The sequence below is a fragment of the Rhizobium sp. P28RR-XV genome (assembly GCF_012641385.1).
Lineage (GTDB): Bacteria > Pseudomonadota > Alphaproteobacteria > Rhizobiales > Rhizobiaceae > Rhizobium.
In genome coordinates, this window is the sequence record NZ_JABAIG010000007.1 from 1 (window position 1) to 57,671 (window position 57,671).

The following is a 57,671-nucleotide window of genomic DNA, read 5'->3' on the forward strand; positions in this document are numbered from 1 at the left end:
GACCAACAAGCCGCACCTGCAATTTAGGAGCATCTTCATCCATGATTTGGTGTCCACCTATTTTTTGGTGGACACTTCATGCCTCAGAGCGCTGCGCCTCAAAAGGCGCACCGAAATTCGCGCTTACGTCTGACTAATAAACGTCGACACTGAAAAGGCGCCTTCCGACGCAAAAGCCATAACTGATTTTCCTCCGTGCTGGCGTATTTCGCCAAGCGGATAAAGCGCTCCTTCCAAAATCCATCCTGTCTCCTCGGCAAACTCTCGCCTGGCGGCAACATCGGCTTCTTCGTTATCGAAGAGTTCTCCCTTCGGAATTTGCCACGCGCCGATATCACGCTTCTGCCAGTAGGGACCGCCCGGATGAACTAACAGAACCTCGAGCTCGCTCCGATCGACACGATAGGCTAAGATGCCTGCGCTCTTCTGTACCATCGGGGACTTCCCTTGCCGCTCGTGGTTCCTGCGTTCTTGAAACGACTTTCCGACGGAATCGCTAAGTCATGATCGAGAAATTGACCTTCATCCAAGTTCGTCTTCGGCGCGAGATCTAGCCTCCCGGAAGAGGCTACACCGCGGACACGCCGCTCATGCGCCGCAGCGCTGCATCGTAATGTCGCTATCCTTGCCCTTATAAGGGCGAAATCCTTGGCGCACGGGATCGTCTGCGATGAGCGCTTCGAATGAGCTAACTCCTGGTTTATCGAAGGCGACAGCTTTGATGATGGACGAGTCGATAACCATCAGGTTGGCAGTCCCGTCGTAGGCACGAATCTCATCGGCGCTCCGTGTGTCGAGAATGGGCAGACATCTCCAGCGACGACGGCTTGCCGCAAGGTCCTCGAGCAGCGCTGCCCTTTGGACTTCCAAGTTAACGCGATGCAAGCGTTCAATGAGCGTCATGCGCGTTGCAACGGTAATACTTCCTGCGCGGCGGCAATCACGGTGAGATTCGTCTCATCCTAATCGCCGCGCTATAACTTCCGCCGTACCGCGCCGAGAGCGCGCACCAACCGTTCCGTTTCTGGGTCTTTGATGCTCGAAGCCATGTTGGTTCCTTTTTACCTCAATAGGTGTTTCTATCAATACAGCTGCTCAAGGACAGGCTGCTACTTCTTTTAGCGGTCTCCTGGAGCGCTATAGCGCAGTTTCTGAAGCTCCCCTCCTCCAAACATGGAAGCAGTGTTGAGCTCTCGCCGAACAAGGTGATGTCTTGCGACCTTTGACCTTCAACCGGATTACCACCTACCAATTTTGTACGGATATTGTCGATTTCCAATTCTTGGTAAATCCTCGGATGACATGAGGTGACGAAGATCGTTCCGTCTTGAATGATGACTTCTTTGAATTGATGGCTCCGCATGAAAATCGACCGCCTGTCCAAATTCGATGATAATTCGACAATGACTGCAGATCTGGTCATTGTCGGAGGCGGACCGGCAGGACTGACAATTGCAACGCAATGCGCGAAGGCGGGCAGAAAGGTACTCGTCGTCGAAAGTGGCCTCGAGTTCGAAGATGCCGAGCATTCGGCACTCAATGAAGTCGAGAATGTCTGCGAGCTCCAATCGGAAGCGCAAATCCGCCGGCGGGTGGAATTTCATGGCCCACAAGCAGAGTTTTGGTCGAGCGAGGTCCAACCGTTCGGCGTCCGCTGCCGAGCGCTTGGGGGATCGACGCACGCATGGGCCGGTAAATCAGCACCCTTCGATGTTATGGATTTCAGGGCTCGTTCATGGGTTCCCTGTTCCGGCTGGCCGATGGATCGCAGCCAAATAGAACCCTACCTCCTGCGGGCAATGGAGGTGCTCAATCTCAGTCCAAGGGAGCCGCCGAGGCGCTTTGATACAGCGGAGGTTCATTCCTTTTATTGGCAGTTTGCACGCTCCCGCGTAGAACGGCTCGACATCATGCGCTTCGGAAGGGAGCTCATGACGAAACGGTCGGATCAGATACATGTTCTTCTGGATGCGACCGTGACGCGTATCGGGCTGAGCGCGGACGGATCACATTTTTCACACCTTGAGCTCGCGAACATGGCGGGAAAGCGTGCACGCATCACGGCCAGATTGTGTGTATTGGCCGCAGGCGGAATTGAAAATGCTAGATTACTGCTGACATCCAACGATGTGCACTCGAAGGGAATTGGCAACCATCGTGACCTGGTCGGGCGATATCTGATGGATCATCCCGGCGCTCGAATAGGCCGCATAGACGCCAGCCAAATGGCTCCACTGGCCAAGCTCTTCGGGTTCTTCGGGGCTCATCACAAAGGACGTGCACACATGTTCATGCACGGCCTGGCATTAACGCCACAGATACAGGAGCGCGAGCAATTACTGAATGCCGGGATCTACTTCGCCACGGAGCGCGCTCCGGATGACCCCTGGGACGCGCTGAAACGGTTGCTGCGCCGTGATGCGGATGTTCGTCGTGACCTATGCTCGGTTGCAAAAGGCTCCGGACTTATAGTCAAGGGGATCGGAATGAAGATTCTTTCAGACCATCGAACCCCGAAAATGCTCAAGGAGTTTATGATCAACTCTGCAATAAGACTGTCTCCAAACTTGGTGGCAGATGAATTTCAATGTCGGGGGCTTCCCCACAAGCTTACAGGTCTCCGGATCGAGGCAATCTGCGAACAAATTCCGAATGCCGACAGCCGCATCAGCCTCAGTACCAGGAGGGACCCTTTCGGAATGCCGCTTGCCAAAGTCGATTGGCGCATCAATGATATCGAGCGCCAGACGCTCCTCAGGATTGCGGAAATATCCGCTGCATCCCTTTTGAGCGCCGGTCTGCCCGTACCCAAGCTCGAAGATTGGGCAGTCGAGCGGCGACCACAAGACATCGTCATCATCGACATGGCACATACGCTCGGTACGACACGCATGTCTGTCGACGCAAAGACAGGCGTCGTCGACGAGAATTGCAGGCTCCACGACGTGCACAATCTTTATGTCGCCGGCGGATCGGTGTTTCCCACCAGCGGCCATGCGAATCCTACATTGATGATCCTTGCTCTCGCGACCCGGTTGGCTGATCACCTGAACCAGAAGCTGGCTGCCGGCTAAGCGACTATGCCTATGCGGTAATCACCATACCAATCGCTCCCCACGCCCATGATGGCTGTCGTGATCCAGCTCAGAATTATGATCCATCCCTGGGGGCGGTCAAAGGTTGCGCCATTTATCCTCAAGCCAACCTCGCCCTATGGAACACGCATCGTAAACAAGACTGCAGCGCAAACAAGCGGTGATAATGTCAACCATTTCAGGAACACAACGTAACGATGAAAGGGGACGAAAACCTGGAGCAGCAAGGCCGCGATCATTATGAAGATCGTCATCTTATGGCGGTTGACGCCAATAACCAGTTCCGCGACTTCGCGCATGGCCGCGACGTCGGAGCCAATGTTCAGAATATTCACGGGATGCCATACGCTTTCTTCTCTGTCCGGCCGAGCGATTTTCGTTCTTTCGATCGATCCGCAGCTGGGGCAGTGCGAGTCGGTCTCATAATGTTCCAAATGTGGATCATCGTCGTCCTCGCCCAATATTCGGCTTTGCGTTGGATCAACAAGCGTCAGAGGGCTTGTGTGCCGTTCGGGCGGTCCTTAGCTTTCTTATAGGCACGTCAAGCGAATTTACGCTTCTTTGATGGCGATCAATGCCCAGACGGACGACGCGATCCATCCTTGCGAGTAGTCTCAGCCTGTCATGCATTCTGGAAAAAATACAGGGTGCTATATCGGAGGAAGAGCAAATGCCCAATAATCCTTTCGCCAAACGAAACGAGGAAGCGCTCCTCGCTGCCGCGGGTTATGCGCCGATGCACAGCGACCATTGCGATTTGCGCCTTACGCGCCTGGACGAGGCGCGATGGCAGATCAACGTAATTTCTCCCCGAGCTGAGGCATGGATACGCGAGACCTTACTATCTCCCCTGGCTCAATGCTTCGCCGGCAATATCGTCGTTGACCTGATGAGTGCCGATCGGCTTCTCAAGGAAGCGCATTCCAGGGGGCTGCGGACAGAATTCACCTGCCGCTCGGGCACCGACATATTTTAAGGAGATCGCAATGTACGCACGGATTATCTGCGCAATCGGACTTGGATCGCGCGAGCGCGCCGAGCATCTTCTGCGAACGTCGTAATCATTATTGGCGCCAGAAGGCGAATTGACGGTTATATTGTCGAGCGCTTCCCCGCTGAGCAGAAATGTCCCGACAGCTGGGCAATTTCGGTGATTGGCGAGGCGGAGGAAAGGCTCAGCACACTTTGCAAAAATCTCGGCATACCGGCTTTCGTTCATGTACGATCCGGTTCCGCGTCGCGAACGCTATTGAAGATCGCCGAGGAAAGAGAGGCGGATTTGATCGTCGTCGCTGCCCACGCCTCGGATATATTCGACCACATCTTCGGCTCGACCGTCGACCATATCGTACGCCACGCCCGATCTTCCGTGCTAATCGACCGAATCGGCGTAAGTCACATCGCTTCAGGCCAGCGCAACGAGAAGAATTGAAAGCCAAGTCAGGAAAAACTGCCAAGAGCGACCAAATCCGCTGCACCATTCTGTTGATCGTGATCAGGGCAACACTAACCAGGCCAGATATGCTTTCGCCAATCACCTGCCAGATATCCGCGGAATGTGGCGTCGACAAAAGTGAGGAGTAAACGATGCTTATCCATGCGGTCATGACATCGCCTGTAATATCCGTTTGCTTGAAACGCCGATCGCTGAAACCGCGATGATAGTGCTCGACAATCGTATCAGCTGCCTTCCGATCATCAACGACATCCGCGATCTGGTTGGCATTTATCAGTTAGGGTGACTTCGTCAGGAGCGCCGAACTGCAAACACAACGCAAGCACTCATGGCTAGCCGATCTCCTCACCGGCTCCGGAATGTTGGCGGATGAATATGCCCAGACGCACGGCTGCACGGTCGGAACGGTTGTGAGCTGCGATGTCTTAATGGTCGCGCCGACGACAATGCTCGACGAAGCGGTCGATCTCATGGAAGATGGCACGTTAAAAGTCTCCCGTACTGTCACGAGCTATACTGGTGGGGATTGCATCTCGCTCCGATCTTCTGAAGACACTCATCGGTAAGCACCCATTCATACGGGCATCGGATAGCGTAGATGGGGAATATCGAAGCAGCAATCACAAGTGAATTGGCTGCGCAGAACTGGGGGCGGAGTAGCCCTATACATGTAAACGTTGTAGACGGGAAGTCGAGCTTTCCGACGGAATACTCGATGAGCGAGAACGACTCGCGGCAAGGCTCGCCGCCGAAAACACTCGCGGCGTGCGCGCCGTCTCAGATCTGCTCATCCATATCGATCCTCTTACTGGCGTCGGCATGATTTAAGTCTGTAGCACGCCGCCTCGCCATGCTAGCGGAGGCTATCCGACTGATCGCGTCTCAACTGCGATCAGATCGGCGGCCACATCGGCTCCTTGCTGTGCGAGATATATGGCAATATCGGCGCCGGTTCCCCGCGCAGGCCAGACAGGGCCACTGGGTCGATCATGGCGACACGGCCGACACCAGCTCTGTATCGAAGATGAAGAGCTCATGACCGAGCTTTTCGATCATGTCAGCCCACAGGACCTGCGCTTCTGTTTTCTATCAGCCCTCAAACATGTTTGCCGAAAGCAGATTACCGACCTGATCGGTGCAGACGCCGTAGAAAGCTATCTCGCATTCGCCGGCGATAGCATCAGCTCGTTGCGGCCGTCGTGTTGGCATGTGATCATTAAAGAAGCACGGCGAAGTCACCGTGCGCTGCGATTTCAAGGGTCATGACCTTGGTTGGGAACCTCCGGACCTGATGGTGAAGCAAGACAGACAGCAGGGCTTAGAAAAAAGGCGAGTCGAGCGAAGACAGAAGTAACTATGACGCCATCGAATTGGAGGAGAACATGGGCTTCAGAGCTGAAGCATGCCGGGATGATCCCTCTTGTCGAAAGAGCTGACCGCATGATTTGCAAACGGAAAGCGGATATGTCCGCATCGGATTTTTTGAACCCGCATTTCCCAACCCGCTTGAGTGTTAAGAGGCATTGCGCGTGTCGGAGAATTGCGGCGGTCGAATAGCGAGCGGTGAGGGAATCTTCAATCTAGCTACGGCGCCACGCGACCCGTGGATTTGATAGTTAAGACGATCCTTGTTGCTGCGACAATGGGACGTCTCACAAGAACTGTCCCGATCGAACTTGGAGCGCCAAGCTATCACATTCATTGCGACACAACTGCGCCCCACTTTACCGGACAGCCAACGCAATGCTAGTGATGGCGATTGGCTATTACAGTCCTGCTGTCATCTGCGTCGTTATCGTCTTCATATTCTCCCGCCTGGTACGCAAGACCGGTCCTGTTGAGGATCTTGATACCGTGACGGCCGTATACGCTGATGATTCCCTTGCTGGACAATTTCGTCACCGTTCGGGACACTGTTTCGATCGTCAGTCCCAGATAATCGGCAATATCCAACCGCGTCATGGGCAGCATGACCACGCCACGCAAACCACCGTGAGCTTCATCGGATCGTAATTGGTGCAGAAGAAAACTAGCAAGTCGTTCTTCAGCGCTTTTGCAAGATAACAGCACCATTTGATCTTGCGCCGCGGCAACCTCGTCACAAACCCGCGAAAATACCAGGGGGCGAAGCTGCGGGGACGCGACGAGTTCCTCCTCGAACGACCGCTTGGTCACCCGTCGGAAAGCCACTTCATCGATCGCCTCGGCGCTGTAGAGATATCGGTTCTTGAATGAAACGCCCACGGCATCACCGCTTCTCAGGAAACCGGTGATGACGCGACGGCCGTCCGATAGCAACCGACAAATCCGAAGGTGTCCTTCAACAAGCGAAAAGACGTGTTTCGCAGGATCACGTTCAAAGAATAGAATTTGCCCCGAGTGCGCGTGCTCCAGAGGTTGTTTGCAAAATATGCCGTTGAAATCAGCTAGTTCCGTCGCGACGGACGCGTCGGCTCTTGCGTCACGAACCAGATGCAGATTGCTCGTCAGCATGCCCGTTACTCCTCTGTATCGATGAAGAGCAATTGACGATTTTCGCGTGACAGGAAAACGCCAGACATGTGCTATTTGGTGCGACTTTGTAACTGAGTGTAACAGCATCAGATCAGTCGTCCAGCGATTGAACAAGGGCCGGCTTGAGGAAATGCATTACGCCGTGATCCCAGCGATCGCAGTAGGAAAGGTCATCAAGCCGATCGAGCGCATCGGATGACCAGGTCCAGATGCGCAGGGAATCGCAACGCTGAACGATCGCGCGGCGTTTAATTTCCAGGAAAAGCAATTCCGCTATCGCTTTTTCATCCGTGACACTGCCGACAATCAAGATCGGAACATCGAGCAGCTTTTGCGCAATCGGATGCATACGCACAGACGAAAACGTCAATCCACGAATGTAACCGGCCCCATCGCTCACCACCATCGTCGTATAGCCACGCCCGACGATGGCTTGCCAGCGTTCGGCGCTGAACTCCGGGCCAAAGACCCGGATAAAGGCTAAAGCTTGGTCAACCTGAACTCCCCTCAATGGATTGAGTGCGTAGCCATCTTTCATCGGCCTCACCTCATGATTGCTCCACCAGTGAATAATGGAAGCCACTAACTGCGACTTGCGTCATTGCGTCAGATCAATGTTGGGCCCGCTCATTACGGCAGACTTGAAATGTAACGTCAGTTTGATCTGGGATGGAGATTTCGATGGATAAATTCATGCGGGCAGCGATCGCAAGGGAATTCGGTGGACCGTTGACGATCGAACAAGTGCCGGTGCCACAGCCGGGCGCTGGCGAGATTCTCGTCAAGGTTAAAGCCTGCGGCGTCTGTCACACGGATCTGCACGCCGCCGATGGTGATTGGCCGGTACGCCCCGAGTTGCCCTTTATACCGGGACACGAGGTCGCCGGCGTGGTTGCCGCGATTGGACCAGGTGTCAGAAATTTAAAGGAAGGCGACCGTGTCGGTGTCGCATGGCTGCACGACGCTTGTCTCCAATGCGAATATTGCGAAACGGGATGGGAAACACTGTGCGGCCATCAGCACAACACCGGCTATAGCTGCGATGGCGGGTTTGCCGATTATGTCATTGCCAACGCGTCCTTTGCGGCCCAACTTCCCGGTCACATCGACTTCACCGAAATAGCGCCCATTTTGTGCGCCGGCGTCACAACCTATAAGGGATTGAAGGAGACGGAAGCAAAACCCGGCGAATGGGTCGCCATCTCTGGCGTCGGTGGTCTCGGGCATGTCGCAATCCAGTATGCCAAGGCAATGGGATTGAAAGTCATTGCTCTCGATATCGTACCGTCGAAGCTCAATCTCGCGCGCATGGCCGGAGCCGATATCGCCATCAACGCCGCCGTGCCGGATGTGGTCTCGGAGGTGATGAAGGTTACCAATGGCGGCGCCCACGGCGTCCTTGTAACGGCAGTCTCTCCAATGGCGTTTTCTCAGGCCTTATCGTTGGTTCGCAAGAAAGGGACCATCAGCCTGGTCGGCCTGCCACCTGGCCAGTTCGCCGCGCCGATCTTCGACGTGGTCCTTAAACGCATCACGGTCCGCGGGTCGATCGTTGGAACACGTCGAGATCTCGATGAGGCGATAGCTTTTGCCGCCGATCGCAAAGTCAAGGTCGCCGTGCACCGTGTCCCGCTCGAGGACATCAATCAGGTGTTCAGCGATCTGAAACATGGGCGCATCGATGGGCGAGTCGTCCTGGATATGACCATGGAGGCAGCAACGCAAAAGATCCCAATTGAACCGCTCTATGCTTGACGAGCAGAAGTCTTCTTTGGCGCATCGGTAGCAATATCGTGTCCTAGCCTCGCTAAAGGAGCGCTCCAGGCGCAATCCTTCCTGCATCGGCGAGGCGCTGGCTTAGCGCGGCCACCCAATTGAACGATTTCATGGTTATCGCCACGGTCGACGGCTTTTGTGCTGGCGGGAATGATTATCCTTTTTCTGGAACGTATACTGATCACTTAGCCCGACCCAGGAAAAATCGAGCTCAACCTGCGTCGCGACGTTTGCGGCTTTCCGGCCTGGCAATATCTGCCGGCGGCCGCAGTCGCGATCACGTTCGCGACGCCGGCTTCCTGGGAATGTCGTGGAAAAAGACATCGCCGCGTTCTGGCAAACTGCGCTGGCTCTGCCTTTTTGCAGGCCTTGACCAAGGTCAAGGCATCGCGGCGGCAGCGATCCGATCATGGTAGTTGATTAACCGCTTTCATCTTGATCCAAAAATGATACGGCTCATGACATTCAAATCTATTCTGGTTCGTTTGGATATCGAGGCACGCGCAGAAGGACGTATAGGCTTCGCACTTCAGCTGGCGGGCAGAATCGATGCCGAACTGACCTGTCCCTGCTTTGCCGATCCCACATTCGCACTCGCTATGGGGCGCAGCGCAGCTTTAGTTGTCAATATCATGCGCCGGGACGCGGCCGCCATTGAAGCTCGACAGCGGGATTTGCATGAACAGATCATACAAAATGCTCCATTCCGAACGCACGTCGAATGGTTCGCTGAATCACCGACCCGACAACGACGATCATCAAGCGAGCCCGCTGTGCCGATTTCGTGGTGCTTTTTCGCCTCGACAAGGGGCATGCATGCGACAGTCACCGAACCACAGATCAGGGTGCCGTCTTGCTATCCGCCGGCCGCCCTTTGCTGATTCCCTCTCCGACAATGAATGCTTTGGTGCCACGTACGGTCGTGGTTGCCTGGAAAGATACCAGGGAAACGAGACGGTCGATAGCTGACGCGATACCTTCGCCTCAGCAAGCCGAAGATGTCGTACTGTTGACCGTTCGGGAGACAGATTACGACAATGATCCTGCCGAGGATATCATGCACTATCTCATTCGGTATAATGTTCGAGCGCGACGCCTGATTGAACCACTGCGGCTAGGAAGCACCGGCGAAGCGATCATCGATATTGCAACAGAACTTCAAGCTGATCTGATCGTTGCCGGCGGTTACGGGCATAGTCGCTTCAGGGAGTGGATATTCGGCGGTGCCACGCAGCATCTGCTTCAGCATTGCCCGCAGCATCTGCTTCTGTCGAATTGATACAATAGCTCCGTGCAAAGAGTTCGAAGCTGACCGCGATATTCGACGATGTGACCTCATCGTAATGACAAGTAGCGATTGATCGACACCAAATCGCTGAATCGGACCTGCCGAGAAGAGGTGACGCCGCAGCGTATAGGCACCTTCTTGTGCTCTGTTGGCGCGGCGGTGGCCCATGTGCAGCAAACTCCGGACGACCGCTCGCCCTGATTGTCGAAAAGGCTGCGATTTTCGGCATACCTCACGTTAGGTAGCCAGCGCCGATTTCACATCCGGCGGCACGACGACGATTTGGCTTGGTCCGACGGCAACTTTGCTGGCATCGCGGATCAAGGCATATTTGACCTGCGTTGCCTTCAGATCACGATACCAATCCACCAGCGCGCTCCACGGATCGGTCAACTTGGAAAGGCCGGACAAAAAGGCGACGACTGTGCCGATCTCGGTCTTTCCAGTTACGACATAGTAGCCTCCCAGAACGAAAATTCCGACATAACCCAGTTGGATCATCAGATTTATCATGAAATTCATGGTAAACTTCAGTTTATAGATGCTCATATTGGTGGAAAAGAGCGCCTGGATGCGCTGCGTCTGTGCAGCGGAGGCTTCGTCGGTTTCGACATGCTCCATCATGGCCTCGCTGATTTCACGCATTGCGCTAACCTTTGATCCAATCCGGCGATTGATTGCCGACTGCGTGAGGGGAACAAAGCCAAACTGTGGACAATAGACAACAGCGATGGCAAGTCCATCAATGGCTGGAGGAAAATGAGATAGCCGCCGACGGTAAGCAGGATTCCCACCTGCAGAAGAGGCTCGGAAATACTGGTGCCGACAAAGCCGCCCACAGGCTCTGCCTCGGCTAGGACGATTGAAAGCTGGATGCTTTCGGCGACGACCTCGACCGATGATCCGTTCTGATGCGCTGACGTCGCCAAGGTCCGCCCGCGCAGCCATCGAATTGCAGTCTCGGCGATCCAACCGCGATAAATATTGAGTATGAGTTTTATGGTACCCTCTGCAGCAACAAGACCGAGTTAGCCAAGCGCAAGCAGCAGAATGACACGATAAGCAGCGCCAGCCGTCGCGGCATTCACAATGCGCCTTTGCAGTTCCAGAGGTACGGCCTCGACAACGAAAAGCACAATGGAAATCACCGCGAGCGCAAATTGATGGCGTCGCCCCATTATCAAAATAAAGCCAAATAGGCTTTTGGGGCACTTTAGGCTCCTTGATCCGCTGATTGGCGCGACAGAGGGATATCAAACCAACTGCGATGCGCCAGCACTGGTTCCGTATTCGGGAGATCTATCAAGTGGCGATCAGCATTCCAAGGTAAGCTTACCAGCGGTTCGGCAGTCGCGAACGAAGGAGCGCTTCAAATATCAGCTTGACGCTGCAAGTGAGCCTCGATTTCATAGACAGGCAACTTTGTAAGATCCTTATTGACGACCGCCTTCATCGCGTTCATCGCGGCCACACTCATATATTTGCGCAGGAAGCCCAGGGTCCTTGGCGGTGCAACCAGCACGAAATTAGCAATGGCGCCGCCACTTACATACTCGTCAAGACGATCGGCGATTTTCGTGACGAATTCCTCCTCCGCCTTGCCATGAAGATCCGTGGACTCGACGGAGCTGCGCGCCCCACCTTCGGATGCATGAATCCGGCCCGGTCGATCAGTGCCTAAATCGTGCGTAGCCTTAGACGCCTCGTGGTAGACGTCGACCTCAACCAGGTTGAGGAACTGTCCATCACCGTCGTTGCGTAGGAAAAGCGCCCTGGCTCCGTCACAGACGATGACCCAGCATTTCTGGCCAATTTTGAATTCGCTCATACTCGATCTCCTTTACATGTGTCTTTTTTTGCCTGGATCGTATGTGGGAAACGAGCCAAGTGCCTTTGCTTTGCCGAGGCCCCATGGCTGCGAGACAAATGATGCGGCGGGAAAGAACACCAGGGTAGCGCAGATAAGGCTGATCCAAGCCACTCCATCCACCGTAGAAACGCCGATCATCCAAGGCGATAGGGCAAGCCATGCCGCCAACACGATCCGCTCCCATTCCAATGCAGCTCTATCCCGTACGGTAGCGCTGCAAAGCAACAACAGTCCCGTCAGTGCAAGATTGACGGTTGAAATCCCTAAGCCAGGCAGGTCTGGATAGAGAAAAATTAGCGCGAAGGATGCAACGACAAGTACAATGCCGATCATGTTTGTCATGTGGTCGCTTAGAGCGTGACTTGGCATGGCTGTCTCCGACGATTTGCGATAGCATATGAGGTACGCGAATTTGCGCATTGCGGCCGGTCGGTTCGGCGGCACGACGAGTAGCGGGATCGTTCAAGGCATCGACATGGCGACGCCGATGTAGGGGTCGATCCAGGTCAAGCAATCCTTGACAGCCTTTACTCCCGGGATATTTTCGGCAAGAACCTTAGCAGCTAGGCGCTCGCGCTCGTCAAAAATGGAACCTGAGAGTTCAGCTGTCCCGTCCTTGACATTCACATGGATGAAGCCGTTCTGGCTCCAGCTTCGCTTTCCAAGTTCAGCAATGATGAGCGCTTCAATCTCGGCATCGCTGTACGGCTTCGCTTTATCGGCAAGAATGTCGGCAAGAGCGCGCAGCAGGTCGGAACGCGTAACGATGCCGACGAGCTTTTCCCCATCGACGACCGGCAGCCGATTGATGCCGTCGCGTTCCATCATCTCGACGGCGTCACTGACCAGCGCTCGTGGCGAAATCGTCTTTGCCGGCGACGTCATCACTTCTCCGACCAGCCTGCCATGGGCATGCACATATTCATCCGCGAGCCGCCCCGGACTAACAAAAAACTCAAGAAAGGCCGAGCGTTGCCGTTCGGTATCGAGTTCGCCTCGCCGCAAGAAATCCCCTTCGCTGACAATGCCGACAATCGCGCTATTGTCGTCGACGACTGGAAGCCCGCTTATGTGATTGTCCAACAGCGCTTTCGCAGCCTGTGCGATCGATGAGGATGATCTCACCGTTATGGGTGTCCGTGTCATGATATCCTGAATGAGCATGTGTCTTCTCCATTTGAATTGAAGATGGACGTGAGGCCGGTCCGTATCATGCCATTTCCGCTTGAAACCCCACCGGTCGCTGTGGCTTGGACTGACATTCACCGAGCAACGCGTTCGAAGCCTGGTTAACCAATAATGCGGACATCCCGTTTGCGGGTTGATCGAGGTCAAACTCTTAAAGCAAATCTGGTCTCAATCGCTCTCGAGCGCACTTGAATAAGGGCGATGGCGACAAGGCGTCACGACCCACTGCGACCAAGCATCTCCACCTGGGCAAGCCATCGCGCTCTTCTTCGCTTGCTAGCTTGCTCGACCATCCCAAAATACGTTTGGCGGACGGGACGAATTCCTGCGAAATTCAGAATGCTTCGACGCAGGACATTTATACCATGCGCGCCAAACCAGAAGCGATAGACCGTCGCTGGCATCCCCATGGTGACGATAATTCGCGCCGTGCAGCCACCAAGCAGTTCTTTGGCTCCGCCATCTTGATATTGAAAGGCAAGGCCGGGTCGAAACAGCTGTTCCAGAAACGCCTTGAGAAGAGCCGGCATGGTGCCGAGCCATAGCGGAAAGACGAAAACAATGTGCTCTGCCCATTGGAGCGCCTCACCAGCAGGAATAAGAGATTGAGGCAAGGTGCCATTCTCAAACGCCTCGCGTGAACGCAGCAACGGAAAATCCAACTGTGAGATGTCCAACCGGCGCGGCATAAAACCCGCTTCGGCGGCTCCCGCCGCATAGGAATCGGCAAGAGCGCCGCAAAGATGCTTATCATGGCCGTTCGGATGCGCTTCAATGATCAGTATGTGTCGTGACAAGATCGCATCTCCTGCTTCCAAGCAAGAACGGTCGTGAAGGGAATGTCCATGCGCAGCAACCGCGTGCCCACACCTGGTCTAATCACCGTAGACTGATCTTTCGATCGACATTTATCATCTTCAGTTTTGCCGATCCGACCTTGATCTATCGCAATCCGCAAACTGCCCTCGTGTTCATAATTTTTGAGCGGCATCAATGCGCATTCATCTCCTTCTGTCGCATGGTTACATCACGAAGGAGCAACGCACATGGACAATCCGGTTGAGGCGCCAGCGCGACGAGACGTCATCTCCACGCTTTCAGGCAACAAAATCAAGAAGGGAAAGTCGGGATGGTTCTGGCTGGCGATAGCGGCCGTCTTCCTCGGTGGAGTTGCTCTCTTTTCGATATGGGAGCGCGCTCGACAGCCGCAACTGCCTTTATATGAGACGGTTATGCCCGATAGAGGCGATATCGCACGGCAGGTGATGGCAACGGGCACGGTCAATCCACAGCTGACGATCATCGTCGGTAGCTATGTGTCCGGACCGATTACGGAGATCCGCTGCGACTACAATACGATGGTCAAAGCCGGCCAGGTTTGCGCCACTATTGACGCCCGCCCCTACCAAACCATCGTCGATCAGGATAATGCCGATCTATTTGTGGCCATGGCCCAACTCAGAAAGGATCAGGCCAATGTGACTTACACTCAATTGAGCTATCAGCGTAACCTGCGGCTGAAGGATACGGATGCGGTCTCCCAAGACACGGTGGATGTTGCTAGAAACCTCGTGGATCAAGCAGCGGCGCAGGTCGGCGTCGACCAGGCCACGATCGAGCAGCGCAAGGCGGCGCTTTCAGCCGCCCGGATCAATCTTGATTATACAAATATCAAATCTCCGGTCGATGGCGTCGTGGTTTCGCGCAACGTGACGCAGGGGCAGACAGTGGCGGCAAGCTTCCAGACGCCGACGCTTTTCCTCATTGCCACTGATCTTACCAGAATGCAGGTTGATACCAACATCAGCGAAAGTGACATCGGCGGGCTCAAGAATGGCCAGGCGGCCACGTTTACGGTCGACGCGTTTCCAGATCGCGTCCTCAACGGCATCGTCACGCAAATCCGGCAATCACCGCAGACCGTTCAGAATGTCGTAACCTTTGACGCCGTGGTCACGATCGACAATGCGGATCTCCGCCTCAAACCTGGGATGACCGCCTCCCTCAATATTGTGACCGATCGGCAAAAGAATACATTGCGCGTTCCGAGCCAAGCCCTGCGCTTTGAACCAAAGGCATCTGTTCCACATCCCGCCGACGGCAAGTTCGATCATGTCTGGGTGGAACACGACGGCACCCTGAGGATGGTTCCGGTGAAAGCCGGGATCAGTGATGAATCCTACACAGCAATTGCCGATGGCGACCTGCACGCGGGGGATAAGGTTGTTGTCGGACAGCTTACTCCTGTGAATGCGTCGACAAGCTTTCGCTTCTTCAGATTCTAGGTACACCGTCATGAATTGCTCAGCCAATCCACCAATCATAGTCTTGAAGGATATTGCCAGGACGTTCACGGTTGGCGACGTGCAGATTTCGGCCGTTCAGGGCGTTACGCTGACGATAAACCGGGGCGAGTTTGTTGCGATCATAGGCTCTTCAGGCTCCGGAAAGTCGACGTTGATGTCGATTCTCGGCTGCCTTGACCAGCCTAGCGCTGGTCATTATTTGTTTGAGGGCCTAGATGTTGCCGAGCTCAGCGAGCCGGATCTGGCCACAATACGCAGCGACCGTCTCGGATTCGTTTTTCAAAGCTTCAACCTCTTGCCGCGCACGGGCGCCTTGGAGAACGTCTGTCTGCCACTTTATTATGCCGGCACAGGTTCTCTCACCAATACAGCCATGGTCGATCGCGCTCGCTTAGCGCTCGAAAGAATGGGCCTTGGCGATCGACAGTACAACACGCCCGGGCAATTGTCTGGCGGCCAGCAACAGCGGGTCGCCATCGCGCGCGCGTTGATCAATGCGCCGGGCCTGCTACTTGCAGATGAACCAACGGGCAATCTGGATACGAAGACCTCGCGGGAAATCATGGACATAATGGTGACCCTCAATCGTCGGGATGGCGTAACGATTGTGCTAGTTACCCATGAACAGGACATGGCCGCTTATGCCGATCGCATCATCACCATGCGTGATGGCAGGATCATTTCCGACGAGCGCAAACCGATGCCGCGGGCCGTTGAAGCCCTTGACATGCGGCATTTTCATCCGCCAGGCCAACCGGAAACCCGCTCCGGCTTCAAGACCGCCTTCTCCTTCGGCGTCATGGCGTTGGGTGCCGCTGCGCAGGCAATCATGCGCAACAAGATGCGCTCGCTACTGACAATGCTCGGTGTCTTCATAGGAGTGGCGGCGCTCATCGTGATGGTGGCGGTGGGTCAAGGAGCAAATATCGCGGTCATGAAACAGATCGAGAGCCTTGGAACGAACGTAGTCGTGGTAATACCGGGAGCGGTAACCGGTGGCGGTTTGCGAAGTGGTTTTGGCAGCGCCAGCACATTGACCGTTGCGGATGCGAGGTCACTCTCCAAAGAAGCGCCCATTGCAGATATCGGTTATCTCATTCGCCAACAGGGGCAGATCACCTATAACGGCAACAATTGGACCACCAGCATTCAAGGTGTCAGCGAATCCTACGCTACCATCACCAACTGGCATATCTCTGCGGGAGCCACGATCAACAAGGGAAACGAGCAGAATGAAGCTCTAGTCGCCGTCATCGGTCAAACGGTCGTTCATCAATTATTTGGAGCCGGCGAGAATCCCATAGGGGCGACGATCAGGATCAGAAACGTACCCATGCGCGTCATTGGGCTCTTGGCGCCGAAAGGCCAGTCGGCCATGGGTCAGGATCAGGATGATATCGTATTGATTCCATTTACCACAGCCGAGCGTCGCGTCCTGGGGGCAGCGGCGCCGCTCCAGGCGCAGACGCAGAGCAATTGGGCTTATTTGTCGGCGCCTAATCCCTATGGCTTGCAACCGCGCCTGACGGGCTTCGCCAATCTTCTGTTCGTGCAGGCGAGAAGCCCCGATCAGGTGAGCGAGGTCATAGCCGTCATCAATGCGGTCCTCATGCGGCGCCACAACATCAGGACGATCGAAGGCAAGGATTTCGACGTTCGCAATCTCAGCCAGTTTGCCGAAACCGCTAAGAGCAGCAGCCGCATAATGGCACTGCTTCTTGCAGCCGTCGCCTCGATTTCTCTGCTTGTGGGCGGCATAGGCATCATGAATATTCTCCTGGTGTCCGTAACCGAGCGCACCCGGGAAATCGGGCTTCGAATGGCGATTGGAGCCAGGCGTCTACATATCCTGCTGCAGTTTCTGGCCGAGGCGATCTTTCTCAGTGTTACGGGTGGCCTTGCGGGAATCGGCATGGGGATCGGCATATCGTTGGTCATCTCACAGGTTTCGAATTGGCCAGCATCCTTGTCGGTTGTCGCAATTGCCGGCGGGTTTCTCTTCTCGGTGGTGGTTGGCGTCTTTTTCGGCTATTATCCCGCCCACAAGGCCGCCAACCTCAATCCCATTGAGGCCCTCAGATATGAATAGCGGTTAAAGTCCCTGTGCGTTGCAAGTTCAAGCAAAAACGAAATGCAATAGGCGGCGGACCAGCGACCAGTTTTTAGGCAGGATCTAAACACCGAGGAGAGGGAAATGCAAAGTCGGCGTTGGCAAGATCACACAATATTCGTTCTCGGCCTATGGTTGATCGTAACACCCTGGAGCCTTGGAGCATATGGCTCCGATTCCCTTCCTGCGGGAGCCGCAGCATGGAGTTTCTTTTTCTGCGGCTTATTCGTTGCCACCTTCGGAGGACTTGCATATGCGTCCCATTATGTCTGGGAAGATAGGCTGGATGTTCTGCTCGGTCTCTGGCTTATCGTTTCTCCATGGATCTTGCAATTTACTGATCGCGTATTGCTAACCTGGAATGCGCTGCTTGCGGGGTTGCTACTGACGATCCTGGCAATTTGGGTTCTTTGGAGAAAACATCTGACGGATATCTCAGGACAGAAATGAAATGTCTGACTTCGGATTTTCTCATTAAATGACAGAAAACTTGCCAATTCATCGGTAGCGGACGAGAGACAAGCATTGTTGCCAGAACATTCGAGTTATTGGTTAAAGGTTTTGGTACCGCGCCTTGGCTTTTTATAAAACATATATAGTGCCAGTACCGAATGATGGAGCATTTTTTGCTCGAACACGATTGTATTGAATATGTTTCCTAACAGATTTCGTTTTCTCATGGTTCATGAAACTCCAATTCGTTGCTTACCTATCAACGAACTAGGCAATGTCGAATTCCATTGATAGAGTTCAGCAAGTCCATCTTTTCTTGAAAAAGATCGCTTTTAGGCTGGATAAATGGCACTGCTATTACCGTAGCTATCATGATAACGGGAATGATCATTAAAAAATGATAGAGCACAAACCAGCGCAAACTGTCATGTAAGCACATCATATTCTTAGCCTTGAGATCTTCATTTTTATTGCCCAAACATCCGCATTTCACGGTCTTCGAAGAATTTCCATATACTTGACTACCGATTTCATACGACGACAAATATAATTTCTGTCGTCTACGATCACATTGCTCAGCATCAATTGCATCAGTTCCTGCGCGAAATTGACGACTTCATCCGCTAGAACTCGCGGCGCATAATCGGAAACGGTGGCTTCTGCCAGGCCAATGGTCTCGTTCTTGAGAAATCGAGAGGAGCGGTTTGACGACGATCAATGCCGAAAAGGTGCTTATCTATTTCACTATCAATGCCGGCAAGACGCACGATGTCCGTTGCCGGCAATCGTGGCGACTAGGCTGATCGCCACCTCACTTTTTTCACCAAGAGGAGAATAGAAATGGCCGATACCGCAACTAAGCTGCCTATAAAAGCCGATGAAAAGACTCTCACGGCCCAGGACCAGGGATGGTTCCCCTTCGAAAATCTGAGAAGGGAGGTTGATCGCCTGTTCGATGACTTTACGCCGACATCTTGGCATCGCCCTTTCGGGCGCCTGTCTCAAGCCAAGTCGTTTTCGATCATCACAGCACCGGCCGTCGATGTGATCGAGAAGGAAAATGCCTATGAAATAACGGCGGAATTGCCGGGTATCGACGCCAAGAACGTCGATGTAAAGCTTTCCAACAGTACTCTTTCCATCAAAGGCGAAAAAGAGGAAACGAAGGAAGAAAAGGAAAAGGAATATTTCCTGTCGGAGCGCCGCTTCGGCTCGTTTCAGCGAAATTTCCAGCTTCCGGAAGGTATTGACGCCGCAAAAATCGAAGCATCCTTTGCTAACGGCGTATTGACCATCGTACTGCCCAAAACTGCAGAGGCACGCAAAGGCGAGCGCAAGATTGCCATCAAGGCTTCCTGATTGAATCGGCCGCGGCAACACTTACAGCAGGCAAGATGATCGGTCTTGCCTGTTTATTTTTCGGATTGTTCGGTTCGTTTGAAGATTAATCGTCTCGTTGAATCGCTCAGACGGGTAGACTTCCCGATCCGGCTTGACCGATCAAAAGCGAATGGCGCCTGCAGAAGCTCAAGACCCGCAGGCGCTCAACGGTGAAGCGTGAGCTTGGAAAATCAACCGATTGTCAGGTGGTTTTCGACGGCAATCACCCCAGGCACCGACCAGACCGCCCGCTCGGCTGCGCTGCGTTCGCTCCATGCATGCACGGCACCTTCCAAGGCAACTCGCCCCTCTATGATATCGACCCGAATGCGGTCAGCCTCTACCTCCGCGTTGCGTCGCAAGGCGCCTTCAATTCGGCCTTTGATATCCGCAATCATTGAGCTGGGCCGAATGCTAAGGAGATTTGAGACACCTGTTACGCCGCCTAGCTTCTTGACCGCGTTCTCCGCCGCCAGACGCTGGAAATGCCAAGGCACCTCACCCGAAAGCGTCACCCAGCCGCGCTGAACCTTGACATCGATAAGACCGTCTGGCAACGCCGTGTCCCATTCGATAATGTCGAGCGCTCTCGATGCGATCTCATCATCGGCGTGCAGTTTTCGTCCCGCATAGCGCACCTCGATTTCCTCGGCGATGGCGCGCACACCGCGCACGCGCTTGGCGGCGCTTTCCGCCGCCGACTTTTCCGCATAGCTGCCAACGTGGCCAGAAAGGGTGACCACGCTGTTCGTGACCGCGACACCGATATTGGCGGCATCTATGCTGGGCTCAAATTGCAGTTCGTCCATAACGTCCTGTCGCAAGGAAAGATCGTTCATTGCACTTCTCCGATTGGCTGGAAACAACTTGAGGCGGACCTCAAAGGTATGATTGCTTTTTCGTGGATCGTGTCATTGCGCTCAATCAATCAAACGGCATGCGCCTGTGGGACGGGAACATAGTCGCCATCCGGCAGCGACAGCTGAACCTGCCGGAGACCTACGTTCCCAGATGAGGCCGTTATCGCAAAACCTACTTTGCGACAGAAATTCAGCATCTTGAAATCGTCGGACAGGACCAACCACGGATCTATCGGCTGTGTCGACAATATCTCGACCACATCCATACCCTTGATGACCAGGGTCTTGCAGAGGACCCCTTTTATCGGACGCCTTGGCCTTCTGCCGTGCCAACATCGCACCGCATCCCGAAGCAGCCGCTTTTTCATGTCGCTGCTGCTGGTCCAGATACTCATTGCTGTCAATCAATAGCATATGGAACGGTTCGGTCACGGCCAGCAACGTGACTTCGGCGTTCATTTCGTCGGCAAGCGATGTTGCCTGTGTGGCCGCATGCGACGCCATCTTGGAGCCATCGGTTGGAACCAATATATGCTTGAAGGTCGGCATCGCCCGCTGGATTGGCGCAAAGCCTTTTGGCGAGTGATGGAGGTCTTCTAATGACCCCAGAATATGGGCAGCTTTGCCGTTTCAAGCATCGATCGCGTGACGCCGCCGAAAATGAATTCGCGGAGGCGGGAATGACCGTAAGCTCCCATGACCATCAGATCGGCACCTACATCGGTTGCATGTTGGTGAAGCATCGTCGCGACACCTCGACCTTCACTTGGAAGGGCGTCCACCACGACCGAAACTCCATGCCGCGCAAGATAGGCAGCAATATCGGCTCCGGGTTCTTCCCCGCTAGAAATCGCAGTCCCGACAGGATCGATCATGGTCACGTGGACTTCTCTTGCGGCCCGCAGCAGAGGCAAGGCCTGCTGGACAGCATGAGCGGCCTCCATCCGGGAATTCCACGCTATCAATACAGATTGAGGTGCCAAAGTCGCAGCTCGATCGGCTGGGTTGACAAGCAGCGGTGCTGGAGACTGGAACAGCGCACCATCCATGATGCGCTTTGCAAATTGCGGATCCGCAGCCGCTTTCGGGCCGATCAACACGAGATCGGCATAGAGTGCGCGCTGAGCGATATCCTCCCCTGCCCAGGCATATTCCGCATAGACATCCTGAACATCGTAAGACAAGCCTGATCGTTTGAGGCTATCCTTGGCGACCTCCGCCTGGCCAACCAGCTTTGAGATGTCGCCTTCACGCTCCTCCAACCAGGCGGCCGAGACAACCTCGCCAAAGCCACCGATCGGAGGTGGCGCAGCCATCGCCACTACCAGAATCGAAAGATGTGCTTCCACGGTTTCACTCAGAGCAATTGCTTGTCTGAGGTCTTCTTCCAGATGATTTACCCCGACCGGGGCGAGGATGGTTTTGTAGCGCATTGCCATATCTCCACATTCGAGCATCCATATTGGCTGTCGATCATGCAGTCCCTGCTGAATTTCGCCTTGATCGATATCAATTTTGCAGTTCGCCGATGCCACCGGGCATATGGCCATTGCGACAGATTGATCCAAGGCAATGCAAACAGCTGCGGGCAGATGGAATCTCTTTTCGGACATCAATATTAACTGGAAGGAAACCATGATGTTTCGAGCAATAATCGTTTCTCTGGCCGCATTCACAATCGTTTGTGCCAATCCCAATGCAGGGTCGAACGCGGGAGGCGATCAGCAGAAGGAAAGCCCAAGGAAGACGGGAAAGAAGCCGCGGCTCGGATATGACGACCCCTATATCCCCCCGACCAAAGGCCACGGATTTTGATTTCGCGGCAGGGATGAGGCTCCGACAGCTATCTTGAAGGATTGAACCGTCCTCGATCTTGATGACGGTCAGGAGACTCGGGCCTCCCGGCGCAACAGCCAGATACCAGGCACCATCGGCAGCCAGAAAGTGAGGCCGCGTAGCACCAATGTGGCGGCGAGGGCTGCCTCGATCTGGACACCAAAAAGATGCAACAGGGCTACGCATGTACCCTCGAATGAGCCTAATCCAAGCGGCAAGGGCGCAAGCGTCGCAACGACCGATGCAAGAATAAAGCTGACAAAGGCATCGGTTGGAGCGACCTCGACTGCAATTGCGCGCAGTGCCAGCCAAAGTGTCATGGCGTCAAGCATGAAGATAAACGTCTGGAGGCTCACCGCGCGCAGAATAACCATGCTGTCACCGACAACATCTCGTCTTATCGACTGCATCACATCTGCAAGCCGTTTTACCGAGGGCCAGCCCCGTATTGATTTGGGAATGAAGTTGCCACGTGACCGAACGAGAAAAAGCAGCAGCGCAGCGATAAGGATAATAACCAGGACGAATATTGCGCCGAGGTAAACCCAGCCATTGCTTAACCCAACTTGCCACCACAACAATGCGAAGCCCAAAAGTGCCACAAGCAGGTAGGCAACATAATATGAAAGCGCGGCGGTCAGAAGCGCCGTGGCCGCAATCGCGTCCGGAACAGCTCGCCGACGCAGGCCATGCATGACGACGACGCTGCCGCTAATTCCGCCCGTCGGCATGGCCTGATTTGCGAAGAGTTCCATGAGTGCTAGACCGAAAAGGTCACGCATTCTCCTTTGAACACCCACGCGTCCCAACACATTTGCCCAGATAGCAGCGGCGCATGCATAAGTTCCAATTTGTGACAGGAACGCTGCCATAAGCCAAACCGGATCGGCCGAAACCAGGACCGAAATAAAGAGCTCGATATCACCGCGACGCAGCACTAGAACGACAAGAGCCGCAAGCAGTAGGATGCCTGTAAGCCAGCTGGCCGCGATAGCGAATTTGCTTCGTTGACCATCCAACGATACCAGCTCATAGACCAGTTTTCCGGGCGACCCGTCTTCCGGCTGATCCGTCATTGCGCACTCCTATGGCAGTTGGACCAGAGCGCCTTCAAACGCGGCAGCACCGTGCCTTTCGTCGCTCTTTCGCCGCAGAGGCTTGAAATCGGCAGGCGTAATCGTTTCGCGTTCGAGAAGAAGCCTTGCTCCGGCGCGCAGATCATCGACATGTGCCGACAAGATGCCTTTGGCGGCCGCATAGGCTGTGTCGATCATGGTACGTACTTCGAGATCAACTTCGCGAGCGGTCGCCTCGGAATAATCCCGCTCGTGCGTTTCCGCACGATCCTGGGCCAACCATTCTAAGCGCTGTGGCTCGAGCACTGCCTGACCAACGGGACTCATTCCGAAACGAGTGATGCACTGCCGGGCGATGTCAGTCGCCTTTGCAAGGTCGTCGGCAGCGCCGGTCGAAACTTCGGCAAAAACTATCTCTTCTGCGGCCCGGCCAGCTAGTAGTGCAACCATTCGCTCATTCAGTTCGCTCGCGGTGATCAGAAAGCGATCCTCTGTTGGGCGCTGCAGAGTATAGCCCAAGGCGCCGATCGAACGCGGAATGATAGAAACCTTCTGAACAGGATCCGTCTTTTCCAGCAATGTCGCGGCCAAAGCATGTCCCATTTCGTGATAGGCGATACGTTCCCGTTCCTTGGGGTTCAAAAGACGGCTACGCCGTTCGGAGCCTGCGATGATGCGCTCCACAGCTTGTATAAAGTCCACCAGGGTCACGCCGCGGCCAGAGGGTCGACACGATTGCTGATAAATTCCGATTTGCCGGCCCGGGGCTGTTTAAAGACGCCTTCAATCATCGTTTCGGTTAACGTGACCGACTGTATCTTGCCCTCAGCAACCATCCGCATAAGATCGCTATAGGCGATTTCCTCGACATTGCGCGCGGCAAGCCAAAACTGCAGAAGGCCTATCAACAAGAAGGCCATCAAAACATATTCAATATTGAATTTGTGCTTGCGTTCCATCTCGTTCTCCGCCGGCGACAACTCATTGTCAATCTTCACTGTGGCGAACAAGATCATCTTCTGGGGACGATCACGCCGGTCAAGCACTCTTAAGCTTGAGAAAGCCCGGATGTGAAATGGGGCTGTCCATAGTGTCAGGTATGATTCACGTCGAGTGTGATCTCAAATATCTTCGGCGATGCAGGAAAGGGCGGGCTCGTCGCTCGCCATGCGACGCAGAATTTCATCCACGAGCTCGGTTGGCCGACGGGCTGCATTCAGCTTGATCCAGTCGATCGGAATCAGCTTCCTCGAAAGCTGGTCGGCCAATATGTCGACCGTCGCATCCGATACACTATCCCCTCGCGCCTCGATGCGTTGCCATAGCAGCGCCGGGTCGGCTTCCAACCAGAAACCCGAAAATGCGCAGCCCTTCTCTTTCGCCGCCCACTCGAGCAGCTTGCGATTCTCGACCTTGTCGAATACGGCGTCGGCGACGACTGCGCCGTCCTGGGCGAGAATGAGCCGGCTACGCCATGATATTTCGCGATATACCCGAACGGACACCTCCGGATGATAGGCGCTCTGGGGCAATCGGGTTTCCGGCGGCACATCGTACAGCGACTTGCGAATGCGATCGCTCTCGATGATGCGTGCTCCAGGCGGAAGGCCGATGCGTGGTGCCAACGTTTCAGCAAGCGTCGACTTTCCCGATCCACTAAGTCCGCCGATGGCAACAAGGCTAGACTGAGGCGACTGAAGAAGACTTCCCGCGAGCGCAAAGTAGGATCGCGCCTCCGATGCGAGTTCCGACGCGTGGATGCCGCCCCCCTCCGCTTGCGTGGCAACCACATGGGCCCGTACGGCTGCCCGCATGCCCATAAAGAACGGAAGCGTGGCAAAACCGTTGTCGTCTCCGGTTTCGTCCAGGTATCGATTCATGACAAGATTGGCAAATTCGGCATCGCCACGATGCCAGAGATCCATCAGGAGAAACGCCAGGTCATACAGCACATCGCTAGTGGCGATCTCTTCGCTGAACTCGATGCAATCGAACAAGCATGGGCGACCATCGCGCAGAAAAATATTGCGCAAGTGCAGATCGCCGTGGCAGCGTCTAACTCTTCCCGCCATTGCCCGCTTGTCCAATGATCCGCCAAGGGCGGCGAGCCGCTTGTTGAAGGAAGCGGTCAGTTCGGCAACCTCCGTCGGCGTGAAAACGTGACTGGTGGCAAAGCCGGCTTCATTGATCTTGAGAACAGCTTGCACATATTCAGTTCCGCCACGATCTCGGATAATCGGCGCCTGACGGTGAAATTCTACGATTGCGCCGGCAAGTGCCGTCATCATCTGAGGAGTCAATCCGCCGGATTGGGCGACATAATCAAGCAGGAGCGATTGATCGAAGCGCTTCATCTCGACGACGGTCTCGATCGTCGGTCCCGCGCCACCAATTGCGAACGTACCGTCTGCGGCCTGCGTAATCGCGCGCACACCGAGGTAGAGGCCAGGCGCTGTCGGACCATTGAGCTCAACCTCTTTCACACAGGCCGCCCGTCTTTTGTCGCTGGTGGAAAAATCGACGTAAGGCAATTTGACAGCCCGCTTCATCTTATAGGCGCGGTCTCCCGATAGGAAAATGCGGGATATATGCGTTTCCATCGTCTGCACAGGCTGACCGTCCCGGGAAAGAATGCTTTCCAGAAAGGATATGACCTTGGCTTGGTCTTCGGCGATCATCGGTCTGTCCTGAGTGTCGTTTCGGTCAACCATATCTGGCGCCAACTGGTGTCACCGACATTGATGCGTATCAATGAAAAGGTCTTCATATCGGATAGCTGTTCTTCCAATAGTAATAACCGGAGTATGAGGAATGGAACTCGACTCCCGACGACGGCTCGCTGAGGCCCCTTATCCCGATCGCTCGTCGGGCGGGAGATGTGATTTGCTCGCTTCAAAAAATCCCGCAATCATCACGCAGCAAACGCGATGGCTCTCCTGTTACAACAGCCGATCTCGCGAGCCATGATATTCTCTACGCCAGTTGCAGAGCCTTGACGACGACCATTCCTGTGGTCAGCGAAGAGGATGAAAACTCAGCGACAAAAGCCCTAAATGCGATCGCCTTCGTCATCGATCCGCTCGACGGAACAAAGGAATTCATCTCCGGCCGCGACGAATTTACGATCAACGTGGCATTGGTCGAAGATGGGAGACCCACTATCGGCTTGATCTATGCGCTGGCTCGAGGGCGGCTTTTCTTCTCATAGGGAGACGGCTATGCGTTCGAGGAGAAAAGAGACGAGCAGCGCAGGAGTCTCGCCGATCGCTCCATCCCATCGAGAAAGTTCATCGCACTTACGAGCAGGTCCCACCTCGATCATCATACACGCGACGTGCTGTTTGCATCCCGACCATGTGTTGTGCACAAACTGGGATCCGCGCTGAAATTCGCCCTTATCGCGGCTGCTGAGGCCGACGCCTACGTGAGGCTTTCACCAACGATGATATGGGATTGCGCCGTCGGCCAGGCGCTTGTGGAGGCCACCGTGGCGTCATCCTTCGGACGGATGGGTCTCCTCTGCTGGCAGCGGTCTGCTCATCAATGAGGATCGACGGTTTCATTGCGGCACCCACCCCGCAGCTTGCCGCGCGGCTTATCAAAACGATGCAAGAAATCTCTCCTTCACACATCGCGGGACCTGGCAATTCAGCCAAATCAATGTGACCGCGAAACATCATCCTAATGTTTCCGTGTTCGAGATATCAACAGAGGAGATTGTCTCATGGACGATATCACACTTCGTCAATTAGTTCTCGATGAACTCGAGTTTGAACCAAGCATCGATGCAGCCAACATCGGCGTTGCCGCCGATAATGGTGTTGTTACCCTTTCGGGCCACGTTGCGACGTATACCGAAAGAGAAGCCGCGGAACGGGCAACACGACGCATCAAAGGTGTTAAGGCGATCGCGCAAGGCATTGAGGTTAGACCCACCGGAACAAACATGACGGCAGACGACGAAATTGCCAAACGCGCCGTCAATACTATGGGATGGCATGTGACCATTCCCAAGGACGCGGTTCAGGTCAAAGTCCAGAATGGCTGGGTGACCTTGAACGGTCGTGTTGAATGGCAATATCAGAAGAATGCGGCAGCCGATGCCGTTCGCGACCTTTCCGGCGTTGTCGGCGTGTCAAACATGATTGAAGTGGCTTCGCATGCCAGTTCGATGGACGTCAAGAGACGTATTGAGGACGCGTTCCGGCGTGACGCGGAAATCGAGGCTCATGCAATCCGCGTCAATGTCGCCGACGGCAAGGTAACGCTGCAGGGCAAAGTCAAAACCTGGTCGGAACGGCGGGCCGCAGAACATGCAGCCTGGTCAGCCCCTGGCGTGCGAATCGTCGAAGACCGACTGTCCGTCGGCTAGACGTAAGCGCCGGGTTAGCTAGAGCGGGCGACCCGGCGCCACCCCGATTTTGTACTCGAGAACGGAGTTTGGCTATGACAAAGAAGCTCGACAAGGATCGGCCTGCCTGGCCATTGACCATATCGCCCGAGAAGGTCAGCTTTTTATCTTGAAGGTCCGCCAATTCGACGCGAAAGACGCACCCACCAACGAAGGCTCGGCCTCGAACCCATCGGACGAGTCCATGATCGACGTGCTCGAAGACAGAGCGGATGATCCAGTCCAAGAAGAAATTCGCTCCGCCATATGGGCTCTCAGCGTGGACGAGCAAATTGACCTCGCGACCCTGGTTTGGCTCGGTCGTTGCGACAGTATTGCTTCAGACTGGCGAGACATACGTGAGGCGGTGGCAGACACGCACAATGACCGGACAGCCGCCTACCTTCTTGGCACACCGCTACTCGGCGACGATCTCTAGGAAGCCTTGTCAATGTTCGGCAAATCCTATCAGGCAATGGAAGCCAATCAGCTCCAGCATCGCAAACTCCAACATTCGCATAGGTTCCAGTGAACGTTTATGCAGGTGATGGGACAAAAATGCGCAACCGTGGTCGACACGCTGCCGAAGGCCAAGCGGCAACCTGGAAAGACCTCTTGCGCTACAAACGACAAGATCCGGCATATTCTTGCGGATTGTTTGGAAGATTTGATCCGTGGCATTTCCATCCATCAGATGGGCAAAGACACGCGTAGTGCCACGCGCCTTGACCACGGATTAAGCTCGCGTGAGTTGGGCCGGATCAAAGTCACGTCTTGATCGCGACGGACCAATGGGCCCCTTTCGCCCGCCCAACCGAAAGTCGAGCCGATGTACTGGCCAATTGGACGACTTTGTTCCTGGTCAATGCGAACTTGATCCCAATCGATAACTTGTGAACCTTCGAAGGAAGGATGCAATTATGTCGAGAGGCTTAATTTTTGCGAAATCTGAGACGGATGTCAGGGCAAGGCATTGGCGCTATATGTGTAGGCGACACGTGCGCGCCATCGTGCTGACTATGGGATTGACCGTCATCGGAGGCTGGAATCCGGCGCAAACGGCGTCCTTGCCTCTGCCCTCATTGGCGCCAATATTGGAAAAAGTTATTCCGAGCGTTGTCAGCATCTCTGTTCGTTCGACTGGGGCTGGTGATACGAACGGCGCAACATTGCCTCAAGCAGGCGGATCGCTGGCCACGGTGGAGAATGTTGGTCCCCTGCTTGAGATTTCTCAGACCGTCGGTGCAGGTGTCATTGTCGATGCATCCAATGGTTATATTTTGACGAACAATCATGTCATCGAAAACGCCGACGACATCCGGATCGCGACCTCCGACGGTTCTAGTTACCAAGGCAAAGTTGTTGGCGCAGATGCTGAAACGGACATTGCCGTCATAAAGATCAGGGCTGCGGGATTAACAGCTGCCCATATTGGTGATTCGAGCAAGCTGCGCGTCGGAGATTATGTCACCGCGATAGGCAATCCGTTTGGCCTTGGTCAAACAGCCACATTCGGTATCGTCAGTGCGCTTGGCCGCGCCGAGTTCGGCGTTGAAGGCTATCAGGATATCATTCAAACCGATGCTTCTCTTAATCCTGGTGATTCCGGAGGTGCCCTAATTAATCTCGAAGGCGAGCTTGTTGGCATCAACAGCGCCATTATCGGTCCTTCAGGAAGCAATATCGGCATAGGCTTTGCCATTCCGATCAACACGGCACGATCCGTCATGCAACAACTTGTCGCTCATGGCGAGATTCGCCGTGGGCAGCTTGGGGTGATCGTGCAGAACAACAATGCCGACTTCAGAAGAGCTCTTCGCATCGACACGGCGACCGGAGCGCTGGTCAGCGATGTTATTTCCGGATCCGGCGGTGCGATCGCCGGAATAAAAGCGGGCGACGTCATCATCGCCGTTAACGACGTTCCGATCAAGAGCGCCAACGAACTCCGTGCACGGATATCTGCCTTCCCGCCCAATGTCTCCGTACGGATCTCACTGGCACGCCCGACCGGAAGGGTAGACCTCAATGCGACATTGATCGCGGCACTTCCTCAGGGCGAGCCTTCGACCACTGCGGAAGTCAAAGGCCACGGATTGCTAGACAGCGTGACAGTCGAAAAGCTCGGCTCGGATTCCGATGCTTATGGCAAAGTTGAAGGGGCATTTGTGTCATCGCTGATCGACAGTAGTAAGGCGGCAGCTGCCGGCTTATTGCCGGGTGATGTGATTGTGAGCGTCAACCAGCACCCGGCATCAACGCCGCAGATGGTTGCTGATCTCACGCAAAAGCAAGATGAAGTCTTGCTTCTAGGCATCTTCCGCGACGGCCGCAAGCTTTTCCTTGTCATTAAATGACCACTCGCCATGCGCTGACATAACAAGGATGATATTCCTCGATCAACCAATGTCGATGGGAAAAACGATGCGATCCGCATGATTGAAGTCGAATAATTGATAGAAGGCGCTGAAGTCATCCGCGCCAAGAAGGGCAAAATTCGCCTTTCTACGAGCCACCAAGACGCAAATATAGTCCGATGTTTGGCCTCTTGAAGCGATATTACCCACGCAAGGCAGCAAGCTCTCGCTTATTGTCCGCGGGCTGCTAGCGCGGCTGCTCGGCACACGTTTTCATAGCAATTACGGGCAGATGCAATCGCAACTAAAAGAGTTGCATATCAGCTTGAACCGCCTGCTTCCATGCAGAGACCTAGGCACCGGCGAGCGCCTCGCGGAGCATTGAACGGACAGTTTGCGCCAACGTTTGCAGCACTTCATTGTCGATCGGCTGCGTGGCAATTGTTGGATCGATTGCGCTCACCATGACATCGCTGTTATTGATCGACCGAACGATCACATTGCAAGGCAGCATGGCACCGATCTTGGGCTCGAGTTTTATAGCTTCAAATGCCATGCCTGGGTTGCAGGCTCCAAGTATTACGTAGTCACTGATATCGACGCCAATCTTCCTTTTCATCGTCGCCTTGACATCAATCTCGGTCAAAATGCCGAACCCATGCTTGGAGAGCGTAGCTTTGGTACGGTCAAGAGCATCCCCAAAACTGGTTCTTTTGAAGGTGCGGTCAAGCGTGTAGGTCATCATGGATCTCCCTTCTTCACTTCGCCATCGATGATAGGCGGACAACCGACGACGTCGATGACGCAGATCAAGGCAAAAGAATCTCACAGGAATTTCCGAGCGTTGGCCTGGATGAGAATGCCGCCCGATCCAACGGAAAGGCGCTCAACACGGCGCGGGATATGCCACCGACGGCTGATCTCAATCGCGTTTACGTTATTCGGTGGTAAGTAAGATGATGACCGTGTGACGAGTGATTTGATGCGCCTTCAAATCGTGGGGATGAGGAAACGCCGTGTCTCAATTGGGAGGCCACTCCACTACGGCAAGGGTTTCAACGTCGCCACCAACAAAACACGGATGCCAATATTTGCCCTTTGACGCACATCAAGGCGAAGTGCGCTTAATCAGTCTTCATGGACCCAATATTGCGGAAAATGCGTGTTTTGTTCCGAGGAGGATCAACTGCATGAAATTTGCAAGGCGAAATCGAATAGAAACCGTCCTTCTACTGATATCCTTGGCAAGCCTATTGTTAGGGCTTGCGTTCTATTTTTTGGTTCGCAGTGAAGCTGCTAAAGTGGTTTGGTCCGCGGGCGCCCTGACGATACTTGCGGCGCTTCTAGCGGAGATCTTTGGCGATTTACGGCGTGGAGAAATCGGACTCGATATCGTTGCAGCGCTATCAATGTCAGCAGCACTCACCTTCGGCGAGACGCTTGCTGCCGCCGTGGTGGCGGTAATGTATTCCGGCGGAGCTTTCCTGGAAAGCTTCGCCGAAGGCCGGGCGCGGCGCGAAATGCAAGACCTCCTTTCACGCGTCCCACGCGCTGCGACACGGCATCGCGATGGCGAACTCGAGGACGTTCCACTAGAGGAGATCATACCGGGCGATAGGCTGCTGGTACGACAAGGTGATGTCGTTCCGGTGGACGGGACGATAGCTTCGGCACTTGCCTTCCTCGATACATCGGCACTAACCGGAGAATCCATGCCTGCTCGCCTGACAATGGGTTCTGAAGCTATGAGCGGCTCGACCAATGCGGCGGAGGCATTCTATCTGACCGCCACGCGACGCGCCGAAGAGAGCACATATGCGGGAATTATTCGTCTAGTAGACCAAGCACAGCGGTCCAAGGCACCGATGTCGAGGCTTGCCGATCGCTGGTCATTAGGCTTTCTCGCCATTACGGTGGCACTCGCTCTTGCGGCCTGGTGGTTCACCGAAGACCCGATTCGAGCTGTCGCCGTTTTGGTGGTCGCCACGCCCTGCCCGTTGATTTTAGCAGTACCGGTTGCGTTGGTCGCAGGTGTGTCGCGCGCGGCACATTTTGGTGTATTGATAAAAGGCGCCAAGCCTCTGGAAATGATGGCACGCATCCGGACGCTCGTTCTTGACAAAACAGGCACCCTAACGGACGGGCGCCCGCGCATCATATCGATCGACAGCTATTCCGACATGCCGAAGGATGAAATACTTCGTCTCGCCGCCGCGCTCGATCAGGCCTCCAAGCATCCAGTGGCGCAAACCATTGTCACTGCCGCAAAGCAACGAGGGTTGACGCTGCCGATACCATCTGATGTGGAAGAGATTCCAGGCGACGGAATCGTTGGAACCATTGACGGCCGTAGCGTCATCGTGGGTGACGACGATTTCGTGATGCAACGTTTGAGGCAAAAGACTAATGGCCATTCCAACCTCGCGGCCGGCTCCACGCTCGTGGCTGTCGCAGTGGACGGTCGCTTGACAGGCTGCCTTATCATGGCCGACCCCCTGCGCGAGGGAGCCGCGGTAGTGCTCAACGCACTACGTTGTGAGGGTATCACACGCATTGTTCTGGCGACCGGCGACCGCATCGAGGTTGCCGAGCGTATCACGCAAGGACTTGGTTTCGACGGGCTTTACGCTGGACTGACGCCTGATCAGAAGGTCTTGACGGTCTTAACCGAGCGGAAGAACGGCCCAGTAATGATGGTGGGTGATGGGATCAACGATGCACCCGCGCTCGCCGCGGCGGACGTGGGAGTTGCCATGGGTGTTCGAGGAGCGGCTGCCGCAGCCGAGGCGGCCGATGTCATTCTTCTCGTTGACCGCATCGACCAACTCGGCGCGGGGCTCGAGATTGCCAGACGTTCCCGCCGTATCGCTCTTGAGAGCGTGGGGGCTGGAATTGGTTTTTCCGTCCTCGGCATGCTGGCTGCCGCATTTGGCTATCTTACACCGGTAGAAGGAGCAGGGCTCCAGGAAGCGATCGATGTTGCCGTCATTTTGAACGCTCTGCGAGCACTTCATATTCAGCCATATATGGCTGCCACCGCCGGGCAGGGATCTTCTCACGGCCTCAGCCAACAAACCGCCGCTTAAGCCCAAGCTTGTGATATTTGCGATGGTCCACATGCTGCTTGCTACCGGCATCAAACAATGACCGGACGAATTGACCGAAAGCAAAGATGATGACGTCGAGGCCGTGTATTTTAGATCTGCTTTCTTTGCTCACGACTATTATGGCGTGGAATTGTTATTCCGGACCGACGAGTTCCGGACAACGGCCTGGATGATGGAGGTCGATGCTCAAATTGCGGCGAAGATGACAAGCGTCTTCGTCGAAACGATGAAAATCACTACCGACAAATGCGCAGAGGTTTAAAAGTTCAGGGGAGTCGATTGATGAACAAGACACGCGGTTTGAAAGGTGTGGTCGTCGCCTCTTTCGTTCTTGCATTGTTTGACGAAGGTGACGCCGCAGACCTTATACACGGACGCGACATTGCACTGCGTTGGTGCAGCCAGTGCCATGTCGTTACTTCCAGCCAGATCATCGGTTCCGATTCCGTACCAACATTTGCTCAGATCAGTGAATCTAAGCGCGTGGATGAGACGCAATTATCAAACTTTTTGGCGGATCCTCAGCACTCGCGGATGCCAAATCTCGCGCTAACCCGGGCGGAGATCGCAGACCTAACCGCCTACATTAAAGCCCAGCATCGCTAGTCGGGCTTTGTCGCGTTGCTGCCTCTGCTGGTGCTGGGCAAGATCTCCGCCCGCCATCAAGTTGCGGCAGCGCTTCTTCCATCAAAGATATTGGCCTTTTGGCGCGCTGATTTCAGCGATATCGCCTAACTCGGTCCGAGTGCAATCGGAGCGATCTTGAAAAGACGAAGCCATACCCACGGACAGCGGGAGACGCTACATAAGCGGCCATAAGCGCGGTAGCGCTTGAGCCTCACACACCGAAGAGAGGATCCAATTTAGATCCTACCATGCAGTTTTCGCCGCTTAAGATCATTCTCAGGCCATTCTTCTGTAGGTATGCCGTAATGCCAGCACGTAGACTTCGCAGTTTAATCAAAAGGACGGAACGAAAACGCAATGTTCGGAACATGAATACTCGTGCGGCAAGATGAAAGACGGTCTTCTGCCGAAACACCCGCTGCCGTGTGGCATCCGTAGACTGGTGGTTAGCGCGACCAAACGCTGACACTAGCGAAGAAACTAGGTCAGCCGCGGCTGCTTCCCTAAATTTCCAATACGTAGCGAATCCGCCGATAATATTCGGCAAGACGTAAGAGATGCGTGGGCAGGCGTTTCGCGCCGGAGAACTTCACGTGATTATAATCTGCTCGCTTTCCAATCAGGCTTATGCGGCTAGAGCTCGTTAAGTTCACCACGTTTTCGCGAACGCTCATGACATTTAGGCCATGGTGCCATCCTCGCTCCAGCGCAACATCGAAGGGGAAGCTCATAATTTGCAGAAATGGAAGTGCGATCTGCGCGCCGCGCCTAGTGATTACATAACAGGCTGCGGAGCCTTGCGGCCCATGCACGCAACGACCGACTTCATCGCCGAAATCACTTATCGCGATGCCGAGAAATCCGTGACTTCTGTGATTGAACAATTTCACGAGATCCGCGCTTGGAACGACATCAAGAATGGCCGTCGTCCTGTCAAGCAGGTCGCCGGAGACATCGATGTCATCCTCCATGACCAATGCTGCATCGAAATCGCTTTCGAGAAAGCTGGCAAGGCATCTGAGATGGCTGCGATAGCAACCATATTCTCCCGCAAGAATTGCGCGTCCGCCGTGCCTGGCGAAACCCTTCCAATCGACATCGCGAAATTCCTTCTGCGACAGATTGCGCCCGTCGGTAGCACTCACCCTGACGATGTCGATGCCATGTTTTGCTGCCCTGGAACATATGATATTCCATCGCTCCACCGACCTATCCAGATTGATGACGTAAACACCCAACCTCATCGCATCTAGCCGATCCGCCTTGCCGAGCTGTCTGGAGCGGATATCTTTTCGGTCTGGCTTGTCTGCCCGCTGAATGTTTCTTCTGTCATTCGCGCACATGTCAGATGGCCGACGAGGCACATAAGCCGCGCCGGCAATCGTATGGTCTCAATGAAGATTCGATAGGGCATCACCGTCAAGTAATGTCCTCGCGATCTATGATAGCGCCGGCGCCTTCCCTGGATTTGCGAGGGCAGGTCCAATTGCTGATCCACGGGGACGGGTACGACAAAAGCTGACTTCAATCCGCCAAAGAATTCAAGGTCGAATGCCAAGTCGAAGGGCAATTGCATAGGCACGAGCTTTTCGACAAACCAATGTGCCGCGCGTCGATTGATGATATAGGCGCCTGAGCCTTTTTCGCGTGTCAATGCGACCGCCAGACTTCGAGTTTTGGTCAGCCTGGAAAAACGAAACTTTCGTCCGTCGCTGACCGTCGAAAGGCGCAAGATGTCCCATTTCTCGTTCTGTTGGAGCGTCGCATCCAGAAGTTCCGCAAAGTCGTCCGGAAACTCGAGATCATCCTCAAGCACCAGAGCGAACTCGCTATTCGAGGCAAGAAGGCGCCGAGCACATTCTATATGGCTCAGATAGCAACCGACTTCGGCGGGATTGCGCCGGCGGCCATGCTTGAAACGGAACGCAACCTCGTTGAAGTCCCTGATCGGAAAGTCGAGGGCAGCACCATCGACCGCCGATACTCGTTGAGCGTGCAGGCCGATGCACCCAAGTTTCTGTTGCATGGCAACCAGCCGGTCGACCGCGCGATCAAGATTGATCAAAAAGACCGTCAGCGACGCTTCGCCTTGCCTTGTGCTTACCATGTCGCATCCACTCCGAGGCGGCGACATCACCGTCTCATCCGAGCGAACATGTTGAGTTCGGCTTACCGCACGCTTACAAAATCTCGGCGAAAAGAGGGAATTTGTTCCGATCCCTCGTCTTCTGGTACCCAATTCGCGCCTATTGAAGGCTCCTGCTAGGGACATCTGCTCCAGAAGTATGACGCCATCATTTTCAGGCTGTTGACAGTAACGCACACTAAGTTGGGCCGCGGTTCGAACGATCCGTCCCGTGTTCAACGGACGTGATTGTGGATTAAAGCCGTACTCATACGGAGAACCCCATATGAAGGCGCTTGATCGTTTGAAACACTACGTACGAACTTATGATTCCATTGATGACGCCTTATGCACGCACGTCCTTTGCTGAGGTTGGCATTCTTCTGCTGGCTAGCGCAGTCGTTGCCCGTCGCGGGTTCCAGGTCGCAAGTGCCCGCAAGCAACGCACCCCCCAATGGGTAGGCGGCATCATCCAAAAGATTGCGATGCGACGAGTGTGGAAGATCCAAATGCTAGTGCCCGCTTTCGTTCCATCAAACTAGACTGGTCATTTCATGCGTGTGTTATTAGTAGAAGACAACGTAAAATTGGCTGCGGTAACGCATGATGCCATGCGTTCACACGGCTTTACGGTCGATCACGTCTCCAACGCACATGATGCCGAAGAGGCTGCGGCGACGGTCGACTATGATTCCATCATACTAGACCTCGGCTTGCCGGACCGTGACGGCCTCACACTAATCGAACCATTGCGAAAAGCGGCGCCATCGACTCCACTTCTCATCCTGACCGCGCGCGATGCGTCGAGTTCGATTATCGATGCTCTCGATAGCGGTGCCGACGACTATCTTTGCAAGCCCTTCGTCATGGGTGTGCTCATCTCCCGTTTGCGCGCAATCATGCGTCGTGGTCAACCTCGTCACGGCACGATCCTACAGCAGGGTGACGTCATTTTCGATCCCAGCCAATATTCAGCCTCCGTCGGCGAAACGCCCCTTGCCCTCAGTCGTCGTGAGTTCGCCGCTCTGCATCTCTTCTTACGGCGTCCCAACCACGTATTGTCGAAGGCGGAGGTCGAAGAGGCAATCTATGGCTTCGGCGACGAGCTTAGCTCCAATGCCATCGAGGTTTTGCTGCACCGGTTGCGCAAGAAGCTTCAGGGGGCCGGATCGGCCCTGTATATTCACAATATGCGCGGCATTGGCTATATGCTTATGGAAAAGCGGTCGTGAAGGGGCGACGATTGACGCTCCTGCAGCGATTGGTGCTGGCGATGTCTATCGTCGCCCTCGTTGCGATTTGCGCAAGCATCGTGTTTTTATATATCCGCTTCCAAGCCTCCAATGACACCTTCCGGGAAGAAACGCTTTCGACGTTTGCGGCAGATCTGCGGCAGGTTTTATCTACGGATCCGCCACTTTCAAGTCCCCATGCAAGCGCCGTCAAGGCGCGCATTCGCGAACTTCGTGGTCAGTATGCGATCTTGGGACGTGATGGACGGATTATCGAATCTTCCGGTCCGCAGGAACCGCTAATTCCTTATGCCAGCGAGAGAACTCAATATTTCGAGCTTCCATCTCATGAGGGACACGAGGCACTTTTCGGTATTTCCATCCCAATCGCCGCGCCAAGCCCCGCGCAGGCCATACAAGTTGCCTTTCCCAAAGCGCATGTGATCTTCGACAGCGTCCTCGAGGAGTTCGTCAGGGATATCGCCTGGATCTGGATCCCGTTTGTCCTTGCGCTGCTCGCGACGAACATTGCTGTCCTTGGTCTTGCACTGAAGCCTCTGCGCACGGCAGCCCAAGAAGCAGCTCGAATTGGCCCGTCGAGCATTGCGACACGCTTAACCGAGAGTGGGATGCCCGATGACGTTCTGGCCTTGATCAGATCGGTTAACGCCGCCCTTGACCGCCTGCAAAGCGGCTTCCTTTCGTTGGAGCGCTTCTCCGGGCAACTGGCTCATGAACTGCGCACACCTCTTGCCATCGCCAAGACACGGCTGTCCCTATCCCAAGACCAGATCGCACGTGCGGTCGAAAGAGATTTCGAGGACATCGAACGTGTCATAACGCAACTCATCGATCGCGTGCGCGTAGGCACGCTCCACTATGAGGCGGCCGACTTGGTCGATCTCGGAGGCGTGGCCACCGAAGTCGCCCGCTATCTGGCACCCATAATCATTGAAGCCGGTCGCAATATCGAGCTAAAGATCGAGAACGGCCCCGTTTGCATCAGTGGCGCCAAGGATTTCATATTTCGAGCGCTGCGCAACTTGGTTGAAAACGCACTGCATCATAGTCCGGAGAACGGCGTGATTACGATCGCTGTATTCAACGCGCGTATCAGCGTTGCCGATCAAGGTCCCGGTTTCACCAACAGGCGCTTGAGCGAGGGCGGCGAATTGTTGGGAAAGACGGACCGCGCCGACGGCTTAGGTCTCGGTCTCTCCATTGTCTTGGAAACGATGGTTGCGCACAATGGACGACTCGTATTGGCGAACTTGCCTTCTGGCGGAGCGCTAGCCACCATGGTCTTCTAGGACGGCAGGCAGGACACAAGAAGCGTGCGTATTGTGCGGAACGCGATGACGCGCAGCGCGGATCGCTGCTCGCAGCGGCAAGTTGCCTGATCGTCGCAGCCGCCCTTGTCTTTGGGACAATTTCTCCGTTTGGAGGACCTTTCTACAATGCGACTCAGAAGGCCGTCCGTTCCAATTCCCATTTGTGTCCGGCAGGCGTCCCCGTTCGCAGTCGTGATGGTTGTCCCGCCTGAGGGCTTCCACGCAGGACTTGCCGATCGATGAGCGCAAATCGAACAGCGCAATCGTCATAGCGACACCACGCTTTGACATCGCTCAAAGTACTAGGCTGGGTATGGCGCATACTGATCTCTCCGACATCATGAAGCAAAGTTTGGAGGAATCAATGCCACTTAAGCTGGTAACGGGAATGATGAAGTCATCCGGCAACGAAGCCCTGCTGGTCATGAATACGGGGTCCATGAACAAGCTCGTTCTTGTGACGAAACAAGCGCTTCTCGACCTGGCATTTCCGCCGCGTTGCGATGAAAGCCGTCTGCAGGAATATATGGGCGTGCTCAGCGATATTGCCAGCACGAAATATGATCGCGGCGAGATCAAACCAGATGGTCGCGTCCTGATCACCTCCAACGACGTGACAAAATGGAGAGAGCTTCAATAGGGCCACCGACATGCTTTCCTGCGCCGGAAACTCAGTTGCGCGCAAGGATTGATTTGAACTATTGGCCCAAGTCACTAATTGGAATGAGGAAAATCATGGCTGATCCCCTTTTGTGCTTTCATGGCGCTGCTGGTTCCGTGACGGGATCTTGTTTCCTGCTCGAACACGCGGGCACGCGAACGTTGATCGACTGCGGGATGTTTCAAGGCTCGAAAACGGAAAAGGAGCTGAATTATCGCCCCTTCCCTTTCGAAGCCTCATCGATACATTCAATCATCCTGACCCACGCCCATATCGATCATTCAGGCTTGCTTCCAAAGCTGGTGAAGGCGGGTTTCCAGGGACCGATCTATTGCACGGCCGCGACATCCGATCTGTGTACAATTATGCTGCAGGATTCTGGGCATATACAGGAAATGGAAGTCGAGCAGTTGAATCGGCGAAACAAATCTCGATTCCGGCAAATGATTGAGCCGATCTATACGGCCGCCGATGCGCAAGCTGCGATGACACAGTTTCGTTCGATTAGATATAAGGAATGGCACGAAACAGAAGGCGGTCTTAGATTTCGCTTTTGGGATGCGGGCCATCTACTTGGTTCGGTATCCGTCGAACTTGAGCTCGTTTCCAACGACGGGACGATCCGCATGCTGTTTTCCGGTGACATCGGGCCGCAACACAAGTTGTTCGAGGCTGTTCCCGAAGCTCCAAAGGACTTCGATTACCTCATTTGCGAAAGCACTTACGGCGACCGGGAAAGGGACGACCAGTCGCCGGAAGCGCGACGCAGCCAGCTTCGCCAGATCGTGAGCCAGGCTTACCATCCGAATGGTGCGCTGCTTATTCCTTCCTTTGCTGTCGAACGCACACAGGAACTGCTGGCCGACCTGAATACATTGATGGATGCCAACGAGCTGCAGCGCATCCCCATCATTATAGATTCCCCGCTCGCATCGCGAGCAACCTCCGTCTTCAAACGACACGCTCGCTCATTGTCGAATGGTGATCTTCTTCTTCGAGCACTAAATGCGAAGAACGTTCGCTTCACCGAGACCGCTGAGCAATCGAAAGCAATCGATCTCATTCATGGATTTCATATCATCATTGCAGCAAGCGGAATGTGCGAGGCAGGCCGCATACGACATCGCCTCAAGAATTGGCTTTGGCACGACGAGGCAACAATATTGCTGGTTGGCTTCCAGGCCGCCGGCACCTTGGGGCGCATCCTGCAGGATGGAGCGCATGCAGTGAAGATTCAAGGTGAACAGATTGCCGTGAGGGCAACGATGCGGTCGTTGGATGCCTACAGCGGCCATGCGGATGCGACTGAATTGGAGAATTGGATCCTCGCAAGATTACCGATTCGCAAGGGATTGTTTCTTGTCCATGGCGAACCGGCGGCGACCGGCCAGCTGAGTCGTCGGATATCCGGACATCGACGCGTCCCCATCGTGCTCGAGCCAAAGCTTGACAGTGCATATCGCCTCACAAAGGATGGAGCCGTTGTCAGCGCTGCGACCACTTCACCCCCTAGGTTGCGTGCTGAAGACGTCGGGCACTTTGATTGGCATAACGACTACCAGTCGCTCGTCCTCGATCTTGACGAAGAACTCCGGCAGGCAGCCGATGAAACACGCAGGGCGATTATCTTGAGACGCGTTAGAAAGGCGCTTCAGCATGCTGGGGATTGAAGAGGTATACGCAGCACCGCATCAATGCCAATTGCAAAAACTGTTACGACGAGAAAATCCCTTTCCCGTCATTTTCGCAATCACCACCGTGAATGCCTATCGATAGCTTGGCTGGGTGCCGCCTGCTGACATAGGCAATGAAAGTGCTTTCTTCGGCAACGCTCGAAGTTTTTCGGCGATGAACGGGTTTGCCCGAAGCTCGAGCAGCTTGAATACCTCTGCAACAGGGAGCCGGACTTCAGACTCATTACAATCCAACCGTGCGGCGACGGTTGCAGGAACGTGTTCGATACCGTTGCAAGCGGAGATAGCTGCTGCTGGATGCCAATTCTCGTAAAAGATGCCCCGAAGAAGCGCCGGCAAATAATTGGGAAATTCACTTAAATCATGCACTGTCATTGAATCGGTTTCGGAACGACGGACTTCTGCCTCGGCCCCCGAAAGCTGCGCGTTGAGCTCGGAGGTGTCCATACGCGCGATGATCGCTTCTGCGTCGACAATTTGTCCCTCTTCAACAAGAACATCAGCGACACGACCGGCGAATTTCGCAGAGACCAGAACCTGTTGTGCTTCAATACGGCCGTTGGACATCGCAATACCGGCCGGCTGCTCGTTGCCGCGCAACCTACTCCACAGCTCTTGCACATGATCTCTCAATGTCGTTGCATCACGCGCCGCGGCATCATGGCTTGCCCCATTTAGGGGTCAGCACCGCGGCAACGGCGAAAAGAATGGGGACGTGGCGTTTGTGCAAGAAACCGGCTCCCGGAAAATGGATTGGATGGGTGCTGCCGGCGAACCACGTCGGCGTTGCGTTCATTAACCGCGAGTTAGGTCCTCCATCATTGATGTAGGTCACGTGCGGAACGCAAACGTCGCCATCACTTGAAACATTGTTCGTTGCGATCCGTAAAAGGAAGATTTTCCGCGTATGAGGGAAGCTCATTCGTTGGGGTATGCCCCTCAGCGCATGCGAAAATAGCGATCGACTTGACCAGGATCAAAGTCGACAACCGCCGTTTGATGTCCACTCCATCCAATAGATATTCTCAATATTTGGGAGGAAGTCATGGCTTCAACCGACATCGAACTCGTCTCGACTGCCCCCACCACAACCAGCAACAAGTTGCGCCTTGGGTCACTGACGGCGCTGGTCATCGGCTCGATGATCGGCTCCGGTGTCTTCAGCCTGCCGCAAAACATGGCGACCGGCGCTGGCCCACTGGCGGTCGCGATTGGCTGGGCGATCACCGCGATCGGCATGCTGGCCCTGGTCTTTGTGTATCAGTCGCTCGCCACTCGCAAGCCGAACCTCAATGTCGGCCCTTATGCATACGCAAAGGCCGGCTTTGGGCCATTCATCGGTTTCAACAGCGCCTGGGGTTATTGGATCAGCGCGTGGATCGGCAACGTTTCTTATGCCGTTATCGTCTTCAGCGCGCTGTCCTATTTCTTCCCATCCTTTGGGGACGGCAATACCTGGCAGGCTGTGCTCGGCGCATCGATACTGCTGTGGTCGATCCATGCGCTTATCCTCGCTGGTATCCGCGAGGCCGCGGTCATCAACCTCATTGTCACCCTCGCGAAAATCGCGCCAATTATATTGTTCATCGGCGTAGGGGTGGTCGCCTTTAAGCTGGATGTCTTTTCGCTTGATTTTACCGGTTTGGGAAATGCGAGCCTCGGCTCCGTCACCACCCAGGTCAAAAGCACGATGTTGGTCACGCTCTGGGTCTTCATCGGCATAGAAGGCGCCAGCGTGTTTTCCGCCCGGGCGGAGCGACGACGCGATATCGCCACGGCGACGGTCCTCGGCTTTTTCACCTGCCTTGCTCTCTACGCGCTCGTGTCTCTGCTTTCACTCGGCATTCTGAACCAGCCGGCGCTTGCCTCCTTGAAGAACCCTTCTATGGCTGGAGTGCTCGAAGCCGTCGTCGGTCCATGGGGTGCCATACTTATCAATGTTGCGCTTGTTGTCTCGGTGATCGGCGCCTTTTTGAGCTGGACTCTGCTCGCTGCGGAAATTCCCTTCGCTGCTGCTAAAGATGGCACTATGCCAAAGCTCTTCGACCGGGAAAGCGAGCGTGGGGTGCCGTGGGTATCCTTGTCGATCACCAATCTTCTGGTCCAAGCCTTCCTCATTATCACCCTGTATGCCCACAGTACGTATCAGGCGCTGTTCTCGATCGCCTCGACCGCCATTCTCGTGCCCTACATCTTCTCCGGTGCCTATGCGACGAAGTTGGCTCTGAGCGGCGAAAGCTATGCGCCGGGCGAACGGCGGCTGGCCTCGATGCTCGTCGGGCTTTTGGCAACGGTCTACGGGCTCTGGCTCGTCTATGCCGCCGGCCTATCCTACCTGTTCATGTGCGCGATCCTCTATGCGCCCGGCATCCTGTTCTACGTCCTTGCGCGTCGAGAAACAGGTCAAAGAACCTTCCATCCGCTTGAGGCGCTTCTCGCGGTCACACTTGTCGCAGTGGCGCTCCTCGCCGCTTACGACATGTGGACCGGCATCGTCAGTCCGTTTTGACAGGATCAACAGCATGAATATCTTAGGCGTTAACTCGGAAGTCGGCCGTCTCCGCGAAGTCATGGTCCACCGACCCGATCTAAGTCTCGCACGTTTAACCCCGGATAATTGCAAGGCTCTGCTTTTCGACGACGTTTTATGGGTGAAACGTGCGCGGCAAGAGCACGACGTCTTCGTCGATGCCTTACGGGAACGCGGCGTTGTCGTTCAGTCGCTGGGCAACCTCCTCGCGGAAACGATGGTCGTGCCCGAGGCGCGCCGCTGGCTGCTTGATCGTCGTGTCGAACCGGCTATCGTTGGGCAGGACATGGTCGATGAGTTGCGCGGCTGGCTAAATGAAATGCCGCCCGAGCGACTTGCGACCTTTCTCGTTGGTGGGATCGCGCGTGCCGAACTGCCGTTCGAACCGCTCGGGCTGACCGGGCGAACACTCGCACCGCAAGATTTCGTGCTTCCGCCATTGCCGAACCAGCTCTTTACGCGAGACAGCTCCTGTTGGATCTATGGCAGCGTTTCAGTCAATACCATGTATTGGCAGGCGCGGCGTCCAGAAGCGGCAAATGTCGAGGCGATATATCGCTTTCATCCTCGCTTCGAGGGTGCGAGCTTTACATTCATCTCACCCGAAAACTCGGTTACCGGAACCAGCATTGAGGGTGGCGACGTCATGCCGATCGGTAATGGCGTTGTGCTCATCGGGATGGGTGAGCGGACCACCCCGCAGGCCGTTGGAGCCTTGGCTCGCAATCTTTTTGCAAATGGTATTGCACAGCGCGTTGTCGCCGCCCTGATGCCACGCGACCGAAGTTTCATGCATCTCGATACAGTCTTCACCTTTTGCGATCGCGACCTCGTGACGATGTATCCTCCCGTCATCGATCGTCTGCGCAGCTTCTCGATGCGGCCAGGCGGCGCCGAAGGCTCGATCGACGTGAGAGAGGAAACATCTTCATTCACGGACGTAGTGGCAGAAGCGCTTGGATTGAAGAGCTTACGCGTCGTCGCGACCGGCGGCGATCGCTACGAAGCGGAACGTGAGCAGTGGGATGACGGTAACAACGTAATCGCGGTCGAGCCCGGAATCGTCATCGGCTACGACCGCAATGTCTACACCAACACGCTCCTGCGCCGTGCAGGCGTGGAGGTCATCACCATTGAGGGCGCTGAACTCAGCCGAGGCCGCGGCGGCGGGCACTGCATGACATGCCCTCTTGTCCGCGATTCCCAATAGCAACATGGAGCCCATCATGGCTATCAATCTTCATGGTCGCAGCGTCTTGTCGCTCGATGATCTAAAATCAGACGAAATCCGCTTCCTCCTGCGCCTGGCGGCCGACCTTAAGGCTGCAAAGCTGGGGGGGTACGAAGTGCCCCGCCTCACGCGGAAGAATATCGCCCTTATCTTCGAAAAGGACTCGACACGCACCCGAACCGGTTTTGAAGTGGCCGCCTATGATCAGGGCGCGCATGTCACCTATATGGGTCCTACTGGCAGCCACATCGGCCACAAGGAATCGATGAAGGATACTGCCCGTGTGTTAGGCCGCATCTATGATGCTATTGAATATCGCGGTTTTGCGCAAAGCGCTGTCGAAGACCTTGCGGCCTATGCCGGCGTGCCGGTCTATAATGGCCTGACCGATGTCTCGCACCCGACGCAAATTCTCGCTGACCTTATGACGATGCGCGAATTCACCCATAAACATCTGTCGGATATGGTCGTCGCATTCCTTGGCGATGGACGCGACAATGTGGCGATGTCGCTTGCGATCGGTGCTGCCAAAGTCGGGATCGATTTTCGCCTCGTCTCGCCGATGGCTCTGTGGCCGGAGCAGTCTTTTGTCGATCACGTGAAAGCGGAGGCTTTCAAGAATGGTGGTACGTTCGCGTTGATGGACCACGTTGGTTCAGGGGTGTTGGGCGCCGATTTCGTCTACACCGACGTCTGGCTTTCAATGGGTGAAAATGAATCGGCTTGGGCGGAACGTATCCAGCTTCTTTCTCCTTTCCGCGTCACCGCTGAGGTAATGGCGGCGACAGAAAACCCCTACGCGAAGTTCATGCATTGTCTGCCGGCGTTTCACGACACCAAAACGGAAGTCGGCGCCCGCATCGCCAGGGAATACGGGATCGATTGCATGGAGGTAACCGACGAAGTCTTCGAGTCGCACGCCTCCATTGTCTTTGACGAGGCCGAAAATCGCATGCACACAATCAAGGCGCTGCTCGTCGCGACGATCGGAGGCTGACATGCTGATTGTCACAGCACTCGGTGGGAACGCCCTTTTGCGTCGTGGCGAACCGATGACCGCTGAACATCAGCGCGCGAATGTCCGGCTTGCTGCGAGGGCCTTGGCGGAACTCATCCTCGCCGGTCACTCGCTGGTCATCACCCATGGTAACGGCCCCCAGGTCGGCCTTCTGGCCCTTCAGGCAGCGGCACCCAATGGCGGGAGTTTTCCCTTGGATGTGCTCGGGGCCGAAACCGAGGGCATGATCGGCTATATGATCGAACAGGAACTCGGAAATATCCTGAAGCACAATCCGCTTGCAACCCTCCTCACGCTGGTGCGCGTGGACGAGCACGACCCGGCCTTTTTGCATCCAACCAAGTTCATAGGGCCGATTTACGACGCTGCGACCGCCCGGCAACTGGCTAAAGAACGCGGCTGGCGGGTCGCGCCCGACGGCGAGAGCTGGCGGCGCGTCGTTGCCTCGCCGAGGCCCTTGGCCATCATGGAAGCAAAGGTCATCTCGCTGTTGGTGAGTCATCGCGTGACCGTCATCTGCGCCGGAGGTGGAGGCATCCCGGTGATCGAGCGGCGCGACGGCAGCCTTGCTGGCATCGAGGCCGTGATTGACAAGGACGCCGCGAGCGCACTGCTGGCAGAGCAGCTCAATGCCGACATGCTGCTGCTTTTGACGGATGTGGACGCGGTCTATCTGGATTACGGCACGCCCAAGGCCCGCGCCTTGGGTTGCATCGCCCCGGAGGTGATCTCGGATCAGCAGTTTCCTGCCGGCTCTATGGCACCGAAGGTCGCCGCCGCTGTCCAATTCGCAACGAGGATGGGTAGACCGTCAGGCATTGGCAGGTTGGAGGACGCAGGCGCCATCGCTCGTGCTGAAAAGGGAACATTCTTCGATCCGCAACTGGACAGCAAGAAGCTGTAGACCTGCGAACGTAGGCCGCTGCATTGCGCAAAGGGGAAGCTCAGTTTCCAGCGCGACAACGTTCGGGTCACGCATGTCGGACTGCCGCTTTCCAAAACTTCTCCACCTCCGCGTGGATCGGCCGCAGGCTCGGCCGCGTCGACCACGACTGGCCCCGTCCGAGTAAGGATGCTGGCTTTATAGCTGAAACTGCGTGGTCGTAACGGTAGAGTTCCATCGACCGGATACTCGCGTCTCAGGCCATAAGATACAGGGAGCTATCATTGCTGGTTTCAGAATCTCACCTTCAGATCCGCTCGCAATCCGTGTTCACTGACGTTACGGGCAAGCGAGCCGGAATATGAAAGCCCGAAGCTCGCCGCTTTGGAAAGATTGACATCGAGACCGGTCTCGATGACGACAACATCGCTGGCAATCGGCGCGCCCGCGACAGCGTATGAATTGCTATCGCCGAACGCAAGCGATGCGGTCGGCACTCTGTCGCCAAAGGCGTGCCGCCAGCCAAACATAGCGCGTGCCGTAGCCTTACTGTCGCTCAGCGCGAACTCGGTGACGCCCCTTAGTCCCAGGGTCGAATAAGTGACGTCCTCGTCGCCGCGCAATCCCGTGAGCGCGCCATTGCCGCCCTTCTCGTTAAAGCCGTTGCCATCGTAATTTACGTGGGCAAGACCAGCAAATGGTTCGACCGAAAGCTCGCCAACGTCCAACTGATATCCAGCCTCACCGAAAATTTGACCGGTCCCCGCATGATATGTTGCTCTTTCCGTTTCAGAAAAGCCCGGAAAAACAATCGATCTGGTCGTGTCAATATCATGCCAGCCATAGCTGGCGCCGAAGCGCAAGCCGACACGGCCAATCTCTGCCCCGCCATAAGCACCGATATGAAATGTGTCGATGTCGGCGGAGGAGGAGCGGCTTGAGAGTTCATTGGAGGCTTGATCGTAACCCGTCACGAGCCCAACGCGCCAAGAATCGCCGATGGGCGCGTCAGCGCCAAGCAAAAAGCCGCCGATCGATTGAGTGATCGAAGCCGCATTGCCGTTGCCGTCCCACCGTCCCCAGGAACCGAAGCTGCGTCCCCAAACCGTGATAGCGGATCCAGGCGGGGGGGTTGCCCCCTGGCTGGACGAACCGCCAAGTGGCAGCGCATCCGAGCCTTTCGGATCAGATGAGCCAGCGCGCAACCGATCGATCGCCGCCTCGCGGATGAAGCGGCTATCTTCGAGCATTATGCCGTGGAGCGACGCGTGAATTTCACCCGACAAGGCATCTAACGCCTGCCGAGCACTGCCGACGTCTGAAATGGCTGCCAAGGCCTGATAGACCGGGTCGTCCTGTCCCCTGCTCTCCAATCCATTTCCCACCGTGCATTGATTTTGCGTACGCGCAACATCGCAAAACGCAACGGCATTGCGCGTGACATCGAGATAAACATCCTTGGAATTGTAGGAGAGAGACAAATCAACGAATGGCATATTTTGCTTGAGTTGATCAAAGCTGCCACTTACCCCACCTGCGGCCGAAAGGATGGTCAAGTGGCTACCAGGCTTGAACGTGCCGGCAGATTTCGCCACGTCGACCGTGCCGCCATTGATTGTCGCTGTACCTGTCACATCGATAAGGTCGCCGCTCAGCGTCGGTGTGATGTCCACAGAGTAGGTCGAGCCTCGATCAAATGTGATAGCACCATTGACATGAAGGGCGCCCGGCGAATGACCGGGAGAAATGGTGCCACCTCCAGAGACAATCGTCGTTCCAACAGTGCCAGTACCACCAAGCCTGCCACCTGAAGCGATATCGATCGTGCCGCCGAGCGTGCCATCGACAAATAGCGTACCGGCCGAAATGGCAGCGGTCCCGGTAAAAGCGCTCGAATCACCTGAAAGGGTGGTGCTGCCGGACCCAAGCTGCTCAATCCTGCCGCCACCGCTGATCTTATTGGCAAAGATAAGATTGTCGGCACGGTCGAAGGCGAGGGTTGCATTGTCGACGATGTCGCTGGCAAGCGAACCCGATGTCCCACCATTGCCAAGTTTCAATATACCGCCGCTGATCGTCGTGTCACCGGAATAGGTATTCGTCCCGGTTAGCGTGAGGGTGCCCGCCCCGGTTTTGACGAGATCCCCATTGCCGGTGATGACACCGCTCTGCGTGAGATCTGCATCTGTCTGAAGCGTACCTCCGCCGGCATTCAAGATAATTGGTCGTGCGGTCACAATGGCCGCCGTATTGCTAAGGCTGCCCCCCTGAAGAGTTACTCCACTCGTCAGGGCGCCAAGATTGGAATCCGACGAAATTAGCAATGTTCCGTCACTGATTGTCGTGCCGCCGGCATATGCGTTGGTTCCAGACAGGATCAGCGTGCCCCCGCCGGTTTTGATGAGCGCGCCACTGCCGGTAATGACACCGCTCACCGTCAGATCAGAGTTGGCTTGAAGCGTGCCGCCGCCGCCATTCAGTGTGAGATTGCGCGCGGTACTGAATGCGGTGGTGGTTTCCAGCACGCCCGCGTCAAATGTGATCGCGCCTGTAGCAAGTCCCAGGTTGGAATCGGTGGAAACACGCAGGATACCACCCAAAATACTGGTTCCACCCGCATAGGTATTCACCCCGGATAGAACGAGCGTGCCACCGTCAGTCTTCACCAATCCGCCGCTTCCAGCAATCCCAGCCTCTATAGTAGCCGTGACCGCTGGGTCGGTTCTAATTGTGATCGGGGAGGCGTTGGTGGTCAGCGCGTCGCCATCAATCACATAGCCATCGGTCATGAACTGAATTCCGGTAATGCCAACGGCACCAGCAGAATTGTCGACTGTGACAGTGCCAGCGCCGCCACCGAATACGGCGAAATCCTGGTGCCACAGCCCATTGAGCGCACCGTCGGCTTGTGTCCAGTTGCGGTTCAATATGTCCCAGCTGCCGCTACCGCCCGTCAGGACGCCATTGTCATGGTGATTAGTGTCGCCGCCGTCCCAAAAACGCAGTGTCATACCTACACTTGAGATGAGATTTATCTGACCTGCAATCTTGGTTTGGACGAAGAGATCCGTCGAGCTGACGCCGCTGGGCAGTCCGCCGAGCGTCAGCCCATTGTCCGCAAGTGTTCCGGTATAGTCCATTAACCTGTAGACGCCGGCACCGAAGCCGCCGACGTCGGTGACATTCAAGATGCCGTCGAGCGTGAGGTCGCCATTGATCTCGATCAAGTCGTTGACACCACCGCCAACCACGCCCGTCCGACCGAGTTGATAATTGAGAACAGAACCGCTGTTGAGTGAAAGTGAACCGACCGTAAGCGTGCCAGGACTCGACCCAGGCGCAATGGAGCCGCCATTCTCGACGGTCACAGATCCAACAATCAAACCAGAGCCTGCAAGCGTTGCGCCGCCTTTAACCGTCACAGCCGTATTGGCAAGGGAGCCTTCAACGCTAAGCGTGCCATTATCGACACTCGTCACACCAATGTAGGTACTTGAGCCTGAAAGCGTCAGTTTGCCGCGTCCCGTTTTCGTGAATGCGCCAGAACCGCTGACAACCCCGGTCAGTTCGAGATCAGCGTCCGTCTGGAATATTCCGTTACTATCGAGGATGATATTGCGCCCGGTGGCAAATGAGCTGGTCGACTGCAGTGTGCCCATGTCGAAGGTAACTACACCGGAAAGAGCGCCCAGATTGGCGTCGGCTGAAACTGATAAAATACCGCCGTTGATTGTTGTTCCGCCCGAATAGGTATTTGATCCCGCAAGTCCCAGCGTCCCGCGTCCGGTCTTAACCACGCCACCGGCTCCGGAGATAATACTTGAATCGACAAAATCGGCCGCGAGCGTGTCGAAGCTGATCGTTGAAATGCCATCTTGCAGAGTAATGGCGTTGCTCAGAGTGAGCCCCGTATACTGCGGTGCGACGGTCGCCGCGGCGCCCGGCCCGATGACGATATCGCCGACTAGATTCGAACCGCTCAGCAGACCGAGAACGTTGCCGGTGCCCTCGAAGCGAACAGCCGCCGCGCGGGATAGACCGTCGCTGTTCATCCCACCCACGATGGTGCCACTATTGAAAATGAGGCTGTCGCCGCGGCCAATCACGCCCACACCTGCCGCGGCACCATTTCCCGAACCGCCCGCCACTGTCCCAGCATTTTGAAGAAGACTGTTAAAGCCTCCAAGATTGACGCCTGCACCACTTGCCCCCGCGCTACCGCCGCCGCTCACCGAGCTGGTACCAGGACCTCCTCCGATGCCGCCAGTGATGGTCCCGAAATTAGCAATAAGCGTCCCGCTCCCGAAAACCAGCAGACCGTCGCCGCCGCCGCCGCCGCCGGCACCGAAGCCGCCGCTACCACCCACTCCACCATTTCCCCCAACGATAGCCCCGATGTTATTGACAGTCGCAGCCGCGAACGCCGATATGATGCCAGAACCTCCACCGCCGCCGCCGCCGCCATTGCCGACAGAGCTACTTGCCGTACCTCCATGGCCACCGGCGCCGCCCGCCACGGTAACGCCGCTGGCAATAGTCAGGTCTCCCGCCGTAAAAACGCCAGCTCCGCCGCCACCACCACCGCTTGCAAAATTGAGACCATCATTGCCAGCTGTGCCGTCATCCCCGGCGATGTCCGTAATAATGCCAGCCCCCCCATGAGACGAAATTGAAACGCCTACGGCCCCGCCTTGCCCTGCAAAGCCTTCTCCGGCGACACCATTTCCACCCACACCATTCGCGCTCGGGCTTCCGGCGATCACGTCCGTGGCGCCCGTGCTATTGTTGAAAGCGCTTGCTCCACCGCCGTCGCCATTACCTGCACCGCCATTTCCGGTACGATTTGGAATGCCGGCCCCGCCTTCGGCGCTGCACGAGGCTGTTGCCGTTGGACCGCATGCCGCCTTCGCCCCGTTTAGATCGCCATCCGTAACGCAAAGCGAGGCGACGATTGCCAGGGCTGTCAGGCTTGCCACCGCCCCAGGCCGTCCTTGAGAATTTGAGAAAAGACGGGAACGCTTTTGCCTGATGAGATTTGCCGTGTTAATGTCTGCTCGCATTTCTTCCCCCAATGCCTAATCTCGGGCGACCCGCACGGCTTCACCAAAGTCAGCCCCACGCTGTTGATTTGGTAAGGTCTCTTCGCTGGTCGGCTCGGATTCTCTCTAGCATGAGGAGCAATTGGCAACCAGTGCGTATCGCCGAAATTGCACAAACATGAACCGCGCGCCCCAACGTTTCGAGCACATGCTCAATTGGGAGCCGCCTTGGCCGCCCATAAGTGATGGCACTACGATATCCGGTCGCTCCCGCATAAAGAGTTCAAGACACTAATCAACAACGGCAGGACAATGAAGATCCTGCGCAGCCGAACACAAAACTGAAAGCCAGGAGGCGAAACGTTGTGGCCTCTCCTACATGTTTATTCCAGTCATGGCAGAAACAATCACCGAGGCGGATGAGCGTGCATTCCAGCGCGTAGTCGACGGGTCGGACAGCCCCGTTCTGGCTAATTGCCAGAACGGCAAGCGCTCGCTCAACCTGCATCTCATCGGCGAGGTCCTCGACAGCGAGCGGATCTGCTGCATTCAGCTTTGTTGACGTGGCAGCAGATGCGCCTTTTGGCGACGACCGATCGACATATTCCAATGCGGTATCGTTCCTATCGGCATGGAGAGTTCATGCTGGTTTACATTTTGTCTCTGCAGCCGCGTGCAAGGTTGCAGCATGCTCATCATCGCTCGCTCGTTTCGAACTCGCGCGCACGCAGTTCTCGGTTCAGCCGGCCAAACGCAAGCGCCCAACCGGCCGAATCCGAAGTTTCACACGTTTTTACTTCCCGATCATCTGCTTTGCGTTCTCAGGCGTAATGGCGGTGGTGTCGACGGTGACGGTAGCCGGTACCGACGAAGCGCAGTCCAGCAGGATGGACTTTGCCATATCGACTGCCTCTTTCGCACCTGTCGGATAGGTAAAGGTCGCGGACCAGTCCCCCTTTGCAACCGCCTCGATACCGCCTGCCGGTCCGGGCAGGCCATCGGTACCAATAATCTTGACTGTCTTTCCGGCACCCTTTGCGGCAAGCAGCGCACCGGCTGCCATCATGTCATTGCTTGCGTAGACCATTTTGATATCGGGATGCGCCTGCAGCATGGCGGCGAACGCCGTCTGTGCTTTATCGGGCAGCCAATCGGCCGCTTGTTCTGCGACGATCTGGATTTTCGAATTAGCCTTCACGCCGTCTTTGAAACCATTCAGTCGCTCCACCGCCGGCGTCGAACTGGGTAGGCCTTCCAGCACAGCAGCTTCCCCGCCCTCCGGCAGTAGCGTCTTGCTCGTATATTCACCGGCAGCCAACGCGATCTTGTAGTTATCGCCTCCGATGAAAGCGGTGTAATCCTTGCCGGCTTCGCCGTTCGTCTTACGATCGAGTTCGATGACCGGAATGCCCGCATCCATCGCCCGCTTGACGGCGGGCGTGAGTGGGGCTGCCTCGAAGGGCGAGATCAACAGAAGATCGACCTTCTGCGTAATGAAATTGTCCACCTGCGATGTCTGCATGTTCACGTTGCCCGCGCCATCGGCGATTTGCAGCGTAAATTGCGGGACGGCTTTGGCGGCTGCCTGCAATTCATCGTTGACGTGCTGGCGATAGGGTTCCGCATTATTTGCCTGCGAGAAGCCGATGACGAATTCGCCATTTTTGGCGCAAGCCTTCACGAGCGGATCAGCGGCCTGGGCCGCGCTAGCGATACCAAGACATGAGCCGGCTAGGAGTGCGATGCGCCAGGTATTCGATGATTGAAGTGCATTCCGTGTCATTACTTTCTCCTCCACATTGATCCCGAATCCACCCTCCGGGAAATGCCGCCACTTTACCTGCCCAATCCTTCGCGGCGACGGACGAGGGACTGAAGGACAGCCGCCAGAACGATGATTGCCGCCGTGGCAAGCAATTGCATGGCTGGCGTTATGTTGTTGAGCTGAAGAATATTGGCCAAAGCGCCCAACATGATCGTACCGGCGATTGTGCCGACCATAGAACCCGAGCCACCAAACAAGCTGGTTCCTCCAATAACGACCGCCGCGATCGCTGTCAGTTCGTATCCGGTCCCATCATTGGCGCTTCCGAAGTTGAATTGCCCGGCATGAACGATTCCGGCGAGTGCCGATGCAAACCCAGTGATCGCATAGACAGCGATCTTGATCGCGGCCACTGGAACGCCCGATATGCGGGCTGCGCGTTCATTTCCGCCAACGGCAAAGACGTACCGGCCAAATCTCGTCGTGTTCAGCACAAGCGTGGCGATGCAGGCAAAAAGCAGAAAGACGATCGTAGCAACGGGAACGACGTTGCCGAACAACCGACCGCCCAGAATGGCAAAAACCGGTGGCGCAAGCCCCGGTCCATCGCCGTACGAAATATTGATGTACTGGTTGCCCGAAACGACGAGCGCCAATCCGCGCGCCGCCTGCAAGCCTGCAAGGGTCACGATAAAGGCTTCGAGGCGAAACTTGCTCGAGATCGCGCCTTGGACCAACCCGAAGAATGTGCCCATGAGCAGCACGGCCAAAACCGTTGTAACAAGCCCAAAACCACCGGACACCATCAACGTCGCGGTCACGACGCTCGCGAGACCGAGGGTCGCCCCCACCGATAGATCAATCCCGGCGGTGATGATGACGAACGTCATGCCGATTGCGATAATCCCGGTCTCCGACACCGCGCGAACGATGTTTGCGATGTTGTCGGGCTGAAGGAACAGGATGACGCCGTGTCGCCGTGGGGAAAAAACGATGCCCCCGGCGAAAACCAGCACGAGGCCGATCAGGCTTTGGAAACGGACCATCACCGCAAGCGGATCGATCCGCTTGGCGGGCTGGACCGCTGGACTGGACGCGATCTGCTGTTCGGACATCAGGCCTCTCTCCCGTTTGCGGCCGCAAGGACTTCATGTTCACCGACCCCGCCAGAAAACTCGGCAACGCTGCAGCCGTTTCGCAAAACCACTATTCGATCGCAGAGCCCGATCAGTTCTGGCATTTCGCTTGACGCAACCAAAATCCCCAAACCGTCAGCGGCGAGCTTGCGCAAGCGCGCGTAAATCTCGCCCTTTGCTCCGACATCGACTCCGCGTGTCGGCTCATCGAGAAGAAGAAGGCTCGGATTGCCGAGTACCTCCTTGGCAAGGACGACCTTCTGTTGATTTCCCCCGGAGAGCGCCCCGACCGGAATCGCGGAACTCTTCGGACGGATATCGAATTGGCCGAAAGAGCTCCTGATCGCGTCTTCCTGACGCCGTGAAGACAGCACGCCTTTTGGCGATATTCGACGGATCACCGACATGACCAGATTGAGACCGACCGACATGCGCAGCATAAGCCCAGTCCCGCGCCTATCGTCTGTTACGAACGCAAGACCCGACCTGCGCGCGGCCGCGATCGATTTCAGCTTTGCCGGCCTACCCGCGATTAGGATGTCGCCTTGCCATTTGCCAGGCACTCCCGTTCCGTAGAGGGCGCTTAACAGCTCCGTTCGGCCCGCACCCATGACGCCCGCGAGCCCGACGATTTCTCCGCGGCGGACGTCCAGATCGATTTTTACCGGGGCCTGCCACCCTGGCGATGCCCGATGCGGACGGAATGAAGCCTGCCGCATGTGCAGGAGCACATCACCGAAACTCTGTGCTCGGCGCGGATAAAGTTCGTTCAAAGGACGTCCGACGAGAAGCTGCACCAGTTCGGCCTGCGGTGCATCGGGCTCAGTGACGCCGGCAACCTTGCCATCGCGCATGACCGTTACGCGATGGGCAATCTGCGGAACTTCTTCGAGGCGGTGCGAGATATAGACGATGCCAACGCCCGAAGAAGCCAGACCACGCATGATCTCGAACAATCGATCCACTTCGCCGACGGTCAAGGCCGCGGTCGGCTCATCCATAATGAGCACCTTGGACGCGTAGGAGAGTGCCTTGACGATGGCAACGACCTGACGCTGGCCAATAGACAGCTCACTGACGAGTTGGGCCGGATCGATCGAGCGATCGATCGCTTCCAGTCTTTTGCGCGCTTCGTGCAGCATCGTCTTGCCGTCGAGCATGCCATGCGGATGCACAATCTCTCGCCCAAGAAAGAGGTTGGCGGCGACGCTCAGGCTTGGAACGAGATCCAGCTCCTGGAATATTGTCGCAATCCCTGCCGCTTGTGCATCGCGAGGACTATGAAATCGAACGGATTTGCCGTCGATGAAGATCTCGCCCTCATCCGGCATATGCACACCGGAAACCAGGTTCATCAGCGTAGACTTTCCAGCCCCGTTTTCACCCAGCAGCGCGTGGATTTCGCCAGCCTTAAGCTCGAAGTCCACGCCGCGCAGTGCCTGAACACCGCCGAAACGCTTCACGACACCTTTCACTGAAAGAACGACCTGGTTCATGCCGCTTCTCCGCACGATTCACGAACCCGCAGAACTGACGCCAGGCGGATGGTCTGGAGGGGCCGCCGTTTATTGCCGATACGCTTGATCAGTAGGTCTGCCGCCTTGCGGCCGATCTCATCGCAGGGCTGCGCAATCAGCGTGAGGCGCGGCTCGAAATAATCTGCCCATTCGAAATCATCGATCCCGAGTACTGAAATATCTGCGGGCACGCAAAGCCCCCGTTCCCGGACGGCCCTCATCGCGCCGATCATGGTGAGATTGTTCGACGCAAGGATCGCGGTCGGCGGTTCCTTTAATTCCAGCAGTCGATGCGTCGAGGCAGTGGCATCAGCGGTGTTGTTATTGCTGTCGCTGATCAAGTCGTCCGGTACCTCTATTCCCTTTTCCGTCATTGCAGCCCGAAAGGCATTCATTCGCTCAACGGTCGTTGCGAAGCCTGGCTGACCCAGGATGATCCCGACCCTTCGATGATGCAGCGTCACGAGATGGTCGACTAGTGTGCGAATTGCGGCCGCATTATCGGTCCCGACCTGGTCGAAACGATCATCCGACAACCTATCGACCAGCACACAAGGAAGGTCGGAGGCAATGAGGTAGTCCAGCGACCTTTTGGGCTCGCCCGAGGGCGCGAGTATAATTCCGTCGACACGACGCTGATGCAGATGCTGAATAAGCTCCAGCTCTCGCTCCGGATCGTCCTGCGTATCACACAGGAACACGATCAAGCCGCGCTTGGAACACTCGGCTTCGATCGCACAAATGATGTCACTGAAGTAAGGATTCGAAATTGCGGAAATCGCCAATCCCACTGTGCCGGTCGATGAAAGCTTGAGCGAGCGAGCGACGGCGTTCGGGATGTAGCCGATCGCTTCGACAGTCTCCATCACGAGCTTCACCTTCTCGGGCGAAACAAAGCGTGTCTTGTTGAGAACATGGGAAACCGTGGACACTGAAACCCCGGCCGCTTTGGCAACTTTAGAAATAGTCGTCATGAGCACGCTCCGGCCTTCGCCAGCAGCGCAACAAACGGGCTTTTCAAAGTATCCTCCCCAGCGAAATCCAACCTCCAGGAGGCTCCTCAAGGATCCGCGAATGTTGCCAGGCTAGCGCCATCGAAACGTTTGCGCAATCGTTTTTTCGCCAGCGGGGCGACACGCCTCGAGAGCGCGCACGGTTCGACAAAACTGTCGGTCTGGGGCAACGACCTGACGGAAGGCGGCTTCGCGCGGGAGGGCGACTTACGATGAAAGTTCGAGATCGACGACGGCCTATGGGAAATGCGGCGCGTCATCGGCAAGCTACTCCGGTAAAAGGGCGATCGCCTCGTCTACATCCAGCAGATCGCGCCTGCGATGACGCCATGGGCAGCTTCACCCTTGAATATCCGGCCGCACAGCAGGGCCGCTCGCGAGCGGATGGTGATGAGACCCTGAGGCACCGGGGCACTACGACTGAGATGTGCCGGTGGCTCGAGGTATTGGTCATGTCGGCCGCTGAGCACAGTCATGGGTTCGAATGCGGGCGACGTCCCGTGCCAAGACATCGGCATGATCGTTGCCGGCAGTTCCAGAATGCCCCTTGCACCAGGCCACGACCACATCCGGATGCCGCTCCAGCAGGACGTCCAGCTGCTGCCAGAGGTGCGCGTCCGGGATGGACCGCCGCCTCGCTCGCGGGTTTGGATTGATCCGTTTCCAGCCGTTACTTCGCCAGATGACCCTCCATCGGCGACACCCGTCGACGACATGGTTGGAATCCGTCCAGAGGATGGCCGCCTGTCTCGTCGCGCCGGCTTCGATCCAGGACATGGCTTTCACTGCCGCCAGCACTTCGAACGC

At 55.7% G+C, this 57,671-nt stretch carries 52 protein-coding genes and 2 pseudogenes (1 of these 54 running past the window's edge); 27 read left to right on the top strand and 27 right to left on the bottom strand.

What is annotated here, in order from left to right; genetic code table 11:
- Nucleotides 1-123: 123 nt before the first annotated feature.
- Together HGP12_RS15670 and HGP12_RS34790 are read right to left on the bottom strand one after the other, a co-directional pair.
- Nucleotides 124-435, bottom strand: coding sequence for an NUDIX domain-containing protein (locus HGP12_RS15670; protein WP_168879173.1), 312 nt, complete (start codon nt 433-435; stop codon nt 124-126).
- Between the two features lie 153 nt (nt 436-588).
- The gene (locus tag HGP12_RS34790; RefSeq protein WP_409527215.1) at nt 589-903 is read right to left on the bottom strand and encodes a hypothetical protein; all 315 of its coding nucleotides are present in this window, start codon (nt 901-903) and stop codon (nt 589-591) included.
- Nucleotides 904-1,361: 458 nt separating this feature from the next.
- On the opposite strand from HGP12_RS34790, the gene HGP12_RS15680 reads away from it, so the two are divergent.
- On the top strand, nt 1,362-3,074 hold the full coding sequence (locus HGP12_RS15680; RefSeq protein ID WP_168879174.1) for a GMC oxidoreductase: 1,713 nt from the start codon (nt 1,362-1,364) through the stop codon (nt 3,072-3,074).
- Between the two features lie 218 nt (nt 3,075-3,292).
- The gene (locus HGP12_RS15685; RefSeq protein ID WP_168879175.1) at nt 3,293-3,631 is read left to right on the top strand and encodes a hypothetical protein; all 339 of its coding nucleotides are present in this window, start codon (nt 3,293-3,295) and stop codon (nt 3,629-3,631) included.
- A gap of 305 nt (nt 3,632-3,936) precedes the next feature.
- On the opposite strand, the gene HGP12_RS34070 is transcribed toward HGP12_RS15685, so the two are convergent.
- Nucleotides 3,937-4,314, bottom strand: a complete 378-nt coding sequence (locus HGP12_RS34070; protein WP_246703461.1) for a hypothetical protein — start codon at nt 4,312-4,314, stop codon at nt 3,937-3,939.
- On the opposite strand from HGP12_RS34070, the gene HGP12_RS34075 reads away from it, so the two are divergent.
- Both HGP12_RS34075 and HGP12_RS15700 read left to right on the top strand, forming a co-directional pair.
- A complete protein-coding gene (locus tag HGP12_RS34075; protein ID WP_312862898.1) occupies nt 4,246-4,527 on the top strand; it encodes a universal stress protein in 282 nt (93 codons plus the stop codon). The genes HGP12_RS34070 and HGP12_RS34075 overlap by 69 nt on opposite strands.
- Before the next feature lie 1,059 nt (nt 4,528-5,586).
- Entirely contained in the window at nt 5,587-5,817 is a 231-nt protein-coding gene (locus tag HGP12_RS15700) for a hypothetical protein (RefSeq protein WP_168879177.1), read from the top strand.
- Between the two features lie 480 nt (nt 5,818-6,297).
- Here the strand turns inward: HGP12_RS15700 and HGP12_RS15705 are convergent, their stop codons facing one another.
- Together HGP12_RS15705 and HGP12_RS15710 are read right to left on the bottom strand one after the other, a co-directional pair.
- Nucleotides 6,298-7,044 (bottom strand): helix-turn-helix domain-containing protein, encoded by a 747-nt coding sequence (locus HGP12_RS15705; protein WP_168879178.1) that lies wholly within the window; start codon nt 7,042-7,044, stop codon nt 6,298-6,300.
- A 112-nt stretch (nt 7,045-7,156) separates the two neighbouring features.
- Nucleotides 7,157-7,603: a hypothetical protein gene (locus HGP12_RS15710; protein WP_168879179.1), complete on the bottom strand. Its 447-nt coding sequence runs from the start codon at nt 7,601-7,603 to the stop codon at nt 7,157-7,159.
- Nucleotides 7,604-7,734: 131 nt separating this feature from the next.
- Here HGP12_RS15710 and adhP point away from each other — a divergent pair, with 131 nt between their 5' ends.
- The 3 genes from adhP (at nt 7,735) to HGP12_RS34085 (ending at nt 10,120) form a co-directional block, all read left to right on the top strand.
- Nucleotides 7,735-8,820 (top strand): alcohol dehydrogenase AdhP, encoded by a 1,086-nt coding sequence (adhP, locus tag HGP12_RS15715; protein WP_168879180.1) that lies wholly within the window; start codon nt 7,735-7,737, stop codon nt 8,818-8,820.
- A gap of 479 nt (nt 8,821-9,299) precedes the next feature.
- Nucleotides 9,300-9,722: a hypothetical protein gene (locus tag HGP12_RS34080; protein ID WP_246703421.1), complete on the top strand. Its 423-nt coding sequence runs from the start codon at nt 9,300-9,302 to the stop codon at nt 9,720-9,722.
- Between the two features lie 128 nt (nt 9,723-9,850).
- Nucleotides 9,851-10,120: a universal stress protein gene (locus tag HGP12_RS34085; protein ID WP_246703422.1), complete on the top strand. Its 270-nt coding sequence runs from the start codon at nt 9,851-9,853 to the stop codon at nt 10,118-10,120.
- Nucleotides 10,121-10,366: 246 nt separating this feature from the next.
- On the opposite strand, the gene HGP12_RS34795 is transcribed toward HGP12_RS34085, so the two are convergent.
- From HGP12_RS34795 to HGP12_RS15745, 5 genes are all read right to left on the bottom strand, one after another.
- Complete coding sequence (locus tag HGP12_RS34795; protein ID WP_409527216.1) at nt 10,367-10,774, bottom strand: hypothetical protein; 408 nt, start codon at nt 10,772-10,774, stop codon at nt 10,367-10,369.
- Nucleotides 10,775-11,498: 724 nt separating this feature from the next.
- A complete protein-coding gene (locus HGP12_RS15730) occupies nt 11,499-11,957 on the bottom strand; it encodes a host attachment protein (protein ID WP_168879181.1) in 459 nt (152 codons plus the stop codon).
- Nucleotides 11,958-11,969: 12 nt separating this feature from the next.
- Nucleotides 11,970-12,341 (bottom strand): SPW repeat protein, encoded by a 372-nt coding sequence (locus tag HGP12_RS15735; RefSeq protein WP_168879182.1) that lies wholly within the window; start codon nt 12,339-12,341, stop codon nt 11,970-11,972.
- A gap of 120 nt (nt 12,342-12,461) precedes the next feature.
- A complete protein-coding gene (locus HGP12_RS15740; RefSeq protein ID WP_168879457.1) occupies nt 12,462-13,163 on the bottom strand; it encodes a CBS domain-containing protein in 702 nt (233 codons plus the stop codon).
- A 239-nt stretch (nt 13,164-13,402) separates the two neighbouring features.
- A complete protein-coding gene (locus HGP12_RS15745; RefSeq protein ID WP_168879183.1) occupies nt 13,403-13,984 on the bottom strand; it encodes an NAD(P)H-dependent oxidoreductase in 582 nt (193 codons plus the stop codon).
- A 249-nt stretch (nt 13,985-14,233) separates the two neighbouring features.
- Here HGP12_RS15745 and HGP12_RS15750 point away from each other — a divergent pair, with 249 nt between their 5' ends.
- The 4 genes from HGP12_RS15750 (at nt 14,234) to HGP12_RS15765 (ending at nt 19,415) form a co-directional block, all read left to right on the top strand.
- Nucleotides 14,234-15,472, top strand: a complete 1,239-nt coding sequence (locus HGP12_RS15750) for an efflux RND transporter periplasmic adaptor subunit (protein WP_246703423.1) — start codon at nt 14,234-14,236, stop codon at nt 15,470-15,472.
- A 10-nt stretch (nt 15,473-15,482) separates the two neighbouring features.
- The gene (locus tag HGP12_RS15755) at nt 15,483-17,582 is read left to right on the top strand and encodes an ABC transporter permease (protein WP_205926487.1); all 2,100 of its coding nucleotides are present in this window, start codon (nt 15,483-15,485) and stop codon (nt 17,580-17,582) included.
- Between the two features lie 105 nt (nt 17,583-17,687).
- A complete protein-coding gene (locus HGP12_RS15760) occupies nt 17,688-18,053 on the top strand; it encodes an SPW repeat protein (RefSeq protein WP_168879185.1) in 366 nt (121 codons plus the stop codon).
- Between the two features lie 843 nt (nt 18,054-18,896).
- Nucleotides 18,897-19,415 carry an Hsp20/alpha crystallin family protein gene (locus HGP12_RS15765; protein ID WP_168879186.1) on the top strand — a complete coding sequence of 173 codons (519 nt, stop codon included), beginning with the start codon at nt 18,897-18,899 and terminating at the stop codon, nt 19,413-19,415.
- A gap of 212 nt (nt 19,416-19,627) precedes the next feature.
- Here HGP12_RS15765 and HGP12_RS15770 read toward each other — a convergent pair whose 3' ends face one another.
- The 7 genes from HGP12_RS15770 to HGP12_RS15800 form a co-directional block, all read right to left on the bottom strand.
- Complete coding sequence (locus tag HGP12_RS15770) at nt 19,628-20,275, bottom strand: BON domain-containing protein (protein ID WP_168879187.1); 648 nt, start codon at nt 20,273-20,275, stop codon at nt 19,628-19,630.
- Nucleotides 20,276-20,356: 81 nt separating this feature from the next.
- Complete coding sequence (locus HGP12_RS15775) at nt 20,357-20,845, bottom strand: universal stress protein (protein WP_168879188.1); 489 nt, start codon at nt 20,843-20,845, stop codon at nt 20,357-20,359.
- A 47-nt stretch (nt 20,846-20,892) separates the two neighbouring features.
- The gene (locus tag HGP12_RS15780) at nt 20,893-21,987 is read right to left on the bottom strand and encodes a universal stress protein (RefSeq protein ID WP_312862899.1); all 1,095 of its coding nucleotides are present in this window, start codon (nt 21,985-21,987) and stop codon (nt 20,893-20,895) included.
- A gap of 192 nt (nt 21,988-22,179) precedes the next feature.
- Nucleotides 22,180-23,208 carry a lysylphosphatidylglycerol synthase transmembrane domain-containing protein gene (locus HGP12_RS15785; protein ID WP_168879189.1) on the bottom strand — a complete coding sequence of 343 codons (1,029 nt, stop codon included), beginning with the start codon at nt 23,206-23,208 and terminating at the stop codon, nt 22,180-22,182.
- A 9-nt stretch (nt 23,209-23,217) separates the two neighbouring features.
- Nucleotides 23,218-23,919 carry a hypothetical protein gene (locus HGP12_RS15790; RefSeq protein WP_409527217.1) on the bottom strand — a complete coding sequence of 234 codons (702 nt, stop codon included), beginning with the start codon at nt 23,917-23,919 and terminating at the stop codon, nt 23,218-23,220.
- Nucleotides 23,916-24,167 (bottom strand): ATP-dependent metallopeptidase FtsH/Yme1/Tma family protein, encoded by a 252-nt coding sequence (locus HGP12_RS15795; RefSeq protein WP_168879190.1) that lies wholly within the window; start codon nt 24,165-24,167, stop codon nt 23,916-23,918. Before HGP12_RS15795 ends, HGP12_RS15790 begins: the two co-directional genes overlap by 4 nt.
- 162 nt (nt 24,168-24,329) lie before the next feature.
- Nucleotides 24,330-25,886: an AAA family ATPase gene (locus HGP12_RS15800; RefSeq protein WP_168879191.1), complete on the bottom strand. Its 1,557-nt coding sequence runs from the start codon at nt 25,884-25,886 to the stop codon at nt 24,330-24,332.
- A 200-nt stretch (nt 25,887-26,086) separates the two neighbouring features.
- Here HGP12_RS15800 and HGP12_RS15805 point away from each other — a divergent pair.
- The 4 genes and pseudogenes from HGP12_RS15805 to HGP12_RS15820 all read left to right on the top strand — a co-directional run bounded on the left by HGP12_RS15805 (nt 26,087) and on the right by HGP12_RS15820 (nt 29,955).
- Nucleotides 26,087-26,755, top strand: a pseudogene (locus HGP12_RS15805) (3'(2'),5'-bisphosphate nucleotidase CysQ).
- Nucleotides 26,756-26,932: 177 nt separating this feature from the next.
- The gene (locus HGP12_RS15810) at nt 26,933-27,580 is read left to right on the top strand and encodes a BON domain-containing protein (protein ID WP_168879192.1); all 648 of its coding nucleotides are present in this window, start codon (nt 26,933-26,935) and stop codon (nt 27,578-27,580) included.
- 223 nt (nt 27,581-27,803) lie between these two features.
- On the top strand, nt 27,804-28,037 hold the full coding sequence (locus tag HGP12_RS34655; RefSeq protein WP_312862901.1) for a DUF3775 domain-containing protein: 234 nt from the start codon (nt 27,804-27,806) through the stop codon (nt 28,035-28,037).
- Nucleotides 28,038-28,596: 559 nt separating this feature from the next.
- Nucleotides 28,597-29,955, top strand: a complete 1,359-nt coding sequence (locus HGP12_RS15820) for a trypsin-like peptidase domain-containing protein (protein WP_312862902.1) — start codon at nt 28,597-28,599, stop codon at nt 29,953-29,955.
- A gap of 352 nt (nt 29,956-30,307) precedes the next feature.
- Here HGP12_RS15820 and HGP12_RS15825 read toward each other — a convergent pair whose 3' ends face one another.
- Nucleotides 30,308-30,697 (bottom strand): DUF302 domain-containing protein, encoded by a 390-nt coding sequence (locus HGP12_RS15825; protein ID WP_168879461.1) that lies wholly within the window; start codon nt 30,695-30,697, stop codon nt 30,308-30,310.
- A 448-nt stretch (nt 30,698-31,145) separates the two neighbouring features.
- On the opposite strand from HGP12_RS15825, the gene HGP12_RS15830 reads away from it, so the two are divergent.
- The 3 genes from HGP12_RS15830 (at nt 31,146) to HGP12_RS15840 (ending at nt 33,668) form a co-directional block, all read left to right on the top strand.
- The gene (locus tag HGP12_RS15830) at nt 31,146-33,041 is read left to right on the top strand and encodes a heavy metal translocating P-type ATPase (protein ID WP_168879194.1); all 1,896 of its coding nucleotides are present in this window, start codon (nt 31,146-31,148) and stop codon (nt 33,039-33,041) included.
- Between the two features lie 70 nt (nt 33,042-33,111).
- Nucleotides 33,112-33,324 carry a hypothetical protein gene (locus HGP12_RS15835; RefSeq protein ID WP_168879195.1) on the top strand — a complete coding sequence of 71 codons (213 nt, stop codon included), beginning with the start codon at nt 33,112-33,114 and terminating at the stop codon, nt 33,322-33,324.
- Between the two features lie 20 nt (nt 33,325-33,344).
- A complete protein-coding gene (locus tag HGP12_RS15840; RefSeq protein WP_168879196.1) occupies nt 33,345-33,668 on the top strand; it encodes a c-type cytochrome in 324 nt (107 codons plus the stop codon).
- A gap of 524 nt (nt 33,669-34,192) precedes the next feature.
- On the opposite strand, the gene HGP12_RS15845 is transcribed toward HGP12_RS15840, so the two are convergent.
- Together HGP12_RS15845 and HGP12_RS15850 are read right to left on the bottom strand one after the other, a co-directional pair.
- Nucleotides 34,193-35,032, bottom strand: coding sequence for a glycosyltransferase family 25 protein (locus HGP12_RS15845; protein ID WP_246703424.1), 840 nt, complete (start codon nt 35,030-35,032; stop codon nt 34,193-34,195).
- On the bottom strand, nt 34,939-36,054 hold the full coding sequence (locus tag HGP12_RS15850; RefSeq protein ID WP_312862903.1) for a glycosyltransferase family 25 protein: 1,116 nt from the start codon (nt 36,052-36,054) through the stop codon (nt 34,939-34,941). The genes HGP12_RS15845 and HGP12_RS15850 overlap by 94 nt, the downstream gene beginning before the upstream one ends.
- Before the next feature lie 314 nt (nt 36,055-36,368).
- Here HGP12_RS15850 and HGP12_RS15855 point away from each other — a divergent pair, with 314 nt between their 5' ends.
- The 4 genes from HGP12_RS15855 (at nt 36,369) to HGP12_RS15870 (ending at nt 40,708) form a co-directional block, all read left to right on the top strand.
- Entirely contained in the window at nt 36,369-37,046 is a 678-nt protein-coding gene (locus HGP12_RS15855) for a response regulator transcription factor (protein ID WP_168843228.1), read from the top strand.
- A gap of 11 nt (nt 37,047-37,057) precedes the next feature.
- Nucleotides 37,058-38,356 (top strand): ATP-binding protein, encoded by a 1,299-nt coding sequence (locus tag HGP12_RS15860; RefSeq protein ID WP_168879197.1) that lies wholly within the window; start codon nt 37,058-37,060, stop codon nt 38,354-38,356.
- 250 nt (nt 38,357-38,606) lie between these two features.
- Nucleotides 38,607-39,017, top strand: a complete 411-nt coding sequence (locus HGP12_RS15865) for a hypothetical protein (RefSeq protein WP_312862904.1) — start codon at nt 38,607-38,609, stop codon at nt 39,015-39,017.
- 95 nt (nt 39,018-39,112) lie between these two features.
- Nucleotides 39,113-40,708, top strand: a complete 1,596-nt coding sequence (locus HGP12_RS15870) for an MBL fold metallo-hydrolase (protein WP_168879198.1) — start codon at nt 39,113-39,115, stop codon at nt 40,706-40,708.
- 96 nt (nt 40,709-40,804) lie between these two features.
- Here HGP12_RS15870 and HGP12_RS15875 read toward each other — a convergent pair whose 3' ends face one another.
- Nucleotides 40,805-41,332, bottom strand: a complete 528-nt coding sequence (locus HGP12_RS15875) for a biotin/lipoyl-binding protein (RefSeq protein WP_246703426.1) — start codon at nt 41,330-41,332, stop codon at nt 40,805-40,807.
- A 445-nt stretch (nt 41,333-41,777) separates the two neighbouring features.
- On the opposite strand from HGP12_RS15875, the gene arcD reads away from it, so the two are divergent.
- The 4 genes from arcD to arcC are packed head-to-tail and all read left to right on the top strand — an operon-like array spanning nt 41,778 to nt 46,415.
- Nucleotides 41,778-43,241 carry an arginine-ornithine antiporter gene (gene arcD / locus HGP12_RS15880; protein ID WP_168879199.1) on the top strand — a complete coding sequence of 488 codons (1,464 nt, stop codon included), beginning with the start codon at nt 41,778-41,780 and terminating at the stop codon, nt 43,239-43,241.
- Between the two features lie 13 nt (nt 43,242-43,254).
- Nucleotides 43,255-44,472: an arginine deiminase gene (gene arcA / locus HGP12_RS15885; RefSeq protein WP_168879200.1), complete on the top strand. Its 1,218-nt coding sequence runs from the start codon at nt 43,255-43,257 to the stop codon at nt 44,470-44,472.
- A gap of 16 nt (nt 44,473-44,488) precedes the next feature.
- A complete protein-coding gene (argF, locus tag HGP12_RS15890) occupies nt 44,489-45,490 on the top strand; it encodes an ornithine carbamoyltransferase (RefSeq protein ID WP_168879201.1) in 1,002 nt (333 codons plus the stop codon).
- Between the two features lies 1 nt (nt 45,491).
- Nucleotides 45,492-46,415 carry a carbamate kinase gene (arcC, locus tag HGP12_RS15895; protein ID WP_168879202.1) on the top strand — a complete coding sequence of 308 codons (924 nt, stop codon included), beginning with the start codon at nt 45,492-45,494 and terminating at the stop codon, nt 46,413-46,415.
- Nucleotides 46,416-46,687: 272 nt separating this feature from the next.
- Here the strand turns inward: arcC and HGP12_RS15900 are convergent, their stop codons facing one another.
- Nucleotides 46,688-51,157: an autotransporter domain-containing protein gene (locus HGP12_RS15900; protein WP_168879203.1), complete on the bottom strand. Its 4,470-nt coding sequence runs from the start codon at nt 51,155-51,157 to the stop codon at nt 46,688-46,690.
- Between the two features lie 534 nt (nt 51,158-51,691).
- Here HGP12_RS15900 and HGP12_RS34660 point away from each other — a divergent pair.
- Nucleotides 51,692-51,962: pseudogene (locus HGP12_RS34660) on the top strand (beta-lactamase hydrolase domain-containing protein); the annotation flags it as partial.
- Nucleotides 51,963-52,226: 264 nt separating this feature from the next.
- Here HGP12_RS34660 and HGP12_RS15910 read toward each other — a convergent pair.
- The 5 genes from HGP12_RS15910 to HGP12_RS15930 all read right to left on the bottom strand — a co-directional run.
- Nucleotides 52,227-53,216: a substrate-binding domain-containing protein gene (locus tag HGP12_RS15910; protein ID WP_168879204.1), complete on the bottom strand. Its 990-nt coding sequence runs from the start codon at nt 53,214-53,216 to the stop codon at nt 52,227-52,229.
- A gap of 53 nt (nt 53,217-53,269) precedes the next feature.
- Nucleotides 53,270-54,313, bottom strand: a complete 1,044-nt coding sequence (locus HGP12_RS15915; RefSeq protein ID WP_168879205.1) for an ABC transporter permease — start codon at nt 54,311-54,313, stop codon at nt 53,270-53,272.
- Complete coding sequence (locus HGP12_RS15920; protein WP_168879206.1) at nt 54,313-55,830, bottom strand: sugar ABC transporter ATP-binding protein; 1,518 nt, start codon at nt 55,828-55,830, stop codon at nt 54,313-54,315. Before HGP12_RS15920 ends, HGP12_RS15915 begins: the two co-directional genes overlap by 1 nt.
- On the bottom strand, nt 55,827-56,825 hold the full coding sequence (locus HGP12_RS15925) for a LacI family DNA-binding transcriptional regulator (RefSeq protein ID WP_168879207.1): 999 nt from the start codon (nt 56,823-56,825) through the stop codon (nt 55,827-55,829). The genes HGP12_RS15920 and HGP12_RS15925 overlap by 4 nt, the downstream gene beginning before the upstream one ends.
- A gap of 489 nt (nt 56,826-57,314) precedes the next feature.
- On the bottom strand, nt 57,315-57,671 hold the 3' portion of the coding sequence (locus HGP12_RS15930) for a ribonuclease H (protein ID WP_168879208.1). Its footprint extends 138 nt past the window's final position; 357 of the gene's 495 nt are visible here — the last part of the coding sequence; its start codon lies beyond the right edge, outside the window; its stop codon occupies nt 57,315-57,317.

Excerpts from the sequence above, each read along its gene's own strand:
- HGP12_RS15670 (WP_168879173.1), bottom strand. The coding sequence starts at position 435 with ATGGTACAGAAGAGCGCAGGCATCTTAGCCTATCGTGTCGATCGGAGC.
- HGP12_RS34790 (WP_409527215.1), bottom strand. The coding sequence starts at position 903 with ATGACGCTCATTGAACGCTTGCATCGCGTTAACTTGGAAGTCCAAAGG.
- HGP12_RS15680 (WP_168879174.1), top strand. The coding sequence starts at position 1,362 with ATGAAAATCGACCGCCTGTCCAAATTCGATGATAATTCGACAATGACT.
- HGP12_RS15685 (WP_168879175.1), top strand. The coding sequence starts at position 3,293 with ATGAAAGGGGACGAAAACCTGGAGCAGCAAGGCCGCGATCATTATGAA.
- HGP12_RS34070 (WP_246703461.1), bottom strand. The coding sequence starts at position 4,314 with ATGAACGAAAGCCGGTATGCCGAGATTTTTGCAAAGTGTGCTGAGCCT.
- HGP12_RS15700 (WP_168879177.1), top strand. The coding sequence starts at position 5,587 with ATGACCGAGCTTTTCGATCATGTCAGCCCACAGGACCTGCGCTTCTGT.
- HGP12_RS15705 (WP_168879178.1), bottom strand. The coding sequence starts at position 7,044 with ATGCTGACGAGCAATCTGCATCTGGTTCGTGACGCAAGAGCCGACGCG.
- HGP12_RS15710 (WP_168879179.1), bottom strand. The coding sequence starts at position 7,603 with ATGAAAGATGGCTACGCACTCAATCCATTGAGGGGAGTTCAGGTTGAC.
- adhP (WP_168879180.1), top strand. The coding sequence starts at position 7,735 with ATGGAGATTTCGATGGATAAATTCATGCGGGCAGCGATCGCAAGGGAA.
- HGP12_RS34080 (WP_246703421.1), top strand. The coding sequence starts at position 9,300 with ATGACATTCAAATCTATTCTGGTTCGTTTGGATATCGAGGCACGCGCA.
- HGP12_RS34795 (WP_409527216.1), bottom strand. The coding sequence starts at position 10,774 with ATGCGTGAAATCAGCGAGGCCATGATGGAGCATGTCGAAACCGACGAA.
- HGP12_RS15730 (WP_168879181.1), bottom strand. The coding sequence starts at position 11,957 with ATGAGCGAATTCAAAATTGGCCAGAAATGCTGGGTCATCGTCTGTGAC.
- HGP12_RS15735 (WP_168879182.1), bottom strand. The coding sequence starts at position 12,341 with ATGACAAACATGATCGGCATTGTACTTGTCGTTGCATCCTTCGCGCTA.
- HGP12_RS15740 (WP_168879457.1), bottom strand. The coding sequence starts at position 13,163 with ATGCTCATTCAGGATATCATGACACGGACACCCATAACGGTGAGATCA.
- HGP12_RS15750 (WP_246703423.1), top strand. The coding sequence starts at position 14,234 with ATGGACAATCCGGTTGAGGCGCCAGCGCGACGAGACGTCATCTCCACG.
- HGP12_RS15755 (WP_205926487.1), top strand. The coding sequence starts at position 15,483 with ATGAATTGCTCAGCCAATCCACCAATCATAGTCTTGAAGGATATTGCC.
- HGP12_RS15760 (WP_168879185.1), top strand. The coding sequence starts at position 17,688 with ATGCAAAGTCGGCGTTGGCAAGATCACACAATATTCGTTCTCGGCCTA.
- HGP12_RS15765 (WP_168879186.1), top strand. The coding sequence starts at position 18,897 with ATGGCCGATACCGCAACTAAGCTGCCTATAAAAGCCGATGAAAAGACT.
- HGP12_RS15770 (WP_168879187.1), bottom strand. The coding sequence starts at position 20,275 with ATGAACGATCTTTCCTTGCGACAGGACGTTATGGACGAACTGCAATTT.
- HGP12_RS15775 (WP_168879188.1), bottom strand. The coding sequence starts at position 20,845 with ATGCCGACCTTCAAGCATATATTGGTTCCAACCGATGGCTCCAAGATG.
- HGP12_RS15785 (WP_168879189.1), bottom strand. The coding sequence starts at position 23,208 with ATGACGGATCAGCCGGAAGACGGGTCGCCCGGAAAACTGGTCTATGAG.
- HGP12_RS15795 (WP_168879190.1), bottom strand. The coding sequence starts at position 24,167 with ATGGAACGCAAGCACAAATTCAATATTGAATATGTTTTGATGGCCTTC.
- HGP12_RS15800 (WP_168879191.1), bottom strand. The coding sequence starts at position 25,886 with ATGATCGCCGAAGACCAAGCCAAGGTCATATCCTTTCTGGAAAGCATT.
- HGP12_RS15810 (WP_168879192.1), top strand. The coding sequence starts at position 26,933 with ATGGACGATATCACACTTCGTCAATTAGTTCTCGATGAACTCGAGTTT.
- HGP12_RS34655 (WP_312862901.1), top strand. The coding sequence starts at position 27,804 with ATGATCGACGTGCTCGAAGACAGAGCGGATGATCCAGTCCAAGAAGAA.
- HGP12_RS15825 (WP_168879461.1), bottom strand. The coding sequence starts at position 30,697 with ATGACCTACACGCTTGACCGCACCTTCAAAAGAACCAGTTTTGGGGAT.
- HGP12_RS15830 (WP_168879194.1), top strand. The coding sequence starts at position 31,146 with ATGAAATTTGCAAGGCGAAATCGAATAGAAACCGTCCTTCTACTGATA.
- HGP12_RS15840 (WP_168879196.1), top strand. The coding sequence starts at position 33,345 with ATGAACAAGACACGCGGTTTGAAAGGTGTGGTCGTCGCCTCTTTCGTT.
- HGP12_RS15845 (WP_246703424.1), bottom strand. The coding sequence starts at position 35,032 with ATGTGCGCGAATGACAGAAGAAACATTCAGCGGGCAGACAAGCCAGAC.
- HGP12_RS15855 (WP_168843228.1), top strand. The coding sequence starts at position 36,369 with ATGCGTGTGTTATTAGTAGAAGACAACGTAAAATTGGCTGCGGTAACG.
- HGP12_RS15870 (WP_168879198.1), top strand. The coding sequence starts at position 39,113 with ATGGCTGATCCCCTTTTGTGCTTTCATGGCGCTGCTGGTTCCGTGACG.
- arcD (WP_168879199.1), top strand. The coding sequence starts at position 41,778 with ATGGCTTCAACCGACATCGAACTCGTCTCGACTGCCCCCACCACAACC.
- arcA (WP_168879200.1), top strand. The coding sequence starts at position 43,255 with ATGAATATCTTAGGCGTTAACTCGGAAGTCGGCCGTCTCCGCGAAGTC.
- argF (WP_168879201.1), top strand. The coding sequence starts at position 44,489 with ATGGCTATCAATCTTCATGGTCGCAGCGTCTTGTCGCTCGATGATCTA.
- arcC (WP_168879202.1), top strand. The coding sequence starts at position 45,492 with ATGCTGATTGTCACAGCACTCGGTGGGAACGCCCTTTTGCGTCGTGGC.
- HGP12_RS15910 (WP_168879204.1), bottom strand. The coding sequence starts at position 53,216 with ATGACACGGAATGCACTTCAATCATCGAATACCTGGCGCATCGCACTC.
- HGP12_RS15915 (WP_168879205.1), bottom strand. The coding sequence starts at position 54,313 with ATGTCCGAACAGCAGATCGCGTCCAGTCCAGCGGTCCAGCCCGCCAAG.
- HGP12_RS15920 (WP_168879206.1), bottom strand. The coding sequence starts at position 55,830 with ATGAACCAGGTCGTTCTTTCAGTGAAAGGTGTCGTGAAGCGTTTCGGC.
- HGP12_RS15925 (WP_168879207.1), bottom strand. The coding sequence starts at position 56,825 with ATGACGACTATTTCTAAAGTTGCCAAAGCGGCCGGGGTTTCAGTGTCC.